Source organism: Dehalococcoidia bacterium (assembly GCA_003597995.1).
GTDB lineage: Bacteria > Chloroflexota > Dehalococcoidia > Dehalococcoidales > UBA1222 > SURF-27.
The window spans coordinates 1-51,561 of record QZJY01000071.1 but is presented as its reverse complement, the minus strand read 5'-3'; the positions used below and the strand labels follow the sequence as shown (position 1 = coordinate 51,561).

The window sequence follows — 51,561 nt, the reverse complement described above, 5'->3', positions numbered from 1 at the left end:
TCAAGCTCTATCTCAACAAGGAAGTCGGAGCAATCTATAGCGCCGGCAGCACGTACCAGTCGAACACCATTGCTCAGCGCATTGAGCTACTCGTAGCCGGCTCGGTAGCCGACGTCGTGCTCTACCGGAACGGGGAGGTGTACGTGTCGCATCCCAGGGCCGACGTCGCGGAGCGCATCAAGAAACAGATCGAGGCAATCTTACCGCGCCTCTCAAACGCCTTGCTATCCCAAGAGGTCAAGAGCCGGCTTGCCGCGCGCTATGGACAAGTGCAAGAGCAAACAGCGGGCGCTGCACTTGTGCTAACGGTTGAGGTGTAGCCATGGACCCGAGTGAACACTGTAGAGTGAACACGTTCGTCGAGCGCTGGGAGCCGGCGTGCATGGGCACATACAATAGCATAGCGCTCCGCCGCCAGCACGAGTGCTGCTACGGTTGCCCATGGCACGACCGCTGTGTAGTGATTAGTCCACCGGCAGCGGCAAAAGGGAGGGAGTGAACATGCGATTGCGCGTGATCGTTAGCGAGAACCGGCTGGCATTCTTCATCGAGGACGGCACGTACGAGGAGGCGGCGCCGAAGATTGCCGCGGTAGTCCGCGACCTGAAGGCCGACGGCATCACGTTCGATAGCATATCGGCCGTGGAGCAGCACAAGCATGACGACCAGGAGGTAAGAGTCGATGTCAAGCGTTAACGGGCAACCGGCATGGGTACAGCAACTCACCAGCCGTTATCTCGACGGCATCGGGCATGCGTTCATCCTGCATTTTAGCGTGCGAGACTACGTGCAGCCGGGAGTGCTATTGCACTCCTATCTCGACCAGCTCTTCAAGGATAGCGAGGTCATCGTGCACTATGACCGCGCTGCCGGCCTATCGTTCCCGTTGCCCGGCATGCGCGAGCGCTTCACCCAGCTCATTGGCCTAAGTGATAACATTGACCCCGCCATCGCGGCGCTCCGTGCCGCCAACGGGCAAGCCGGGCAACAAGAGGAGCTGCCGCGCGAGCCCGCACAAGCATTGCCCCTTCTTGAGACGGCACTAAGAACGCCTCAAGGAGATAACCCGCGCCGGCAATGTGTGGTGATAATTGACTACGCTGAAACAATCGTGCCGGCGACCGATAAGGCGGCCATGTCGCCGGCCGATAGAACCGCGCTGGTGACACTTGCCCGGCTCGGCGCCGACCCGCAGGTCGCAGCATCCAATAACGTGCTGATCCTCGTGGCGAACAACATAACTGAGATCCATGCCGACCTGCGCTCGGCTAGCACGAAATACGAGTCGATCCTTGTGCCGCCTCCGAACTACGATGAGCGGCGCGCCTACGTGCAGAGCCTCATCGAGCGCTATAACAATTCCGAGGGTGATGGCGTTATGATCGAGGCCGGCCTCGATGTAGCTGGCCTTACCGCGGGCCTATCGCGCATCCATATTGAGGATACGTTCCTGCGCGCAAACGCCACCGACGACCAGACCGTGACGATTGATCTGATTCGCGAGCGGAAGGGTGATATCCTGCGCAGCGAGTATGCCGACGTGCTGGCGCCCATCGATCCGCGGTTCGGCTGGGAAGCGATAGGAGGCCTAGCCCATGTCAAGAACTTCTTCAATCGCAACGTGATTGAGCCGATCCGGGCTGGGAACCGGCAGCGAGTACCCATGGGCGTGCTAATGACGGGACCGGCCGGCACGGGCAAGAGCGCGGTCGCTGAGGCGGTTGCCAAGGAGGCCGGCATCAATTGCGTACTCCTGAAGCCTGAGAAGATACTTGGCAAGTATCTAGGCGAGGCCGAGCAGAAGCTCGAAAAGGCGCTGCGCGGTATTGACACGCTAGCACCAGTGCTGGTATTCATTGATGAGATAGACCAGAAGGTGCGGCGCGGCGAGGGCGCCAGCGACGGTGGTAGCCAAGCGCAGAACAACGTGTTCGGTAGGCTGCTGGAGTATATGAGCGATACGGGACACCGAGGACAAGTGATCTTCTTAGCCGCAAGCAACCGGCCGGATCTCCTTGATGCCGCGCTCAAGCGACCGGGACGTTTCGACAAGAAGATTCCGTTCCTTATGCCGAACGTAACCGAGCGCATGGATATCATGGCGGCACTTATGCGGAAGGCCGGCATAGGGTATCGCGGCGCGAAGGAAAACGAGATAGCCGCGGTTCTTACAGCCACCGAGGGCTGGAGCGGCGCGGAGCTGGAGGCGCTCGTTGTCAAGGCGCTCGAGATCGCGCAAGATGACGGCTGGGTTGCACTTGACGGCTCTTACTTGCTCAAGGCCGTTGAGCGGTTGTCGCCTAGCACATCGGACGTTGAGTATATGACCATGATCGCGATCCGCGAGTGCAACGACCTTGATCTGCTGCCGGAAGGCTACCGCGATATGTTGCGCGACCGGAACCGACTCGATCAGCGCGTGGAGCAGCTTGCTCCGCGCGGTAGGCGCCAGCTATAGGCGCATAGCCTAATAACCTAATAATCTAACAGGAGGATAGTAACATGACCCCCGATGAAGTGCAGGCAGCTCGCGGCGTAGTTGCGGAGAAGATCGGAGAGTCGGCGGACAAGATCTCCATCCAGCGGCCGCGCTGGATGGAGCTTATGACGCAGGGCGTGATCGTGCAATTGCACCTAGGACGGTGGCGCGCGCAGGAGCAGCTCTCGGCAAAGAGTCTCGCTGAGGAGCTTGGCCTCGACATCACCGACGAGGCGGAGCTTGAGCACATCCGGCAGTTCTTAGCGGTGGGCGCCAAGCGCTTGCTACCCCTCAAGTACATCCATAGGGCCGACGCAATCGACGCGGCCGCGCGCACGAGTCTTGAGGCTTACAGCTACAAGACCGGCTGGGGGCGCTTCGTGCCGGCGACCATGTACGGGTTCTGGAAAGAGCGCAACGCGACGCACGAGGCCGACTACTACAATCTACGCGACGAGATCGTGAAAGAGTACGAGGCCATCCGGCAAGAAGTGATCTCCAGCTATCGCACGCAAGCCGGCGTCGTGTATGACCGCATGACCCGGCTTGGCATGCGGCCGGATGCGCCGCGGGACGAGTTCATCGAGCAGTTTACCGAGCGCGTAAGCGCAAAGATCAGGACGCCGGATGAGATCTACCGCTCGTTCTACTACCGCGTCGAGTTGTCTTACATACCGCTGCCGGCAATGGTTAGCGGCGAGCGCGCCGACCAGCTCTCTACCGAGATGACCGAGTGGGCGACGGCACGGCTAGACCGGGCGGCTCTTGAGGATCGCAAGCGCAAGCTCGATGAGATGAATGCCGATATCCTCGCCTCGTTCCGGGAGCAGAAGGAGGAGCAGGTAGACGCCTTTCTGAAGCAGCTCGTGCGGCAATTGCGCAGCCATGTGTACGAGACGGCCGTGAACGCGCTCGAGAGCATCAAGCGCAATAACGGCAAGCTCATGGCTCGCAGCGCCAACAGCCTCCGCTCGTTCATTGCCACCACGGAGCAGATGAACTTCTACTCCGACCCGGAACTCAACGCGGCGCTCGATGCGCTTGGCAAGGCAATCACGCCGGCAGAGGGGGAGCAAACGCCGGAGCAGATCGAGAAGGCGCTGCAAGACCTCGGCATACTTTGCCGCGCCGTGCTGCTGCAGGTGGGGGAAACGCCGCGCTCAGGGCGTGAGGTTGGTATTGCGGACGTGCCGGATGCTAAGTCACTCCGGGCAACCCGCAAGAGCCTAGGCGTCGACCCGACGGAGAATCCGATTGAGGCACTCGGGCTGGCAGTCCGCAAGAGCCGCCGCTCGGTGGCATAGTAACACGGTGGGGCGCGCATACCCGGCACGCGCGGGAAGAAAGGACAAGGAGGGTTAACCATGGAACGCCGCAGACATATAGCCGACTGCGAACGGGATGCTTACTTGGCGCGGGTTGAGGCCATGGAGCCGGCAGACCTTGCGGAAATCGACGATGAGGGTATCGTCGGCGTGTATAACTTGTGCGTACAGCTTGTGCACGCCGCAATGCAGGGCCGGCCGGATGGCTATTGGACGGGCGACAAGGCGGAGGCCTTGCGTGACCACGTCTTGACCGAGATCGAGCGGCGCGGTATACCGATATCCGACTACCCGTTCATCCGAGCGTGGGGAGCGTTCCTGCACTCAATGCAGTATTACATCGATGATGAAGTGCGTCGCGCCCGCGCCGACGGCGCGCCGCAGCGCGCGATCTACCGCAGCGCGGTGTCCGGCATATGGCATACCATAGATGAGGTCTCCGATCCGAATACCGTCCGGGCGCTCGGCGCGTGGCTTATTGCTCGCGGCATAGATCCGGATGAGGTGCGGTAATGAGCCGCCTATACGTCGTGCGTACCAAACTCTATCCCGGCTTCGATTATGACCGCTACGAGCAAAGAGACCCGAAGACCGGCCGTCGCCTACCAAACCCATACTATCCTCTCGCAGATCAGACTATTTCCCCGGAGGGGAAGCGGCTCGATTCCTACAGTCATATCGTGCTGTTTCGCCAGCCAAAAGAAGCGCGGGAGGGATACTTTAGCGATACATTGTTCGAGCTAACCGACGAACAAGTGCAAGCGTTGCGCAACGATCCATGTGTACTGCAAATCAACCCGGCCAAAGACGGCCGCTTCCGCGACTCCGACGGCCGGCGCATAGTGCAAATCTACGCGGGCGGTACTCGCTGGGAGGACGTGGATCGTGGCTAGCGGAGGTATCTGGGCGCTTGTCTCACGTGAGAGCCATAATGCCGTTTGGCACTACATTCGTCGGTGCTGGCTTGAGAAGTACCCGGTGAAAGTCCGCCGCGGGGCGCTCTGTGGCAGTCCGCCGCCGCCCGGCGGATGGACGATAACGTCCACCGTGCCCAAGTTACTGCACTCCCACATGCGCATCTGTGCGCGTTGTGCTGAGCGCAGAGAGCGACATGAGGTGAGACAAGCGGAGCGAGCGGCGAAAATTTAGGCGTCCTTTACCAAGCGCCTATTGCAATGCCGGCACTATTGCGCTATAATGCCGGCATTGTTGCGCTAGAGACAGACGTACGTTCGGGAGGAGGGCTACTAATGAGTGAAGTGTGGCTAACGGTGATGGCGATCTTGTTGGCCGCAATATCAATCATGTTCATTGCATATCTCGTTGCTGATCTCATACGCAACACGCAGGACTACAGACGCAACCGCCGGGAGCACGAGGCCCTGGCGGCACGCTATGCGCAGCGACGCCTATACATCGTACGGTACTACGGGGGGATCGACCTCCTTGCTGGCGGCCGGGTTACGTTTCTTGATGTTATCGGAGAGCGGCTCGATTACAGACGAGTCGCTTGTTCGTTTACGGAGTACACCGTGGCGCTCGTGGAGTGCGAGGAGGGTAGGGTAGATGAGTTGCGCCACGTGCACGGCGTGGAGATGGTAACACCGGCAACGGATGGCTACTTCCTTGACCACACCCGACACATCACGATAACCGACAACGGCACGCGGTGGACGGAAAGTACTCCGGTCTAAGAAAGGATACCGCAATGCTTGACCTCAAACATAGCCGCGGACTGTCAAAGCGTCGCACAAGGGAGCTAGCTGTACTCCTTCAAGGAGTAGCGCTCGGCATCCAGAGCGTCGCTCTCTCTATGAACGGCCCGGTATCGGTATCGCAGACCCAGCGACTGCGGGAGCTTGCCGATATACTAGACAAGCGCGCATCTCATCTCTTAGATGAGATGGATGGCCGGGTATGATTAGGCGACGTTGCTCGCGCTGCGGCTGCTTCTTGCCTTGGGAGCCCGTATCATACGATACCACGGGATTCATGGTTATCACGCCGCAGGAGTCGCGCGACGGCAATTGCTACACCGTGCCGCTCAACAGCGTCGCCGTGTACATATGCCGGCGCTGTGGCACCCGAACCGAGGTACCTTACTAATGCCGCGCTGGATCTATGTGTCCGACGTCGGTGTGGCGTGGTGGCATGTGGCCCGAGATGGCACTCCGCCGCGAGGGGCGGCATTGTGCGGCCGTCAACCCAATAGCCGCGTCGCCGGCTTGACAAGTCGGATCTGGCGCTTCACCAGCTACGAGCGAGTCAATCCGGCTCTTGTGTGCCCGGATTGCGCGACCATGGTACGTCTCAGGAAGCAGCAACAAGGAGCACGCAATGGCTAACGATCAGTCGGTTCCCCGGCGCAGGCCGAGCCCGGCGCAATACGATCTAATGAAGACTGAGCTTGCCCTTGAGTATACCCCTCGCATATACCCGTGCGTGGAGTGCGGTTGGCCGGTGATAACCGGCTATTGCTGTACCATGTGCGGGAGCGGCAACCCTAGCGGGAGTTAACATGAATCTATGTCCCGGCTCCGGTCACAACTGGTGGGCGCATGATCCGACCGTGGTCGATGGTATGTGGCGCCTGTGCCCGGTATGCAATCAATTAGTACTCGTGATTCAGGGGCGACTTCGTAAGCACGAGCAAAAGGGGGACGAGAGTGCAAAGCGATAGCTGGGATGCAATGAGCAACGAGGCCATGGAGTTTGCGCGCTGGTACGACGCTGAGTTTCCAGACCGCGACATCTTGCACCGCATCGAGTGCGGCCGCGCGTATCACGCCGGGCTAAGCCATGCACAATCAATCAAGAGCGGCCCGCCGCCGATAGCCTACGAGTACAAGTCGCTGCGGACGACCCTAACGCGCCTATTGCCTATACTTCAGGAGCAAGGGAGAGAGGGATGGTTGCTTGTGAGTTACGAGCGCATCTATCAGGCCGGTCCCCCTCCAATCGTCGACTGCGTACTTGCGCGCGCGGTCGCAGAGCCGGCAAAGCCAGCGAAGGAGGTTTAAGTGCCCCTAATCGCCTACATCCCGAAACGCTTCAACGCGGCAACGCGCGCCGTGATAGAGCAAGCGAACGCAATCTGCGCAGACTACCAGGCGCAGGGCTACGACCTCACGCTTCGCCAGCTCTATTATCAGTTCGTTAGACGCGCCCTAATCCCTAACGTAGATACTGAGTACGACCGACTAGGCTCGATTGTCAACGACGCGCGTCTTGCCGGCGAACTCGACTGGAATTACATCGTAGACCGCACGCGCAACGTGCGCAGCCTCTCTCACTGGAGCAACCCGGAGGAGATTATCGGAGCGGTATCGTCAAGCTACCGGCGCTTCAAGTGGATTAACCAGCGCAACTGGCCGGAGGTATGGATCGAAAAGGACGCGCTCGTGGGCGTGATTGCCGGGGTATGCGAGGAGCTTGACGTGCCGTATTTCTCATGTCGCGGCTACGTGAGTCAGTCGGAGGCGTGGTCGGCGGGGCGGCGCTTTATCAATCGCATCCGCGCGGGGCAACGACCTATCGTGCTACACCTAGGCGACCACGATCCGAGCGGCATCGACATGACGCGCGATATCCGAGAGCGCCTGTCCATGTTCTGCGGTACCCAGATAGCCGTTCGGCGGCTAGCGCTCAACATGGATCAAGTGCAGCAATACAACCCGCCGCCCAACCCGGCCAAGTTATCCGACTCGCGGGCTATGGGGTACATTGCTGAGTATGGCAATGGGTCATGGGAGCTTGACGCTCTTGAGCCGGCGGTGATTAGCGACCTAATCCGGGCCGCAGTACTAGAACTCAGAGATGACGTGGTATGGAACGAGGACCTGCAACTAGAGCGCACGGAAAAGCAATTGCTTACGCTCGTATCTGATGAGTGGGGGAACGTGCGCGAGTATCTTGAATCCAACTTCGAGCTACCGTCCCTCGACGGAGATGAGCAACCGGAGGACTAGATGGCGACGTTGCTTGTTTGGCGGTTGGATTATGCCAAAGTGGCGCCACGCTACCCCAGTCAAGGGCGCTGCGATGCACGGTGTTATGATTCGCCGGCGCCGGCTAGGTCGTGTACGTGCGTATGTGGTGGCAAGAACCACGGAATAGGGCTACAGGCGGCCTTAGCGCGCACGCAAGAGCACTTTGAGGAGTGGAGGGAGGAGGCGGAGCGGCATGGCGTGATCCTCGGCCTAGGCCGCGGCGCCCGGCGCTGCCAATTGCCGTTATTCCCCGGTCCTATGCCACGCAAGCGCCGCCGCCGCAAGGAGGTTAACCAATGAACCGAATTCAGATAGCAATATGGCTTGAGTCGACCGCAAAGCTTCAGCGGCAGTATCTCGAGGACTGCCGGCGCACGGCAAACGCCGCGCAACGCTACCCGCTCAACCAGCTCGAGAACATTGCCCTAAGTCTCGAGCAACAGGCAGCGCGACTACGGCAAGAGGAGGGCACAACCGGTGGATAAAGAGAGGCAGGACGAGCCCGAATTAGGTGTACTAGGACACTGGCGCACCGCACGCAAAGCTCATTTGTGTCGGCAATGCTTGACTTGGATCACGCCGGGCGACCGCTATTACGAAGACCTTAGCGCTACCCCGGCGTATCAGACCGGCGAGGCGTATTGCAAGCCGTGTGCCCAAAGATTGGAAAGGAAGGCAACCGGTGGATAAAGAGGTCTTAGCCCATGTCGGCGTGGAGTCGATCTTGCGGGTAAACGATCCCGCATTCACCGTACAGATCTTGCACCGCAAAGCCAAGTCAAAAGGCAGGAAGTACGATAGGCTGCCGGCGGTAACGCTCATCGAGGTTGAAATCACGCGCAAGCCGGGCGGCGCCGTGCTCGATTACAACGAGGCGATTCGGCTTCAAGAGGCGCTTGATTGCGCGCTAGCAAAGTGGAAGGAATGGGGGCTCTAAGTGGCCGGCAATATCGCAATCCTTGTGAGCTGCGTTGTCATTGCCATTATGACCACGTGGCTGCTCTATCTCGAGCGCGGTTGGTGGAGTATTGCCACCGATTCCATGGGCATCACCATGGCCATCGTGGGCTTCGGATTGTCCACGTATGGCCTCGTGCGCACGATCCGATACGCAATTAGAAGGAGGTAAGACAATGAGTGATAGCCTACCAAAGTGCAGCTTCTGCGACGAACGCCCGCGCTGGTTCTTTGTCACCAAACCGTTCGCGGAGGTCTCTCTCTGTGAGGAGGGCCTTGAGGCCACGCGCTACCCCGGCGGGGTGGTTGCCTGCGAGGATTGCGCTCAGCTACTCGAGCAGAAGCAGTTACGCGACCTGGGCTGGCGTGTTATGCAGGCGCTAATGCAAGAGGCGGTTGCTCATGGCCAGCCGCTGCCGGACCCAGAGTCAAGTAAGACCGCCAATCTCGCTCGCTACATTGCCAACTTCGTGACCTCCATGGACACCGCCCGCACGCCGGGCCAACCGCTAGGACTATCCTAATGCCAAGGAGACTACTCCGGAAGGAGATCAACGTATATCTGCCGGCGGCGCGATACGAGGCGTTTCGGGCGCATTGCCAGCAGATAGGCGTGCCGATGTCTGAGCTTGTAAACCGGCTAATCGAGCGCGAGTTGATCGCGGCGCGGCTGGGCGCCGCAGACACGCGGCCTATTGACAGCTCGCCTTGCTAGGGGTATAGTACAGACCGGGCGGCCGAACGCGGCCAATTACGGGCTAAGGGCGGAAAAGTGACAGACCAGCTCGTTGAGGGCGAGCTGGTGGCAGATGATCCTGAGGGCCGAGCAGATGGAGTGAGGGAGGCTGGCCCGCGCTCCATCCCCGCTCGGTTAACAGAACAGGATGCCCGGCAACAAGGCATGTTGCCGGGCTTTGCCACAATCGTCCTCGATTCCTCCGCTAAACTCAAGAAGCAGGTGGCGGGGGCACGGCGCAGTCTAACTGAGGCGTTCACCGTGCCACCGTTTACGGTGCTCGACGCGCGGCAGGGCTATTGGCAATCGCGCAAGCGAGCGTGGATTGCACTAGGCCTGCGCGGTGAGGTTGGCCGCGGCGATGTGCTCCCGAGTGGTGCCTCGAGTGTGTACTCAGGCTCCAGTGAGTGGAGCGGCTTCCGGGGCACGAAACGTGAGGCGCAGCAGGATGAGCGCAAGATGCGCAAGTTCGGCCGCACGTTTGGACAAGACCTTATGCGCGGTGAGCACAAGGTCGGGCAAAATCTAACTTGGGTCAAGGGCGACCGTGAGAACCTTGATGACACCAGCCGCAAGATACTCGCCTCCGGGGCAAAGACCAAAATGGCCTTCTCCCCACCCTCCTCCGATAACGACTACGATTACCCCACCGACATGCTCCTCAAGTACTCCGGTACGAGCATATTTGACCCGGTGCTCTGCGAGCTAGCGTATCGCTGGTTCGCTCCCCTCAACGGGTCAATCCTTGATCCCTTTACCGGCGGCCCAACCCGCGGCTTCGTGGCAAGTTACCTAGGCCACCCCTACGTCGGTATCGACGTCCGCCCAGAACAGGTCGCCGCCAACAACGCAAACTGGACTGAGATTCTAAACACCCTTGAGGTCACCGGCAACAGCGTTGCCGACAAGCCGGCGCCGCGGTGGATGGTCGGCAATAGCCACGAGCTTGATCGGCTTATCACGCCCACCGAGCGCTTCGATCTCGTGTTCACGTGTCCACCCTACTACGACCTTGAGATCTACTCTGAGATGGGCGAGGATGGCTCGACCAAGCAATCATACGATGAGTTTATCTACTGGTACGGCACGATCTTCGAGAAGGCGGTTGGCTATCTTCGTGATAACCGGTTCGTGGTGGTCGTCGTAGGAGAGATACGTGACAAACGCAGTGGCGCCTATCGAAACTTTGTAGGGGACACGATCAACGTAATGCGGGGCATAGGTCTCGAGTACTACAACGAGGCGGTATTGCTCACCGCCGTCGGTAGCCTGCCGCTCAGAGTAGGTAAGCAATTCGGTAAGTGGCGTAAGCTCGGGAAGGGGCACCAAAACGTGCTAGTGTTTTGGAAGGGCGATCTTGGCAAGATTGCTAAAGAGTTCCCGTTGCTAGGCGGGGAGGAGGAGTCGGCATGACTGCGCGAGGCAAAATCCCGGTACAGACACCCGAGGAAAGGGCATTTCACGCGCCTACCGGGCCGACGTCGGCCGCGAGTGACGCTACAGGTGGTCAGACACCAGTAGGCGCCGCGGAGGCACCTTCTCGGCGCGCTCAAATGTTGTACTATCGGTTTACCACAGATGAGGGCACGGAGGGGAGGCTTATCTGGTTATCAGAGCGCGAGGTCGCGCTATTGCGCGGCTTACTAGCGATTGCCGTAAACCACTGGCCGGTCGGACACATCAAGCTGCCGGTTGAGGAGGTGCGAGCCTTACGAGCACGACTCGGAGGGTAAAGGGTCGCCGCTGTGGGCCGGGCTACCCACAGCGGCTGTTCGCCAAGGAGGATTAGTGACCGTATGGACGAAGCACAAGCATTGTAACACGACTCGGGATAGAGCGCAACAAGGAGAATGCAATGGCTATTACCGAGATGCCGAATTGGCGCCGTGCCATGGCCGGTAAGGTGTGCCGGCACTACAACGGCATGTTCAGCAACTATCGCTGCGCCGCCGGCGTCACCTACCGAGAGGTGCAATACGGAAGCTTTAGCCGCTATGGCGCGGCAACGTATCCTTGTTGCACCGGTTGGCCTAACGGAGAGGCGGCCGCGCGCTATGCACTTTGCGAATCAAGGAGCTGGGAATGATCAGCGACCCGATGGCTTTAACTCCGGTCGAGCGGCACGGCGCGCTGTGGGTGAAACGGGACGACCTATTCGAAATAGCCGGCGTGCGCGGCGGCAAGGCGCGCACGGCGTGGGTCATGTGCGAGAAAGTGAGGACCGGCATCACGACCGCCGGCAGCCGGCATAGTCCGCAAGTGAACATCATTGCCCACATAGCGCGCCATCTCGGCGTGCCGTGCCGCGTGCACGTGCCCGATGGCCCACTCACACCCGATCTGCGGCTAGCGCAAGAGGCGGGCGCCGTGCTCGTACGCCATAGGCCGGGGTACAATAGCGTGATCATCAGCCGCGCGGCAAGAGACGCGGCGGAGCGCGGTTGGGAGTACGTGGCGTTCGGTATGGAGTGTGATCCCGCGGTGTACTTCACCGGCCGGCAGGTTGCGAATCTTGACATGGCGTTCCGTCGCATTGTCGTACCGGTGGGCAGTGGCATGAGCCTGGCCGGCATCCTATGGGGCATTTGGGCGAGCGTGTCGGCGGACATGCCGGACTCTCCGCCGGTGCTCGGGGTGACCGTGGGCGCCGATCCGGAGCGCCGGCTGGACAAGTATGCGCCGGTCGGTTGGCGCTACATGTGCAACCTAACGCGCGCAAAGCAACCGTATCACGAGCCGGCGCGCATAACCCAATTTGGCGACCTTGCACTCGATCCGTACTACGAGGCAAAGTGCTTTGATTTCCTCGAGCCTGATGATGTGCTTTGGATTGTCGGCATCCGACAATCGGTTGCCGCACCGGCAAAGGCGGCCCGGAGTGTCTGACTACCAGCAACCGGGATTATTTCCAGACGAGTTAACCGTGGGCCAGCGCGTGCGCATAGGTAACACCGACGTTATCTGGAACAAGCCAGCAATCGGTTATACCGGCGTCATTGTCGATGTCAAGCTCGCGGGCACGGCAAAAGTACCATACTACCATGTCAAACTAGATGAAGCGATAGGCGGCATCCGGACGGGCTGGTTCCGGCGCGCCGAACTACGTCAGGAGAGCTAGCATGCGTTGCCCGAAATGCGAGAGCCAACATATCAGCACGCGCTACAAGCGTGAGTACGGTCAGGAATACCTGCTGCGCACGTGCGGCGGCTGTGGTTACATGTGGAAATCACCGTGCAAGGACGCCAAACGCTACGAGGCGCCCACGGTGTACCGCGGCGTGGGCACGCCGCCTAAGCCGATATACGAGTAACTCGCGCTACGGAGGAGAAAGTGACTGAGGAAACTAGGGCTATTACAGAGTACACCGACCCCAGCTACAATGCCGGCGCCATCGTGCCGTTCATGGCCGGCCGGCTCACACGCGACCAAGTCGAGCTAATCAAGGCCACCGTGGCAAAGGGGGCCACAGATGACGAGCTTGCCTTGTATCTCTACCACGCACAGCGCTACGACCTAGACCCATTCCGCCACGAGATCTGGTGTATACGCACGCGCGAAGGCGACCCCATGACCATTTTCACAGGCCGGGACGGGTATCTCAAGATCGCCATGCGCGACCCCGGTTACGCCGGCATCCAGTCGTTCGTAGTCAAAGAGGGCGATGACTTCGAGATTGATGCTGAGTCAGGGCAGGTGCGGCACAAGTTCCGTGCCGACCGCAACCGGGCCAGCGCGCTGATCCTCGGGGCGTGGGCGCGGGCAAGACACACAGACCGTCCGGATATCGTGTGCTTCGTGGAGTTCTCCGAGTACAACCGAGAGAAGTCGCCAAGCTGGAAGAACAACCCGAGCGCCATGATATGCAAGGTGGCTGAGGTGTTCGCCTTGCGCCGGCAATACAACGTGTCCGGTCTTGTGGCCTATGAGGAGGTTGAGTTGCCGGATCGTGGCGACAATGGCACGGTAGACCGCCGGGCAAACGCCCAGCGCCGGCAAGTAAATCAAGCGCGCGCCGGCAAGCCGATATGCAACAAGTGCAAGAAGCCCGTCGTATCGGTCAAGGTGGGCGATAAGGTCTGGACAGTCGAGCAGATCGTGATCGGGAGCCAAAAACGCTTCAACGAGGTCTTGTGCTACGGCTGCGCGGCGAGCAAAATGAAGGCACCGTCAAGCCAAGAGCCACCCAAGCAAGAGCCGAAACAATCCCCCAAACCCAAGCCCGAGCAAAAGCCGCCGCCGCCGGCCGATAATACGCCACACAATCCCGAACAAGATGCTGAGCGTAAGGAGTTCCAAGAGGCTTGGGAGAACTGGACGGCCATGTACCGGTACGCTCGAGAGATCGGCGTTGAGAACATTGAGCCGGTGTCGTTCCCGGTGCCAATTGCGGAGTTACGCCAGCGAATGGCTGCGCTGACGGATCGCATTAAAGCGCAAGAGGACAAACTCGGTGATGATATAGCCGATATGACCGTAACCGAGGGCGCCTTTAGCGAGGTCGAGGACGAGCCTGTCTTTCCGGATGAGCTACCACTAGAGTAACTCTCGTTATAACCGGGGGAGTGGCATATGACGCGTCACCTACACGCCTCATGGTTCGTAGATAACTTCACTTTGCCCGAGCTGCGGCGGTACCTAACCGATTTCGAGCTCGAGGCGTGGACCTCCAATGAGGAGGGTGCTAGCGATGTTGGCTTTTGGGAGGAGCTAGCTGATATCGCGCGGCTTGCGATCAAGACCCGCAAACACCGCGACGGCTATCTTGCACCCCGCCGCGCGGGCGGGCCGCGGCGACTCGATCCAGAGGAGGTCAAGGAGCGAGTTGATCTCGTTGATCTGATCGGTCGGGATGTGACTCTCAAGCGCGCCGGCAATGCCTACCGTGGTCTCTGTCCGTTTCACCGCGAGCGCACGCCGAGCTTCTTTGTGTTTCCCGACCACAACCGCTTCAAATGCTTCGGTTGCGATAAGGGAGGAGATGCGTTCGTGTGGGTTATGGAGTCCATGGGACTCACGTTCTCCGGGGCGCTTGAGTATCTAGCGCGGGAGGCCGGCTTGCCCGGCGCCGTCTTACACCCGGCGCACCCGCCGCGGCGCATCTTGCCCGTATGACCCAGCAACGCTCATACCGTGTCCAGCGGGACGGGGATGACTTCTTGTACCTGTGGGACGACTACGGCATTGGCGTAGGCGTGACCCAATTGTATGAGAGTCACCACGACCTGTATGGTCAGATAGTTGTTATGAGCACGTTGCCCGACCAACCGGGCCGCCTCCATAAGAGTCGTCTTAATCTTGATAGCGCTCGTAGTCGCAAGACGTTAGTCACTGAGCTGCGGACGCGTGTCAAGGAAGCTACGATTCCGTGGGATGATATCTTTGAGGTGGCGTGTGTTTACACTGAAGAGCAGTACCGGGCCGGCCCGCCCGTGATAAATCTTGCACAGGAGGGGGTAGTGTCCCAAGATTATCTTGTCGAGCCGCTGCTGCCTGAGGACACCATCACGATCTTGTTTGGTGATGGTGGCGTGGGCAAGAGCTACGTCTCAATGATGTTAGCGCTGGCGGTGCAAACAGGCAGTCGGCTACCGGCCGGACTAAAGGTGAAGCGCAAGACCAACGTGTTATATCTGGACTGGGAGAGCTACAAAGAGGATCAGGTCGAGCGTTTCGGATCGTTGCTTCTCGGAATGAACATCGATTGGCCGGAAGCGTTTTGGTATCGCAGCCAGTCGCAAACGATACGCAACGACGCATCGTATCTGCGGGCTGAGGTGTCCCGCCGCGACATCGGCCTTGTCGTGATAGATAGTCTGGGTCCAGCATCCGGCGGCAATCTGCGTGAGGAGGAGACTGCTATCGCGGCAATGAACGCCCTGCGCTCTCTCGGTACAACGTGCCTGGTGCTCGCGCACGTGGCAAAGCATGATCCTTTGCCCGGCGCCAACGGCAGCAGCCGACCGACGCCTTTAGGTAGCGTTATGTTCCAGAACTTAGCCCGTTCAACGTGGGAGCTGCGCAAGAGCGATAGCGCGGAGGCGAGCACGCTGCAGTTAGGCTTGTATCACCGGAAGTCAAATCGGGGGCGGATTGAACCCCGGCCAATTGGGTTAACTTTTGGCTTTGAGGGGGGTATCGGAACCGGTCAAACGCTCATGGTAACGCCACGTAACCTTGATGTAGGGGATGTGGCAGAGCTTGCCGCTCGAGGGTCAATATCATTCCGCCTCCAGTCAGCACTTCGAGAAGGAGCCAGAACCACCACAGAACTCGCGGATGAGCTTGGGTGTAAAGAGGATACGGTGTATCGTGTTTTACGACGGCGCACCGATCTCTTTACGCTGATCGAAGGCGGCCAAGGCCGCGGCAAATCTAGTATGTGGGGACTACTCGCAGTCGAGAGAAAGGAGGCTGGATAGGCCATAAAACCGGACATTTGCGGCTAGCAAGCGCACCAGTAAGGGGGTAGTAGTAACTATGACGACGGCCGGCCGGGCTTGCCATAATATTAATCGGATATTCGGATCGCCTGTATATAAATATAATATCCGATTTTATCAGGTAAGTAAGTGTGCGTGATCTGTTTCACGCACACACACTTACTTACCTGGAAAACCGGATATCCGATTAAGAAAGTCGGACATGTCCGACTTTAGGTGTCCGGCTAAAGACATGTCAAAACCGGGCTATCAGGGCTCAGACTGGAGGTGTAAAGCACATAACTGCACGGGTTTACGGGCTGTAATATCTCATTAGTGAGGAGGTAAAGGTGACTAGTAACAAACCAACACCGGAGAGCGAGGAGCGACGGGCAGAGTTGCTCGCCACGTGGATTCGGCTAGCCCACACTGCCGGCATGCGTCCTACTACGGATTTCGTGAAGGGATTAGTGTCCGGCTTGGGCTTCCCGGAGTACGAGGAGCGGTGCATAGCGGATACCCTCCCCACGCATACCCGGCTACGTGCGTCAGCAACAAGTGCGACCTACTGGTCCCAGCTCATCATACGGGTTTACCGTGCCATTGACGTGCCCATTGTAGACGCTGATGATGGCCCAAAAGAGGGTTCCGTGCCCAGTTATCCGGTTCCCGGCTACTTGGTCAGCCTAGGCTGGGACGGCGCGCGCATCACAAAAGGGTTCTTGTTCGAGGGCAAGGATGAGTACGACAATCGGGAGTACTATCGTTTCGTAACCGAGGCCGGCGTGGGGCAAGGCTCTTGGGTTAAGGGCGATGGCCTCCCGGAGAACTTCCATCGGAGTTTCGCGGACGCCGGCAACGCCGCAATCGAGATGCAGAAGTCGTTTATCCGCCAAGCGCAAGACCAGCTCGGTAAGCTGGTGTCCTACGTTACAGAAGGGTACTAAGTTATGTATGTAGGGCTTGTGCTGCCGGCGGACTTGTCTTGTCCGCTGTGTCGGCAAAGTAGTGGCGTGGTGCACCTGATCCCACCGGTCGACGGGGAGTGGAAATACTACTGCAAGGGCTGCGGTTACCTAATCGTACCGGTGGAGTTGCAATCCAAAGAGCCGCTGCCGGAAGGGGCAGTCGGCCGTGTTACCGCCGTGCGGTACCATCTGCTGATAACCGAGCCGCATACGTATCAACAAAATCAGGAGGGCGCGGATGCGCAAGCAGTTTGACGGCAAGCTGGTTAAGTTTACCCCGAATCCAAAAGACATTGAGGAGGTGACCCTCACGTTCAAGTGCAAGGTGTGCAAGGCTGACTATCTCGATATGGCGCGGCTGTACTTAGAGCCGGCTAACATCATCGTGGATAGCCTCCAAGGCACGTTTTCGGTGCAAGAGTCCAAGACCGGCGCACAGCAACTCAAGCTCGATGAGGCGGCGGGGCAAGAGTACTCCAAGTGCGAGGGCTGCGGGGGTGTGGCCGATACGCCGGGCGGGCTGTGTAATCTGTGCGCAGAGGAGCACGCGACTAAGGGGTGTCCATTGTGCCTTGATGCACCACCTGATCCGGTATTGTGCAAAGGGTGCCTCGACCTCTTGGATGCGATCAGGAATGGCACGTCGGACCTTGCGCCGGCGATGCACGAGCTGATTGGCAAGGCGCGCGAAGGTCAATCGCTGCTCGCTGAGGAAATCGTAGAGCTTACCGCGCTAGTCGCCAATGTGGCGGGGATATCGGGGGATGAGGAGGATGGGCAAAGTGACCCCTTCTCAGACCTTGCGCCGGGAGATCTCGTGCCTGGGGACTACGCACAATGTCAGGCTTGCGAGCAGGTATTTGCAAGCCTTAACCCGCTCTCTGAGACCTTGTGCCCGGCGTGCCGGGAACAACTCGAGGAGCGCTCTAACAAGCAACGTCGTGGCCGCAAGGAGCGTGCTGAGGCCGAGGTAGCCTAATGGGCAGGAGGGATAGCGATATCGTAGGCTACACGTTCCTAAGTCAGAGCGAGGAGAGTTTTCAAGACCGATACGTTATCCCTCTCGCCAAGATGTTCGGCTGGTGCTATTACCACACGCATAACTCCCGGCACAGCGCGGAAGGTTTTCCGGATCTCGTTCTTGTCCGCCCGCCACGCATAATCTTTGCCGAGTTGAAGGCTAAGGGCAAGAAACCCACACGGGCGCAAGAGGCGTGGCTTGAGCTTCTCGGTAGCGTGCCTGGCGTTGAGGTCTATGACTGGACGCCGGATGACGCTGACCGGATTGTAACGATACTGGAGAGGTGACCTAAACATGGCACCACGACGGGGGCCGGGTATCGTGTTACCACCGCGCAAGTCGCCGGTGGCCGCGCCGATACTCGCAAACAAGCAAGTACCCTTCTGGCTCTACTCGTTGCGCGCGGCCAAGAGTGATTCCGACTCGCTCAAGAGGATTCTTGCAGCGTGGCATAAGAAACATCATCCTGATTGCCGCGCGTTGCAGAGCGGCCGGCCAATGTGCAAGGCACTCGAGCTTATACTTCAAGGCGTCAAGTTGGCCAAGGTGCACAAGGAACTCGCGGCGCAACTGGTGTTATCGCTCGATGCTGAGCACCTTGTGCGGCAAGATGATGAGTGGGAGGGCTAACGTATGGCTTTGTGGGGGGAGGAGCCCGATTTTACGCGGGCAAGCGGTGAGTGCATATGCCCGCATTGCCAGAAGCCATATTACAAGCATCCGTTCGATTGGGACGTACTAGGCTACGACGGACTGCCGTTCCTAAGGATGCTTTGCGACGGAACGAGGGTTAAACTATGAGCAGCGACTATGGCACGAGGTTAACCGATAGACTGTTTCTGAAGATTGATCAGTTGCAGAAAGACCTCAATCAAGCGCAAGAGGCAATCACGGCGCTGCGTGAGCAATCGACAGAGCTGCAACTAGAGAACATGCGGTTGGGCGACGCGGCGGTCAAAGAGCAAGGCAAAGTGGGTAATCTACTCGAGTACAACGCGCTGCTTCAACGCAAGCTAATGATTGCTGAGAACGCCATTGCCGACAAGAAGGCCCTCGAGCAAGAACACGCGCTGGCCCTTAAACTCATCGCCGTGCAAGACAAGATCGAGGCTTTGCTGCGTAATCCGGCCTATCATCCGGATACTTTCGATGCAATGGTGCTCGAGCGTTCGGATATCATGCGCGCGTGGCGGGCCGCGGTGGTTGACAAGGCGACCAAAGGTGCTAGCATATCAGATAGCACCGTGCAACAACAAGGAGGGTAGCATGGCGCAGCAGGATATATCCGCCAGCCTTCAGATTCAGGACACCGTGTACCGGCTGCTGCAAGACCGACCGGAGTGGCGGCGGTATCTTGAGGAAATGGTGGCGGTTGAGGAGAAGCATGAGGGGGAGCCGAACTATTTCGGCTGGGAGTGGCAAGACGTCCACACGTCGATCTCGGTGATTAACTCCCTAATCACCATGGGCATTGTCGATCTCACGAGCAAGAGCCGCGCCTACACGCACTACAAGCTCCGCTCGCGTGCCGATACACAAGAGGCGTTGGCGGCAGATGCGGTCATGACACAACAATCTGATGAGCCTATCGACGTGCACAGCCTATTTAAGCTCGTGTACGGTCACGATAAGGCCAAAGCCCTCTTGTCCATGGCTGTGAATGCCACGAGCCCGGTGCATTGCTTGCTAGTTGGCCCGCCGGGCACGGCAAAGACGCTGCTGCTCTCCGATATCGGGCGTCTGCCCGGTGCGCACTTCTATGTGGGCAGCACGACCACTAAGGCTGGTCTCGTGAGCCTCTTGTTGCAAGTGCGGCCGCGCTTCCTCGTGATCGATGAGATCGACAAGATGGACGACAAGGACATGACGCCGCTACTCAACCTTATGGAAACCGGCCTTGTCACGCGTCTTGTGCAAGGCTCTCACGAGCGTATGTCCATGGACACGCGCGTCTTTGCCGGCGCCAACGATACCCGACGCATATCACGGGCAATTTTAAGCCGCTTTGCGGTGCGCGAGGTACCGGCCTACACGCCGGCAGAGTTTGTCCGGGTGGCGCAATCGGTGCTCGTCGCCAACGAGGGGCAAGGGCCGGAAATGGCAAAGCTAATCGCTCGCGAGGTTGTCAAGGTCTCGACCGATATCCGGGATGCGGTGAGAGTGGCGCGCATGGCGCGCAATCACCCACAACGGGTATTTGAGGTACTTGGGTGTCTATGGCCGGACCGCACCGGCGGCAATCCTGTTGTAACCCTTCCCAGCGCGGCACCCTCACTCAAGCGTCGCGCGCACGTGTACCAGCCACCCAAGCCGGAGCGTTAATTCGCAATAGGAGGTAATTATGGCCGGCCCGCTCGGATTCGGTGTTTACAGTTACGACCAGGCGTTTGTGGACATCGTAGTGCGCTCAGGCACTACGATGTGTCTCTTGTTCGAGTCAGCACTCGGGCTAGCCGGCAGCATTAAGCAGCGGGCACCGTGGATGACGATTGTCGGCCGGAAGTATTGGCATGAGACGGTGCAAGATGCGATTATGGCGGCCGACGACGGCCCGCAGCGCATGTATAACGAGGCAATCTCTCTTTGCGATAACCATCCGGCCATCGATGTGTGGCAAGGCCTCAACGAGGCCAGTCGCGCGGCCGATACATACTGGCTGAGCCGTCAGGTCGCGGTAGAACTTGGCTTTGCCGATGCGTTGGCTACCAAAGGCAAAGGCATGGTGATTATTAACCATGCCACCGGCAACTTTCCTACCAACGACCCCAACGACGGGCAATATGCCTTTTGGGATGAGTACATTCGGATCGTGCGGCCGTTGATGACCCACCGCGCGGCGCGCTATCTTGGCTTGCACTTGTACAGCGGCTGCGGGCCTTGCTTAATGCAGCAAGACTCGTTCTGGAATGCCCTCCGCCACGAGTCTTACTTGCAAGGCATCGAGGCCCGCGGCCTTACCCCGTTGCCCGTGTTTGTCTCTGAGTGGAGTCACGCGATAGGGTGGAAGGGGTACTTCACCACGGATCAGGTCAAGGCCGATTTCCGTTGGTGGGGAGAGCAGGTACGGGGCAAGATCGCCGGCAGTGCCGTGTTTTGCCTTGGCGATAGCGGCGGATGGGATCATTTCAACATTCAGGGCACTTCGATTGTTGACGACATGATCGCCTTCAATGGCGGGGGCACCGGCGATCCGCCGCCGCCTACCCATGATCGTGCATGGGCGTTTCAGCAGTTCCGGAACTTTGCATGCAGCCAAGGCAGCTCTCTTTGCAACGCCACAGAGCAGGAGATCGAGTCCTATCTTTGCGATACGCCGAACGGCTGCGGGTTGTTTACAGCCGGTAGCCCGGATGCTGAAGTGCGGCAGCTAATTTGCGGCACGCTCACTTGTCCGCGGGGAACGCCGCCGCCGGCTCATGACAGAGCGTGGGCATTCCAGCAGTTCCGGAACTTTGCGTGTAGTCAAGGCAGCTCTTTCTGTAATGCAACGGAGCAGGAGATAGAAGCCTATCTTTGCGATAGTGGCGACGGCTGTGGGTTATTCGTCGCCGGCTCGAGCGGCGAGGAAGTGCGGCAGCTAATTTGCGGCACGCTCACTTGTCCGCGTACGCCGCCAGAGCCTACGTTGCGCCTAAGTGCCAGCACCAGCACGGTGCGCCGCAATCAAACGATTACATTCCAGCTCGTACCTGAGAATGTAGGCACGATAACCGGCATAACGTGGTATCTAGGGGATGGGCGGGTACTTACGCGCGGACCAGAGCTTAGCATTGCGACCTCATATCCGGACGCCGGCACGTTTGGAGCGAGCGCGCGTGTCACCAATGCTGCCGGCACGCAATACACCTCCGGAACACTCAGTATAACCGTGCGGCCCATGCCCACGGTCTCGATTAGCGCCGACGTGCCGCAACCGGTGGTAGGTCAGCCGGTGCGCTTCGCGATCACCGCCCATGATTTCGAGCCGGAGTACGGAGTGGTGGCATATGGCGATTGGGATTTCGGGGACGGCAATTCGATTCGTGTAACCGGCGGCGTGGCATTGGCGAGTTATAAAACCCACGGCGCCTACTCGGTGAAAGCGCGTGTCACGACCAGTCAAGGCAATCTCCAGATCGACTCGAATGTCATTGCCATAAACGTGCCGGCGCCTATGGTTAGTCTCTCCGGGGCGCCAAGCCGTGTTGTGCTCGGCGGCAGCGTGCAACTAAGCGGCACGGTGTCTAACTTTGGCAGCGTGATCGTGGTGGAGTGGCTGGTGGATGATGAGTTTGTGGGCACAAGTACCAGTCTTGTACACAGCCTTGTTATGTCCGTGCCCGGCCCGCACACTATCAGCGCCCGGATCACCAACGAGTACGGGGCGCAGCTACTTACCAACCCGGTCGTGATTACCGTTGATGTGGGTGTGAGCCCCGCGATAACGCTCGCCGCAACGCCGCGCCCGGCCGGCTCTGCGACGTCGTTTGTGGCCGCATGGGGCAACATGGGACAGGTGACGATAGTCTCTATCGAGTTTGGAGATGGTAGGCGCTACAGCGGCCCACCGGCGCCGAGCGGTGATCGCGTGCTCGTGTCGCATATCTATGCTGAGGCGGGCACTTACACGGCGTTTGCCATGGCTGAGAACAGCGTGGGAGAGGCGATAAGGTCACAGGATGTCATGGTTGTCGTGCCGGCGCGCGCCGAAGTTAAGGGTTTGCTTACTGTGAGCCATAACCGGGTGAACGCCGGAGATGCGGTGAACGTTAGGGTAACACTTGATAACGTAACCGCGCTGCAAGGCATCCTCTACGATCTTGGCGGGGGGCAGCACGTGTTTACCAACAAGCAAGATATCACGTTCAGGTACAATGTGCCGGGGGAGTACACCGTGGGCAGCCGCATCTTCCCGACAACCCAACCGAGTTTTGACACCAACCAGCAGACCGTGCAAGTGTCGCAGCAAGGCGAAACTCAGGATAGACCCACGTGGCTCGTGCTGGGTGGACTAGGGGCACTTGTTACTGCGCTCTTTGTGGCAACCCGCTAGGGCAAACATGAAGCATTGCCGGCCGGGGACCCTCCTCCCCAGCCGGCATCTCTTGAGGCAGGGAGGCGACTATGCTAACCGGTCAATGCGTAGGACGGGGCATCGCACACACGCAATCCGGCGTAAGCGTCATGTACGATATGCTAGCTCCCGACAAGAACACGTCGAATCTTGCCTTGTTAGGCCGCGAAACAAAGCGTTGGAAAGACACCTCGGACATGTTCTTGCAGCTCTCAATCAAGCATAGACTCGCGCCGGATGTTGCCGTGCGTGCGTACTTCGCTGAGGAGACGATTAGCACAGTGGCGGAGAACATACGCCTTGGGGTGTGCTGCAATATCGTGGCGATTGCCCTGAATACCGAGGTGCTAGGCGTTTTGGTGCATAGCGATCTTGGCAACAATCAAGCCGCGATCACGCTTCTTGCCATAGACCCGCTGCACATGGCCGGCTCTCCCGGCAACGGGCAACTCCGCGGCGTGGGCACCGGTCTTGTGGCGGCGGCTAGCCGGCAATTGCTCGCGCGCGGTGTTACCGGGGTACTGATACACCCATTTGACAAAGCCGCAGCCTCGTTCTGGAAGGGTCGCGGGTTTATCCCGTGCAACGATGATACCCGGCTTTGTATCACCGGCCGGCCCGCGGTGGAGCGGCTAATTGACGGCTGCACGGTGCGCCCGGAGGGCGGTTGTGACACGGTGATCTGTGGTACGCCGGCCTTTACAATCGGCGCCCGGCGACCCACGCACGCCTTTAATGTAAGGGCTTCTGCAATAGAGCGCCGCGTCTGTTCGGTGTGTGGTAAAGAGGCCGATCATAGCGCATTTGAGTGTGATCTAGAGCGAGATATTAAGATAGGTCGCGCCTCGGGTTATCCGGAGTGTTGCATTCAATACTATATCGAGAGTAAGCGCAATCCCGATTTGCCGCGTTGGTACAGCACAAAATTGCGCTATTTGCCTTGCCCTAGTTGTGCCGCAAGAGTAGGCAATGCTCGGAAGTGGTACACGCATCGTGAAGCGTGCAAGGTTCTCAATCAACCGGTTATGATCACCAGCTAGTTTCCACGAGGGCAAATTAGGCGGTTCCCCGCCAGCAAGCCTGAGAACCGCCATTGCATTTGCTGTGCCCCACGTGCTATGCCCCACGCGGGCACGGGGAGGGTTAACCGAGCGGCTTAAGTGCCCATAGTTTATAATGCGATGACTGGCGTTGTCAACTTGATGGGGCATGTAGTTTTGCAGGGGGTGTACTTGATGTGTGATAACGCAGGACGAAGCTTAGATGTATATTTAGCCGCCATCTATGGCCGATGCCCGGAGTGCGGAAAGGGACGATATCCGGTTGTGCGCGGGGATGGACTGGTTACTGAACGCCTTGGCTGCGAATGCTGCCCTCCAGAGAAAGACGAGAGGCGGGTATCGTAATGATTATGGTCGACCGGCCGCGCTTCTACACGAATAGCGTGCTCGGTAGGCAATGGTGGTGTCACATGTGGACGGATGGGCCGGCGGAGGAGCTACATGCCTTTGCCCGGCGTATCGGTTTGCGCCGGGAATGGTATCAGGAGCATCACGTTTTATCGCACTACGACCTAACTGTTTGCATGAGAGAGCGGGCGCTCAAAGAGGGTGCTGTACTAACTGACCTCAGAAAGTACCTTGCCGCGTGCCGACTGCCCCTAGAACCATCGTAGCCCTGATATCAGCTCAGGGCTACGGTTTATCTTCTCTCATCTCACTCGCCGCGCCGTGCGGTTTAACCCGCGCCGGTCATCTTCGCGAGATAGTTGCGCGCCCATTTGTCTGGATCACCAGGGCGATACTGGGCGGCCTGGATACCCGCCTGGTAGCTGGACACGATGTGGGCGGCGGGCGGGGCACCGATGAAGCGCTGGATACCGGACGAGTAGTTACTCGCCATCCGGCCCTTGGCTGCGTTGTAGGCAGCCGCGCCGTTTGCGGTGCGCCGGGCGTACTTGGCCTTTGCGCTCTCGAGAGTTGGCATGATTATCACCTCCTTTCCCTCTTAGGATAATATCATAACTTTTTTTGTGTGACTCCGCTTATTGGGCCGTGCCGAGAAACTCCTGTTGCCTGACAATCCACGCCTCGGCATCTTGTAACTCGTGAGCCAGTATATCATGATATGCTTGATCTCGTATAGCCTCACTTATCGGTGCCACCCGGTGCATTGCCGTGCCGCGCGCCCGGTCAATTGCCATCTTGACCAAAGCCGGCGGGTAGCCCTTGACCTCGAGTTCAAGCTCGTAGCGCATGATCAGGCCAACCGCGTTCTCAAGGCTCATTAGCAACCACATCCTTGAGCCTTGTCCATCGCCTGCTTTCTCTCGAGCGCCTCGAGCACGTGATCGCGCTGCAAGGCGTGGTCGAACTCATGTAGTAGCACGGTGAATGCGTTGTTCACGAGATCGCCGCCGAGACTACGGATGCCGCGCTCGAATAGCCACACAAGGCCGTGTTGGCTGTACGGATAGCCGGGCCACTCGCGCGCCCAAAGACCAAAGAACAATCCGTTGGGATTGCCGCCGGCCTTCTTTTGCTCCGGCGTGGCATCAAGCTGCGCAAACACCGGAATCGCATCGGCCATGTAGACCACGGCGCGGTCGTTGTGCGCCTTGGCACGATCAAGGGCGGCCCTGACCGCGGCAATGAACGCGGCGCTTGGCATGTTGCTCATAGCTCAACCCCCTTGTCTTTCAGCTCTTTTCCGAGGCAGGAGAAGAAGGATTGCAGATACTCGCGGGTATTGGTGCCTTGGGCGGCAATCCGGCACGTGGTGGCCGCAGAGCGCATAGCCTGTAGCCTAGACTGCTGCCCCGGCGTGGGTACCCGTACTTCAATGCCGTTTTGGCAATAGAGCGCCTGTTGTTCCTCATCGAGCGGGCCGACAATGCCGCGGCTAAAGACCAAGCTCTTACCGGCGCCCAGCTCGTACCTGATGCAAGGTGTCGTCCGGGCAAGGCCGGCATCGACAACGATACCGGGGTCGTCCGCTCCCGTCACCCATTCCGCCACGCTCGGCAAGATATCATCCTCGGTGTGGACCGCATGTGGCCGCACGTCAAGAGATGGCGTGGTGTCAAGGTGCGTGGTAGGGAGGTTGCCGCCCATGATGGCGATCTTGTCGTCAATAGCCGAAATGCGTTCTTCAAGCGTGGCAAGGCGCTGGCCGGCGGGCGCGCCCGGTGTCGCCGGCCGCACGTCGGGTGTCCTTTGCCAATCGCACGTCTCGCAGTAGGTCGTGTCGGGCGGCGCCGGTTGCACGTTGACCACGGTGATCTCAGGATCGTTCTTGATCGCCTCCGCATGCGGAGAGCAGAACGTAAACGTCTCGGTATCCCCGGTGCTGTCCATTAGGGTAATGGAGAAGTACTGGTCGGTCATAGTGCGTGCACCCTCGTTATTGACTTTTGCAGAGAAGCCCATGGCGGTACCCGCGATGGCGTTGGTGAGTTTTGGTAGAGACTCAGCAAAGATAACTAAGACCTCGTGCTCGATGGTATTACCGGTGGCGTCTTTCAATGGCATGCGCTTGCCGCCGGGGTAGCGGATGCCGTCATAACCTGCCTTACGGAGCCATTCGTTAACAATCTTCCTCGAGCCGGTTAACTTTGCCAGTGCGTTGTAAACATCATCGTTGGTGGCTGACTTGCCAGCAAATTGTTGTAAATCTTCCCACAGCGCCGAGTACTTTGGCGCCATTCTGTCTGCGATATTAGGGTCTACAGCATCATCGACGTCAAACAGCCGCAGGTTCTCCGGCACGTTGATAATGCGGACGTTAGGACCAGTTTTAGCAAGGGCAATCTCCTCGTCAATGCTTTTCAGAGCGGCCTGCCAGTGTGACAGGAACTCATCTGCGTTAGGTGTAAACCTTCTGTTTACAGGATCGGAATACCATTCAATATGCTCTATGGCACGCGCTCTGTTTCTTTGTAACTCATCCAATGGCGGCATGAGTGTTTGTCTTTGTTGTGCATAACTATCTGCCACCCTCGAATCACTTGTCACGTAGTATCCAGGGCCATACAGCCCGTTAGGGTCAAACCGCGCCGCATCAGGCTTGTCGAACGCGGTGCCCGTGCCGTGATAGAAGCGGCGCAGCGCCCGCACATATTGTTCGCTCATTGCTCTAGTCTCCTTGGGAGAGTCCGGTACGACAACGACCTCGCCTTTATTGAAATCATAAACCTTACCGCCGACGCGTACAGAAGGATTGCCGGCTGCATCGAGACGAGTTACAATACCCTCTTTGCCAACCTGCGCTAAGGCGCCTGCCCTAAAATCGCGCACGTAGTCCGGTGGGCCGGTTACACGCTCGATCCTAACCCTTGCGCCCTTCTGTAAAACACCAACCTCGAGGGCTACGTGGCCTGTGCCAAATCGAGCGGCGTACTGAGGAAATAATACCGCTTGCCGGAGGTCTTCTTGTCCGGCACCAAAACCCCACTGACCACGCTTGATGATTATACCGTCGTGGCCGGCGGCGCGAATAGCTTCGATATCTAGAGCACGCAGCGTGGCACCATTTGCTTCTTGCAGCACATAGGGATAACTGAAGTTAACATGCGCCGGCTCAGGCGTTCCAAAGTGCCCCGCCGTCCGGGGTGTGGGTGCAATGTAAATACCGTCGCCCAAAAGATACTCGCGACCGAACCTAACTTGTTGCTCCGCGGTCAAGCCACCATACACGCCGCTACCGCGATAGCCATTGAGGGTGATCGGTTTACCCGTTTCGGCAAAACTCCAGTCTAGTGCGCCGGCCATGGCCTTACTCCGCGGGCTCGCCGGTGTTCACGCGCTCCGCAAGATCAAGGGCCAACGAGCTAGCGTTCCACGCAAGATCAGCCGCCGCCTCGAAGTCAATACGCTCATGGCCCGCGATTAGGTGCTCTTTAAGAGCGCCGAGTATCTGCCGGAGTACTCTGTGGTCAGGATTAGGCAGCAGGTGGTCAATGGTTTGCGTGGCCTCAGCAACGAGTAGGCGCGACAAAGGGGCGTACAATGGCCGGTAGTCAGGTTTCTCGGTGGCGCGTTTCAAGTACCGGAAGGCCGCGGCTAGCTGCTTTGCCACGGTGCAATACGGGCAGCCCTTGTTGTCGCGGTCGGTGATAGTAGGCTCGACGCGGATGGCACTTATGCCGGGGCGGGTAACTTTGGAGCGGACCAGCTCGGTTGCTGTATCCCGCACTACCTCCCGGAGCGCCTCACCAACATACGGCAGCACCTCACGCAGGATACCTTGCATATTCATCACCTTTTGCGGCTTTTCACCACGTTAGCACGCACAAGCCCTTGTGTCAAGCCGTCTACGTGGTATAATCGCTCACATGGGAACTATATAATAGCGCCTGATTCTACAATCAGGCGACAAGAGGTTGAACGAGGTGGCGATTCTCGAGAAGCCTCTACCAGGTAGCATCTGGAAATGCCCTTGTGGCTACGAGGGCAACTGGGGTGCGGTGTGCGGCCACCGCAAAGGTTGGAAGTCCCGACCGCAATGCAAAGGGAAAATTTGGAAGGTAAGGGACAGCGCCGACGACGAGCCGCAACTTACACCGCCGACAAAGCCACGTTGGACCACTGACCAGCCTCCGCCGGATCTGGACACCGCCGGCACGCCGCTTGACCTTGAGCCGGAGCCGGAGCAGCCGGATACCCGGCGGCCTAGTCTGCTAGATGAGTGGTATCCTAATCTTAACGATTTTAACGATGAGCCTGAAGATCCGGAGGCGTTGGCGCAGCGGCTTAATCGCCAGCAAAGCGAGTTACCGGCCGACGTGCCGGTGGGCGGGGATGAGGAGTGGAGTGTCGAGCCGCCGGCCGGCCCACCTAAAGTATCCAGCGCCAAGGAGTTCGTCGCCCTCCCCGTGACATTGCGCGTGTGGTATGACTGGTACCGCCAGCACGGCTGGCATCAAGGAGATGGCTCGATAGGGGCGTGGATAACCGACATGCTCCTTGACCATATTACGAACTGCAGTGGACTTGCAATCGTGATCGTAAATCGAGAGGAGGTGGGACTGCTTGAGCCAGCAACAGCCGGGGCTTAGTAGTGCAGACTTCCGTGAGCAGTTTCAACGCCGGGCAGCCGCGGGTACGCTCAAGCGCAACGGCACGTCGGCCGTTGCCGATCCGCTTGAGGAGGCGCTCAAGATCAAGAAGCAACTCCTAGGCGACAAGATCATCGCGCATTCGGTGGCTGATGCTGAGGCGGAGGCCTTGAAAACCCAAAACGAGTTACTCAAGGCTCAGATCGAGCAAGAGCAGCTCAAGGAAGTGCGCGAGCAACAGCGCACGGGGCGTGCGGGGACGAACGACGAGTGGGTGCAATACATCCTAAAGCAACTTGAGGGCACCCAAGCGCAGCTATCCGAAACGCAGCGCGCGCTCAGCGCTCAGCAACTGGATATGCTAAACGAGCGCATTGCCTTGCTCCAGCAGGAGCTGGGGCGACAGACGGCTGAGCGCAACCAGCCGCCGCAATCTACCATGAGCCTTGTCAAGACAAGCGTTGAGGAGGCTAAGGCGCTAATTGAAATGTTCTCCCCGCCGTCTAGGGAGCCGGTTGCTCCGGCGCCGCAAGGGGATGACGGGGCTGTCATGGCGTGGGTGCGCCGGGCGGAACTCGAGCACCAGCGCTACATGGCGGAGCGCGAGGATCGGCACGCGGAGCGTATCCGGGAACTTGAGCTTGCGCATGAGACGCAAGTGCGCGATATCGCGGCCAAAGAGCAGCATTACCAGCGCGTTGATCGCTTCTTGTCGGAGACGGCGCCTAAAGTGGTCGATATCCTAGGCCGGTTCGTGGAGCACATGACGCGCGGTGGCGCCGGTGCGCCCGCCGCCGCCTATGCGGCTACAGAGCCGGCGCCCGCTGTGCGGGCGGCAAGTGCGCCAAACGGCGCTCTTACCATGTCGTGTGTGCAATGCGGCACGATGATCATGTACCGGGAGGGCTGGCCCGGCGTAATCTGCAACGGTTGCGGGGCGGAGTACGGTAGCAACGCGCCGGCTGATGAGCAAGGGGGTGCGATATGATGTTGCTAAGGCGTCCCGGCGCCGCGAACGCCGAGCTGCTATTGCAACTCATAACCGAGGTCACGGCAGATGCTACTGATCAGGAGCTGGCCGCGCACGTGCAAGCCGGCACGTGGCCGGAGGGTTTTATCGAGCGCGCCTTGCGCTATATCGACGACAATCCCTCGCTCATCGGTGTTTCTGATCGTGAGTTCTATGCCGCCTTGCAAGTGGTGCGCCCTGACCTTGGAGAAGTGCTGGCTACGCCGGCCGGCCAGAAGTGGGTCGAGCGGGTAGGTACGCGCTTAGCGCTCGGTCTACCCATGCGGTGGCTCGGCCTAGGGAGGTGACACGGTGACAGACATCATCTCGCAAGCCACGTTGCCGGATGGCCCGCCCGGCGCGACGCTAGCGTCTGCCTACGCCTATCCGGCCTATTTCTCCACGCGCCCGGATGATGATCTATCGACCTTGCGGCTGGATTTTAGGCGCGCCGAGCGCATCGACACGCGCGCCTTGCGGCAGCTAATCGACGGATTGGCTATCGAGTTTGGGAACAACGGGGAGTTGCCCATCGCATACTACCTCTGGGAGCGCCCTATCGTCAACGTGTCGGTGCCTAGCCAGATTTGCGTGGGCGGCTATTGCGCGGACGTGCCGGGACAGATTTGCGTGCCGTTCACCGATTGGTGCATCCCGTTGGCCGGCAGTACGCTGGTTAGCGCCTACGAGTACCGGCTCTGGATGGCGGGGCGCATTACCGGTCCCGGCCCGGTCGTGCCTATGGTCGCCGGCTTGTCCGCGAGCGTGCGGGCGCTCGCGCCGGCCGCCGTGCTAATCATCGTTATGGGCATCATTGCCGGTCTGATCTCTGTGTTCAGCATCTTGTCGGCGGCAACGGGCAACCTGAAGGCGCGGGAGGTGCTGGACTTCGGGAGAGATGTGATACGCGCGCCGGGGGAGAATATCGCGGCTCCGGTGCGCGAGGCCATGTGGCCGCTGGCCGCGTTGGGTTTAATCCTCGTGGGCGGCTCTTTGCTATTTCCAATTGCGCAGGCGCGTGCCAACGTGGATGTGCCGGTGGGTGGCGGCCGTGTATCGGTGGGCGGTGAGCTTGGCGGCTCGCGGCCCGTGCGCGTTGTCGGAAGGGGGTGAGCGGGCAGCACTTGGGTAGGTGACCATGGGCGGGCGATATTAACTAGGGAGGTTTACCATGCATCTCGTTCGAACCGGCTCCGCGGCCGCTGTGGGCGTGGCAAGCGGTATGCTCGAGACCTCGAGCATGGCGCCCATTGTCCTCGGTGGCTTTGCGATCACGCCCGCGGCGCTTGTTGAGGGTTTGGCCCTCATCGGTGGTGGTGCGCTCCAGTACTTCTCTCCGTTCACGATGCCCAACATCGTAGACGGGGTGGTAGACGGCGGCGCCGCCCTTCTTGGTCGTCGGGTGGGCACCATGGTCGGTACCCGGTTCCTCTCCGGCTCTGCGTACGCGCGGGGCGGCGGGTCCTTTGCACCGTACCAGGTGAATGGCGCCGGTGCCGCGCGTGGCTACGTAGGTAGCGTGGCCGGTGCACCAAAGCGCACTCTGGTCTAAGAGGGGTGCTTGGCACCCCTCCCTTCACATCCGTTCCCGCTCGGATGGGAATTGAAACATTAGGGAGGTTCTAACGTGGCGCCAACCAAGAGCTATCTTATCCCGATTGGCGACCTCAGCCTCGATGCGCGGGTCTCCATTCGCCAGAACGCTGAGGAGGTGCTGGTTAACGCCGCACGCGACCTCGCGATCCGCAGCAACGACCGCGACCTCATCATCCGCGACACGCTGCCCAACACCGACTTGGGTCTCGCCGCACAGGAAGACTGGCTCATCGCCGGCGCGGGCGTCGTGGCAACCGAGCTGCAATACATCTCGGCCGTCTTGGCAGTCGACCGCTGCATCGTGTTCTACGGCCTTGGCGTCGAGACTGCGGCCGCGAGCATCTCGCGGCTGCGCATGACGTTGGGCGCCGGGAGTGCCCTTATCCGTGGCGTGTACCAGCTCGAGCAGCTCTACAGCCGCCTCGAGCCCGCCGGCTACTTCTCAGAGGCCGTGTTGTTCACGCGCCAAGAGACCTGCCGGATCATGGTCATGCCGCGCTTGGCATTCGCTGCCAACACCGAGCGCTTGCATCTGCTAGCGCGCACAATCGAACCCATTGGAGCCATCGTCTCCGCGCCCTCCGCATAAGGGGGCGCCGCTATGATGCTGCTCCTTCGACGCGTGTTTAACCTGCTTGTCCGTAGCGAGAATATACGCTACGGCACATTGCCCACGAGCGCAGACGCGGCGGCGGCGGCGGCCGTCACGCTAACCTCAGCCGCGGTGGCGTGGACGTGGGGAAACTGGGCGCAGATTGCCGCAACGGTGGGCACCGCGGAGGTACAGATCACCGGCGGGAGTCTGGAGAACTTCGTGGGCGCCGCAAGCCAAGCCGAGATCGAGATTGGTATTGGCGCGGGAGCCGCGGAGGTTGCTATTGCGCGCGTGCAGACCACCAATGCCCAGTTCGTGTTCGATAGCCCGATAAGAGTGCCGGCCGGTACCCGTGTGGCCGCCCGGTATCGCACGTCCACGGGCGCCGCCGATACCGTGGATGTCAAGCTCAACACGAAGACCGGTTTCTAGTATTAACCGCCCACGAAATGGCGGAACGGAGGTTAAATCGTGGGTCTTGCACAAGAAGTGCGTAGTCTCTACAACCAGCAGGTGCGCGGCACAGGCCTGCGCATGACGGAATATCCGGCCAATGCCGCCGGCACCGCGCTCAAGGCCAGCGGCCTCACGACCGGTGCGTACAAGTACGCGGCGGCCAACGCCAACGTGAAGGCCATCGTTGCCAAGGCCACGATCACTGAGAACTTCAAGATCGTGGGCTTGGTGTGCGATACCCCAAGCGCCGCCTCGATCTTCATCGTGAAGATCGGTAACGGCGCGGCCGCGGCGGGCGCTCTGTCTGCCCAACTCATCGAGGTGCGTTTCGAGATCGCGACGGACGCCGGCGGCTATCCCGGCCTGCAATTCCCGTTTGTGGGCACGGTGGTTCCGGACGCGGCAACCGATGGCATCCTCGGGGATGCCGCAAGTAGCAATGCCGCCGCCGACGATACGATCAACGCCTCGGTGTCGGTGCTCACGGGGCTGGGCACGTAATGAGACAGCCGGCGATTGAGCTTCGGCCTAGCCCGGAGCAAATGCGCCTGCTGACTTACTGGTCACGCCTCGAGCGAGTGCACCGGGGTTATGCGCAGGCGGCAACCGAGATCGAGACGGCAATAGGCGGGCCGATATGCGTAGCCAAATGCGGCCTATGTTGCCATCATAACTCGGTTGTCGCCTACGGCATCGAGGCCGAGCTGGCGGCCTCGTGGCTCTTGGGGCAGCCGCGGCTGATAAACCCGGTACTGGACCGCTGCCACGACTGGCTCACGCGCCGCGACAACCGGTACACGTACGGCAGCAAGATCACTCCCGAGCTTTGGAGTGACCTGCGTGGCGAGTTCGAGCAGGCATTGCAAGAGCCGTGTGTTCTACTCGATCAAGAGACAAAGCAATGCCTAGTCCATTGGGGTAGGCCGCTGGTGTGTCGCGCGTATGGGGTAACGCGCGTGCCGGCACCGCATTGTCCGCGTCCGCTCGGCCCGGCAGAAGATATCGGCTCGCGCACCTATTGGGACGGGCGGGATCGCAGTCTTAATCTCTATCGCGACGTGGACAAGCTGCTTAAAAGCATAATCGAGCGGCGCTACGACCGGCAGGGATTCTTCGTGACCATGCTCTACGAGCGCTTCCGCGCCAAGGAGCTGGCTGGGCTCCTTGACGACGGCAAAGTGCCCTTGGTCAAGGCGGCGGTAGGCTGGGGCACCGGCTATCTGCTGCTCTGGCAGGAGCAACTCGAGCGACAATGGCGGGCAGAGGCAGCCGATAACTCTATTGCTGAGCAAGTGCCGCTCGAGGACCGCGACGGACTACCGGTTATGGTAATGCGGGTTGGAAGGAGGAGAAAGTGATCCTAAGGCGAGTAAACTGGCGAAACCGACCTTGTGTGCGGGTAGAGCCGGCGCCCGGCGACGAGGCGCTGCTCATCGACAAAGAACCCACGCCCATGGACTGGCTTGGTCGGCAACTGGCAGTCGTGACTACCCTTAAAATGCGCGTGAATGCCGCCAACGTCTTCGGTGACTACCTTATGATCGTTCCTGAGCAAACCGGTTTCTTGCCACTCAAGGACGCCAAACTTGAGGCCGCGTTGGAGGAGTTCCTTGGGGCACTTGTCAAAACGCTTGCCGTTATCGGCTTTGATGCCGTGATAGCGGGGTAGTGACAATGAACTGCGGAGCGTGTCCGAGCGTGCCGGTGGTCAGCGAGGCGCTTGCGGTGTATATCGCAAAGCACATTGAGATGGACATCGCCCTTCGTCGGGAGGTACTCGATGCGTCGCTGGAGTGGCTCACAACGCGCCATGCAGGACTATCATCGTACCAGGCGATCACCGGTCGTGGCTATACCGATGAGGAACGGGATCAGATCGGCCCTGAAACAGCCGTGGTCGCGGGTCTTGAGTGCCCGCTTAAATCGGTCGCGGGTTGCCGCCTTGCCATCGTCGGAATGACCTATGACGCACGGCGGGATGCGGGGTACAAGCAATACGGCTGGTTGCCTACGTTGCTCGCCCGGCAACTTGCGAGCACGGAGTACAAAGACCTTGCCCGCAACGGCCTTATTGCTGATGCGAAGATTGCACTACTAACCCGGCGTGACAATTTCCCCACGCGGGAGGATGCGGTGGGCTAATCCCCCAAGCGCCCATAGTTACGCCGACCAAAGAAAAGAGAGAGGAGGCGTAGATGTACGCACGACCCTACCGCGCCGGGCCAATCGAGCCCGTGGTAGAAGTAGGACACAACGTCCTGCTGATCTTCCAGATGAAATTCTACCTGTACCAGGTCGCCTTCATCGAGCCCGTTCCCCCAAGCCATCCCTTGATCGCCAATATCGGCGCGATCAACGCCGGCATCACGAGCGCTATCTTCAATACTCAGAACGTGCTCGATATGCCGGACGGCAGCTTCGGCCAGTTCAGGGCGCGTGTGCTGGACGACATCGTGGTCACGTACCTGCAGCCGCAGGCAAGCACGCGCAATAGCACCCGCAACAACAACGCCCGCCTCACCGCGTTCAATCGGCTCTATGACCCCAACGACGCCTTGAGCGAGTTCTACGTGTTCGAGGACGAGCGGATGTTCTTGCAGGCCGTGAACCCCACCGACTACAACCTAGCGCAAGCCCGCGTGGTCTTCTACGGCTTCAAGTATATCCTGAGCGGGCAGGACGGGGTCAACATGTCCGGCGGCAGCATTAAGCCGCTCCAGCAATTCGACTCGATTGAGGCCGCGAAGCGCAGCAATATTAACTTTACCGCAGTGCCGGTCGGAGGTTGGGGGCGATGATCACCGCGCAAAGCTACCGCAAGGGCATCCGCAAAGTATCCCCAATTGCAAGCTGCGTCGCCGCCAACACTCCGGTCACGCTCTACCAGCTCACCAACGGGCGCACGTGCGTTATCCGCAAAATCATAGCCAAGAACGAGAACCCGGCGGATACGCAAATCCAGATCGGCACCGGCTTGGGGGCGGGCTACGTACAGGCAATGCCCGGCATTAACCTCGTGGCCGACCAAGACCTGCAGATCACTGAGGAGTTCATCCCGGAGGTTGAGTTTACGGCCGATATCACCGTGCAGGCCACCGTCGCCGCGGCGGCGCCGAGCGAGGTGGATATCATGGTCGAGGTCGAGGAATATCAGGGCACGGCGGGCTAAGGAGTAGCCAATGAGGCCATTGCGTGAAGGGTGGCGGCAAGGGCCGCCAATAGGCAACACGGGGGACGGGGGCGTGTTCGTGCCGCCTAATCAACCGAGTTATCCGCCCGCGCCACAATTGCCGGCGGCGGGTGGCGATGATGTGCTCGGGTTGCTATCGCAGATCGTACGAGAGTTGAAGCTCGTTACCAGCGATCTGGCGCGACGACAACTGCGCGGCATCTTGCTGCCCATCACGCTAACGATTGCCGCCGGCATTAGCGAGCAAGCCCGGTTCGGTGGTGAAAAGGTATTCGGTTTTATCGTCACCAACGACGGACCGGGGGCAATAGACTATCAGGTGCCTTTTGGCGGCGCGGCATGGCAAACCCTCAACGCAACCGAGACGCAAAGCGTGCTCGTGCCGTATCCGACCTACGAGCATATTGGCTTCCGGAACACCAACGCCGCCAACGCGGCCACCGTGCGCATCTTAGGAATCCTGTGAGGTGAGATATGGCTGATGACAACAAGATGGGAACGGCGCTCGTCCTTGGCGGCGTTGGGCTAGGCCTCGTAGTACTCGGTCTTGCCCGCAGCGGTGGGGGCGGGCAAGCTGCTGATGAGATCGGGCCGCTGGCGCCGCTTGGGGCGGGGGAGCAAATGGGGCCGATCCATTGTCAGACGTTTGACGGGGTGGGCGCTATCACCGTGCCGATAGGGGATCTCGTGGCGGCGGTAATGCCCACCATGGCGTACGCCGGGCCGGGGCGCGATAGCTACGCCTATTTCCGGCTTCTCCAGCGGCGCGGCGAGCAATGGGTCACGGTGTACGGCAGTGGGCTTGCCGGCACGCACTTGCAGCCGGCCAACGCGCCGACTGAGAACGTCTTGGTGCCACCGGAGCAACCGCAGCCGACGGGGTGCCAAGCACAGAGTCTCTGTGCTCAGATATGGCCGGGCGACTACCTGAACCCGATTGCGGGGGCGCCGCCTACCCGCGGCGCGGCAACAGCGGTGCTTGAGGTATACGAGCGGCGGACGCCGCAGGATGCTGATGGCTACGCTAGCCCGACCATCAACGGGCGGGTACCGGTGCAACGGACAATCTGGTTCAATAAGATCAATTTCGTGTAGCAAAAGGGGTGATGGGTCGTGGCAGTCGGGCCTAACTCGCTAATCATAAACCAAACGGTCAGCACAGCCGCGGCCTATTATCTACTTCGCAACAAGCCGCTCTGGCCATGGGTGTCCACTATCGTCCAGCTTGCCTACACGTACGAAATCGATCTCAACTGGATACTATCGTATCTCCAGATGGAAAACGATTTCGGTAGCGCCGGGCCGGGTGGACGACATTTCAGCATGGATCACAACAATCCATGGGATAACTTGTGCTATCCCTACGACGTGCCGCAATGCGGGCGCTATCCGGCGGAGAACTGGGGTGCCACCCATTGCAAAGACCCCGGCAACGAATATTGCTATGCTGTGTATCCGAGTATGGAAATCGGGTTGGCCGCCGGCTACCGCCAGTGGCAAAATTACAAGAGTCGCGGTTGGGACACGTGGTACAAGTCCCTTAGCGTAGCTCTCTGTGGCAATCCGGGCGGCTGTAATAGCCAGTGGGTTGACAACGTGATCAGCACTGGACGTCTAAACGAGCAACGCTGGCCGTACACCGGCCCGGAGCCTACGCCGCAGCCGGTGCCGATAACCCGCGTGGGCTTGTCGGGGGATACCGTGTTAACACTTGCCGGCTTGGCAATTATGGGCGGGGCAATCTATCTAAGCCGGCGCTAGAACGGAGGTGAGTATGTACGATTACGGTATGTTTGGCGAGACGGAGACAAGTAGCAGCATGCCGCCCGCCTTTGCAATGTCTACCGGCGACGCGGTGGGCCGGGCACGAGCGCGGCTTTGCGCCTACGAGCCGTACTGGTGTGAACTCGGTGTCGAAGACGTGCGCCGGGAGGTGTGCTCAAACCGTAATCTGTTCCCGGAGGGTGATCCGATCCGCATTGCCCTTTGCGGCTACCCGAGCGGTGACAAGGCCATGCTGCTGGTTGCCGGCGCCGTGCTTGTCGGCGCGGGATTGCTTGTCGCAAGGAGTTAAGACCGTGCATTTAGGATTCTCCCGCCCGTATGCAGAGGTAGTGCGTAACAACGCCTATGGCCGGGTGTTAACCGACGGTAGCTTTGAGATTCACAACGGCAATCCGTTGGCGCCCAAGATAAAGTTCCAGCCGGATCGCCTTACCAACTCGGTTATCCTTTGGGTAGGCGATGTAGCAGTGGCCTCGTTATTCAGCGTTGGTAATTACTGGAACTTTGATCTCAGCGTATCCGGTGATTCGAGCTTGCTGGGTGATGCGCACGTGGCAGGACCGGGCAATCAACTAGGCTTCTTTGGTGACGGCCCGGCGGCACAGCAAGCGGTAGCCGGCGCAAAGGGCGGTAACGCGGCACTAGGTAGCCTGCTTACGGCATTAGCGGCCTACGGGCTAATCGTAGACAATAGCGGCCCCTAAGAAGGAGGTTCTTGTGGATCTCCTAACCCTCTTGGTTTTGTCCGCGGCTGTGTGGCGCCTAACTCATCTCCTGACCATAGAAGACGGTCCGGCGGCCGTCTTTGCGCGCATGCGGATTGCCTTGGGTGCTCATCAAGATATCGCGGGCAACTGGTACAGCGATACGTTCTTCGGTAAGCTCGCCTCGTGCTTTTGGTGTATGAGTGTTTGGGCGAGTGGTATTATCCTTGTGGCTTATTACTACGTGCCGGGCGCGTGGTATGTGCTCTTGACCTTGGCGCTTTCCGGGCTAGCCGGCCTTGCCTACAAGGCCACAAAATAGGAGGGAGTGACCTAATGGCGGAATTCATCGACAAGAGCGACCTCGAGTATCATCGCAAGATCGTACAAGAGTTCGTGGTCGCACAAGGGGCGTTCAACTCGTGGAAGAATCATTTGGCCGCTAAGTATCGGCTCAAGCCGGGCGACACGATTGATCCGGACGGCACAATCAACCGGATACCGATCAAGGGCGGCCCGCCGCCGGTGCCAGTCAAACAGCCGGAGCAAGTAGACGTCGCTCCTGAGAACCGACAAAAGCGGCGCTAGTTGCCATAAGGAGGCGATATGGGACGGCAGGTCTTAGTCGGCTACACCAGCGCCGGGATACCTACCCTTGTACAAGTCGATGCCAACGGTCGGGTAGTGATCACGGCTGATGATGCCAATCCCGTCCCTATCGTCGCCACTGACGCCGGTACGCGCGTTGAGGTGGGCGATCAAGCCAACAATGCGCTGCGCGTCAACGTGGTGGCCGGCGGCGCCGGTGGTGGTATTGCGCAGACTCAAGTAAGAGATGCCGCCGGTGCTTGGACTCCGGTGGGCTACTTTGCCGGCGATCTCAATATGCCGGTGCAGGGCGCTGTCGACCAAGGTAGCCCGGCGGCGGCGGCCAATGCGTGGCCGATTGCGGCCTCAACCGGCGCTGCTATCGTGCAGGTGGGTGATGCGGTTAACAACGCCGTCCGTGTCAACGTGGTGGCCGGCGGAGCGGGCGGCGGTGTAGCTCAGACTCAAGTGCAGAATGGCGCCGGTGCTTGGACGGCCGTGGGTTATGCCGGCGGTAATCTCAACATGCCGATCCAAGGCACCGTCGACCAAGGCGCGCCGGCAGCGGCGGCAAATGCATGGCCGGTGCGCGTAACCGATGGCCTCGGCAACATCATCGCGGTGGGTGATCTTGCCAATACAGCAGTGCGTGTCAATGTGGTGGCGGGTGGCGCTGGCGGCGGTGCTGCTCAGACTCAAGTGCAGAATGGCGCCGGTGCTTGGACGGCCGTGGGTTATGCGGCCGGCAATCTCAATATGCCTGTTGAAGTCGCCGCCTCGTTGCCGGCCGGGGCAAATACCATCGGCAATGTGGGTATCACCGATTTCCTAGGAGATGAGGCTGATCTCGATAGCCTAGGGGGCGGTGACACACACGGGATAGTTGCCCTTGGCGTAGCAGGCGTCGGCGGTCACGTGATAATCACCGGTGATGCCGCCAATGGCCTCGATGTAGACGTAACCCGCGTGTCGGGCAACGTGACGGTAGTTCAGGCCACCCACGACAATCTGAATCTCAACGCCAACCTCCAGGTAGGCAATGCCGACGTAGGGGTCGGCAATCCCGTACCGGTGTCCGATAACGGCGGCTCTCTTACGGTTGATAACGCCGCGCTCTCCGTTGTTGGAGGAGGAGCTGAGGCAACCGCCCTCCGTGTCACGATTGCCAACGACTCAACCGGTCTACTGAGCGTTGACGACAATGGCGGTAGTCTTACCGTTGATGCGCCGGTAGGCACGCCGGTTGCCGTGCGATTATCGGACGGGGTGGCCTTTATCACATTTGCGGAGCTAGACCTCGACAGCGGCGCGGGTACCGTGAACCGTGTCTCGGTTGGTCTTGCCGTGCCGGGCGCCGGTGGGCCGGTGGCAATCACCGGTGATGCAGCAAATGGCCTTGATGTTGACGTGACTAGGGTGTCCGGCGACGTAACCATAGTACAGGCCACAGCAGCTAATCTCAATGCTCAGGTGGTGGGCGCGGTGGCCCACGACGCGGTGGATGCGGGCAATCCGATCAAGATCGGTGCCAAGGCGGTATCTAGCCTTGAGGCGGTGACGCTTGTTGCAAGCGGTGATCGTACGGATGGCTACGCCGATCTTGATGGGGCGATACTCGTTCGGCAATCCGCGGCGCTAGGCGATCTCGTTAGCGAGCGCGTAACCAATGCCGATGGCGTTGCCACAGCGTTTACCAACTTTGCCGCGGTGGCCGGTGTCAAGAACTACGTGCGCGGTTACTCGGTTTACAACTCGAGCGCGACGCCGGGCTACCTCGACTTCCGGGACGGTGCGGCGGGCGCCGTGCTCTGGACGGTGCCATTGCCGGCGAACAGCGGTGCCAACATCGTGTCTGATGAACCATTGTTCAAGACTAGCGCCAACACGGCGCTGGCCTACGACGTGTCAGCGGCGCTGGATACCGTGTATATCTCAGTGACCGGATTTCAGAGCAAAGTAGCGTAGGGGTGAGTATGAGCGTTTTGCGAGAGGAGCTGCTAAACGACCCCTTGGGGTGGGGGTACGCGGGCATGTCGGATAATGCGGCCGCTGCAAGGCTCAACGATCCGACGCTGCGAAACGTGCCGCGAGACATAATCCAAACGTGGGAGATTCTTGATGCCACGGCGCCCGCTGACTTTGCCGGGCTAACTGCTGACCAAAAGCAAACATACTTGACCATTATCTCTGCCGGCACGATAAGCATCGCCAGTCAAAACATCCGCACGGCGCTGGCCGCCATGTTCGGCGCCGGCAGCGCGACACGGGCCAATCTTATCGTGCTCCAGACTCGCAAAGGAAGCCGCGCTGAGGAAATCGGTCTCGAACGGGTACGCACGGGGCACGTCACCGCGGCAAGGGGGTAAACAATGCCAAACAAGATTCTCGTCCAAGAAATGGATGGCACTCCCCTGCAAATAGTCTTCGCAGACCACGCGGGGGATTTTAACCCGGCGGCGGCTACCGACCTGCGCAAGACAAGTGACGGGAGCCAAGAGTTAGATTGCCAGATTTCCTTGGCGAGCTTGGCAGACGCGGCGGCCCGGCAATCAACTAAGGTCGATCTTGGCACCAACCGGGCGGAGCTTTACGCGGTACGCGCGGCATTCGAGATTGCGGCGACGCCCACCGCAGGGGACCTTATCGAGCTATATTGGGCGCCTAGCCCGTCGGGCACGGCGGCCAACGCTAACCCCGGCGGCGTGGTGGGTGCCGACTCAGCATACAGCGGCGGCGGCACTTTGGCGAACGGTGTGAGGCAGCTTATCCATATCGGTAATTTCGTGTGTACGGCAGAGGCGACAGCCACCGTGCAGGTGTGCGAAGTCGGTGTCTTTGCCCCCACCGAACGCTATGGCACGCTAATCGTGAAGAACGAGAGCAACGCGGCGTTTCACTCTGACGACGTAGAGTGTCATGTCGTGCTTGATCCCATCGTGCCTGAAATCCAGTAGGGGGCGGTAAGTGTCTCTCTTACTAGCCAAACATGGCTGGCCTTATCGCAAGCCACCGACCGGCGTACCGTTCACGGTCAACAGGGATTCAGAGCAGGCCGAGGGCCTTGTTGGCTGGTGGCCGACGCTCGGTAGTCGCGGGCAAAACGTGCTGCGCGATTACAGCGGCAGGGCTAGAAACGGCATATTCGGCGGTACCCCTATCCACATCACAAATGCCGAGCTAGGAGTTGGTATCCAGTTTGAGGATGTAGGCGGCGACTACATCAACGTGGGCGCGATCAGCGAACCATCGAACGCTATCACACTTGTATCATGGGTGCGTACCGGCTCTGGCTCGCAAGATGACTTTGGAGTTTACGTTGGCAAGCAGGTTGCTGGTGGTCCTCCCTATTTGAGTTACGGACTCCGAGAGAGCACTTCTGTAGGTGGTGCTCAAAGCGGGTTCTTCGTTACGATCAGTAACGTTTTTCGGGATGCTGGGCAGTATGTCCTTAGCGCAAACACAGTTTACTGTCTAGTCGGTACGTGGCGCAGCGGCGACAATTTGCGGTACTACGTCAATGGCGTGCAACAATTGGTGACTGCTGCAGCCTATTCAGGTACCATTACGTACAACAACATCTACCCTACGTTGATCGGTCGCTCTAACCTAGATAACGCTTCTGTCAACGCCACAATCTTCGACACTCGGATCTATAATCGCGCTCTTACTGTCGAGCAGGCGCGTCAGCTCTACGACCCCCAGACTCGCTGGGAGCTATATCGGCCGTTGATTCCGCGCCGCCGATACTACGTTGCCGCCGCGGCGCCCGCGGCCACCGTTGGTCATCTTGCCCTATTAGGAGTGGGCTAGTGAAGACAAGGCACGGCATCCATACCGGCAAAGATATCATCGTGTGCGGGCCGGCGCTGCATACCACGACGGTATGGGACGGGATACTCCAGCTTGATCGTGTGCGCGCAGGACATTTGCCTTTCGTACGGAAGTGGCGGGGACGGTATCTGGTAGGTGGCCTGTTCTGGCGTGAGATACCACAAAATATGACCAAGAACGTAACGCTTTTATATCTCTATCCAGACACCGCGCTCAATGCCTTGACGCGGGCGATTCGGCCGCTACTGGTATCAGGACTATCTGCGCGCCAACGCATTTCAATGTACGCGGGACGGTTGCGCCTTGAGTGATAGCACTCTCGAGTACCAGTACCTATTACGCTTGCGGGCGAGCCTAGGGGCACGCTACAGCGAGAACACGATCTCAGCGTTCCTAGGCCAGTCAAGGCGATTTCTAGCCGTCCTTGGCGCCCGGCCGGCTTACACTCGAGAGGACGTGTTATCATATGTAGACAAGCTGGTGCTCGCCGGCTACAAAGAGCAGAGCATCCATACGATCCTAGGCGGCGTGCGGGCCATGTTCCACGCAAATAACTTGCCGTGGCCGTTGCAGCGCCGGGATCTGCACCTTGGATTGCCACAGGAAGATGAGGGCGGCATCGTAATGGGTGTGCAGGATATCGCCGGGCTAATCAAGACAATGAAGCCGGTGGCTGGCTCAGCTGTCGTCGCGGTGGCCTTGTCAACGGTCTACGGATTGCGCGCTGCTGAGATCGCCGCGGTAATCTCCGCGGGCTGCGATGGAAAGAAGCTCGTCGTTCAGACAGTAAAGACCGGGCGGAAGCGTGAGCACCGGATACCGCCGGTGCTTAGTAAGCGCCTGCGTTTTGGCGGGCGCAAGATCGGGGTGGACGGCGTGCACAAGATGTTCACCCGCCTTATGACAGGTTACGTGCGCTTGCCGCGGGAGCGTGAGGGGTGGCATAGCATCCGGCGCGCGCTAATCACCGGCTTGCTCGAGTCCGGCGTGCCGGATGTTGTCGTGCACCGCTGGATGGGATGGCGCACGGCGCCTAATCAGCATGCGAAGATTGCCTTTCGGTACTTCAAGCCCGATGGCGGCGTGCTGGACGATCAGGTTTACGCACAGCATCCGTTCTTGCCGATGTGGGGGTGAGTCATGAGTAATCTAGTGCGTGTCCTTGAGCCGTTGCCGGCGTTTGCAGAGCAATACTTGCCGCGCGCCTCCCGACGCGGTCGTGTCGCTGTACGCACCGACGGTGCTCGCGGTATTATGCTCGACAACGGCAGTCAATGGCTTAGTCTCACGGGAGAGATTGCTAACATCGAGGAATTCGGGGCAAGCTCGAGCGCCGCGGCATCTGTGAACAATGCGGCGATTCAGGATGCCCTCGACAACGCGCCCGCGATCTTTATCCCGCCGCGCACGTTTGATATCAGTGCCGTACTCACCGTGCCCTCGAATCGCATCATCATCGGCTTGGGTGATCAGTCGATCTTGAACTGGATAGGCGTTCCGGTGCTCACCGTTATGAGGAACGTTGATTGGGTGGGCGGCAACAGCAACATTCGCATCCTAGCAATCCGTTTCACCGGCCCGGCATTCACCGGCAGCGATAAGGGCGGCTGGGTCGATATGCGCATCGTGACCAATTTGATCGTGCGTGATGTGAGAGCTAGTGGCAACAATGGAAGCGGTGTCTTTTGCCGGCAGTGTACGAAAGTGCTCGTTGAGGGCTGCAATATTGGCGCTGTGGGCGGGCAGGGCGTTGACGTTAATTCCACGGTTGACGGCCGGATTATCGGCAACGTGGTAGATGGCAACAATAGCGATGCCATCGCGGTGTATGCACCCAACGGCACACAAGACTCTGAGGGCTGTGTGGTGCTCGGCAATCAAGTAAGAAACTGCGCCGGCCACGGCATCATAATCGGTCTTACTACCCCGTCAATGAACGTGCTGGATTGCACGGTGAAGGGCAATAGCATCAAGAACGCGACGCTCGTGGGTATCGTGGTAGGTGGTGGCGTGATAAACTCGACGGTGAATGACAACAAGGTGAGGGAGGCGCAAGGCAACGCCGGCATCAAAGTTACCGCCGGCACGCACGGCACCCCGCCGAATGGCATCACGATTGCCAAGAATGGCGTTTGGGATAGCGTGGGCTACGGCATCCACCTAGACGGCGCATCCAGCAACCTGCGCGATATCGCCGTGCAAGGCAACCGAGTACGCGGCTCCGGAGAGCATGGTATCTATGTCGAGGCCACCGATAAGACGGTATCGGAGATCTCTGTTGATCGCAACCACGTAAGCAATAGCGCGCAGGTTGATCCGAACAGCGATGGCATCGCGTTTGCGGCAACCGGCGCGGCCGGCGTGATCGAGGAGTGCAAGGCGCAAGGCAACCGGTGCTGGGATGACCAAGGGGTCAAGACTCAGCGTTATGGCATGCTCGTGTACGCAGGCGGCGGCGGAGTCTTGCAGCAAAGCCAATTCACCGAGAATCACCTGCGCGGCAATCTAAACACCGGCCTCAATCGTTCCGGCGACACAAATTGCTTCATCCGGAACAACAAGGGATACAACACCGAGGCCAAGGGCACGGGCACTATCCCGAATGCGGCGACCAGCGTCGTGATCAATCACGGGCTAAGCCTCACGCCGGCAGTGCAGGATATCAAGATCACCCCGTCCGGAACGACGACCAACCCGCCGGGACATATGTGGGTGGACACGATCACCGCCACACAATTCACCGTGCATTGCACAGCCGACCCCGGCGCCGGAGGGTTAACATTCGGCTGGCAGGCAATCGTCACGTAACGAGGTGAGTCATGAGCAACTTGATGCGTGTCCTTGAGCCGTTGCCTAGCTTTCAGCTGGCCTTCTTGCCGCCGGCAGGTAAAGCCGGCCGGATAGTGCGTGTTACCGATGTGGCACCGGGCATCTATTGGGATGATGGCACGACGTGGAAGTTGATATTCTCAGTCGACGGCGCAGTTCAGGGGGATATCATAGGATTCAACGGCACAAGTCTTGTTAGACTGCAATGGCTCTTCCACTCTGACCTATTCGACTCGATTCAAGATGCCCTTGATGCTGCCGGTGCATTAGGTGTCACTACCGGCGTTTTACTTGGTCCCATTGCTAGCGATGTAAACAGCAAGCTCGTAATCCCGACCGGCGTGTTCTTGATTGGGGTAGGTAATAGCTACGGAGAGAACGGAACGCAGCTCATCTCTAATGTCGCAGGAGATGCTTGTGTAGAGATCGGGGACGGTACTTTAGGAGTGGGATCAGGAGCCGGCCTGATAAACGTGGCAATTAGAGCGGGAGCGGGTGCTGTTAACGGTATAGGTCTTAATGTCTCGTCTCCGAGCGCGTGTATGATTGAAAACGTGTCTATATCGGGATTCACCGCCGGTACCGGGTTACGGATAAGTGGCGGCGGTGTGAATGTTGCGGCAATACAGAATCATCTGCGCAAGATTTACCTATCTAATAACCTCACGAATCTAATGTTAACCGGCAACGACGGGGACAATAATGCTAGTGCCGATGAGTCGTTAATCGAGGACTTACGCATTAACCTAGCCGGGCTGGTTGGCAGCAAAGGCATACATCTAGAAAAGGGTTTCGCAAATACCTTAGTGCGCACGACTATTAACGACCCCGCAAAGACTGCCGGGACTATTGGTGTTCACTTCGATGATGGAACAAGGTCATGGCATTACTCCGCCCGAGAGAATCAAGTCATTGGCCTCACCGTCGAGAACATTACGACCGCGATTCAGTTTGAGCCCAACACGTTCGGCAATCTGATTCTTGGCTTACATCAGCACAATAGCACCACGCTTGTCAACGATCTATCCGGCGGCGGCAACCGGATAGAAATGGCGACCGGCGGCCTTGTCCTTGGCGCCGCTCCTGTTTGGCCTACGGGGGTCTCCTTATCTAATTTGTTGCTTAACTGGAATATGGAGACGTGGTCAGGTGGGGGCGCCGTGCCGCCCGATAATTGGCTGCAAGTAGGCGCGGGGGCAAGTGTCGCACAAAATGCAGCAGAGCGCAGGAGAGGCAGTTTCTGTGCAGCCGTAACACGTGCCGGCGCGGACACCGACTTCTATCAGACGGTTGCCGACCTTCTTTTGATAGCGGGCCGATGGGCGTGTTTCGGAATATGGGTGAAGGCGAGCGCTGCAAATCAAGTGCAAGTGCGGATAAGTGATGATATCGGCGGGAGTTCTAGTCCTTACCACAGCGGATCGGGCGCCTATGAGTTTCTAATCGTGCGACATAAGATAAATGCGGCAGCGGCGTGGGTAAACTGCGTTGTGCGGGTAAGAAACAGCGATGGCGTTGCGTACGTGGATTCCGGAGTTGTCGTTGAGGGGATAGAGTGCCCGCTACCATGATAGCCAAACAATGAACCCCGGCCGGTTGGCCGGGGTTTTGTATTTCCGCGTGCTGCGTGCTGCGTGCCGAGACTTTAGCCCGTGTCCAGATCGCTTGTGAAGTACTGCTTTAGTTGGCGATGAAGAACAAGGGCAAGGGCCGATACCGGGCCACCGGCAAGCACAAGCTCATCAATAGAGTTTATCCCGCCCTGCCACCACACGGCAAAGCCGGCGATAGCATAGCACAAGATCACCGTCACGATCTGCGCCGGGCGGTCGCTCACGTTCCAGACGAACGCCTTGAACACCGCCATGAGCAAGGGCGATAGCAACCCGAGCAATACGAGGGCGATAGTCTCCGGTTCCACTTCGTTTCCTCCTTTTGTGGATTATCTAGGCTAGCGCCTAGCGGGCACCCCAGTCATCCACGTTCTGCTTAGCGAGGTTGGCGCCGCTCCGCCCGGCGTCAACGATCTCAGAGTACAGCCGCTCCATGTGATCTTTGAGCGCCGGCCAGTTGTCGAGGGCCATACGGCTACGGTCGCGCAATCGCCGGCCGGCCTCAAGGGCATCCGTGGCAATGCCTTTCAGGTTCTCCGCGGCCTCCCGCCAAGTGTGGGTGTGCGGCGCATATTGCGCATAATCACTATCGACCCGGCTGTTCAGGCCGTAGTAGCGCATCGCGGCCTGCTCCACGAGCATAACGTAACCCCAGCCGTCCACGCCGGAGCCATCGCTTGAGTCATTAGGCCGGCCGTTGCCATCAATGGCGCCAAAGTAGGCCGCGAGCATCCCGGCCTGCGTATCCCAACGGGCGCGCAACGCCGCAAGGAGATCGCAGCCGTACTTGATGTTGAAGTCGGGGTCCTTCAAGACCTCTTTGGTCGGTCGGCCCTCCATTACATCAGCGGAGAGAATCTGCATTAGGCCAACCGCTCCTAGGTGCGACACCGCCAACGGATCACCACCACTCTCGACCTCGATGAGGCCTGCTACCAACGCCGGGGATAGTAAGTGTGGCCGCGCGTGCCGCACGATCAAGCTCCCCCAGCGTAATACCTTGTCACTCACGATACCCGCTCCTCCCGCGTGATGCGCTCCCAAGCGCTCACGCCATACTCCGCGATCACATTGCATACCGATAGCACGTCCCCCAACGGCACCCCAAGGTCTTGACTCGCCTTTCTGAGTTGAGTGATACCAACGCGATCCGGTATCTCAAAGAGCACAAGATCAGACACCGGGCGGTCAGGGCTAAAAGGCACGTCCTTGACGAGGTCCTTGAGATAGCGGGCAATGGCGACACCTTGGGGATTGAGTCGAAGGGGAGCCGACACCGATTCATCACGCCGGCCGATCTCATCAAGATATGAGGCCCACACGACCTCGAGCTTAGTCTCAACCCGCGACAACCGCTGATCAAGCTCCGCCTGCTTGAGCGCCGTCGCGACCCGCTCTGTCTGGAGCACCGCTACCGATTGGCCGAGGTGGGAGACGCCGGAGGATAAACCGGCAAGGAACCGGCCGTGGCTATACACGGCACCGAGGACGGCGAGGGACACCGCGACAAATGCCCCCCATTCCTTGACTACATCAAACTGCATTACCTCCCCTCCGAGTGAAATCTCCCACCCATTGTACTAACCGGGTGCACCGTTGTCTAGCCGGTAGTTCCGGATTGGGGGGACGTTTTCGCGGCCACAATCCCGGCCCCCGCCCCGCCTCGCCAGATTATAGGCATAATCTGGATTATACCCGTGCATGCCTAGCCATCGACGAATTCGAAAATTTCGAAAATTTCGAACGCGCGCGCGGCGCCGCCACACCCATGGCAATCATGCGCGGCGCATGTTGTCGTTTGCGCGATAGTTGACCATTGCACTTAATTATGTTGTTGACTAAAGAAATCAACGGCCGTGGGATTCACCAAACGACGTTTGAATCCGGTTGCGGCGCCGCGATTGCGGCATTGTCCTTATCATGCGCGCCAACCGCGATTCAAACGCGGTTTGATTCGTTTAGGCGTTGTTTAGGGCAATCTTATACTAATCTAATAAAGCGCCGCTAAGATACACGTAGCACCTTAAGTTGACAAGCGTAGTGCAACCGGTTGGCGCGCCGCAAGGCGCCAACGCTAGCGCGGTACCGTGGCGGTTGCCACAAAGGCCGCAAAGCATGCAACCGCATGCGGTGGCACATTTACAACTTAGCCGGTAGGTGCAAGATACCGGTAGGTGGCACCTAGTAGGGGATAACGATAAAATCGGGCAAAGGGCTTGTAAAGCCCACCGCGGTATGGCAAGCTAGCGGCTTGTTATGTCTATCACTACGTAAGTTAACGCGGCTTTGATACGTACGATACGTGTCCTAACGGCTAGGCGGGCAACCGCCTAGCGCGGCCAAAAGGGGGGGTAACACCCGTGCAAGGCGTTGTAACCTTGCGGCGCCTTGCAAGATAGACATAGTAGGGATACACGGTGTGCCCGGTTGCACCCCATTAAATCACACGGTAGGCGTAGTGTCGCCGGGCATGCACGTGTGGGCTAGGTGTAAAGCGATAAGCGTAGTGTAGTAAGTGTAGCGTGACAAGTGTAGTGTAAACCGGCCAAACAAGTAAAGGGGATTGCTTTGCAATTGGTAGGCCAAAAGGCAACCGGTTGGCAAGCCGGGCACAAGTTAATAGGGTAGCTAGGCGGGGTGGATCACCTATTGCCGCCAACGGCTATGGTTGGCGGCAAGGATAACCGGGCAAGTTGATTGCCCGGTTATCCTTGCTTTAAGGCAAGCAATCAATAAGGAGGGTGTAACATGCAGGCCTACGTACGGGAGCAAGACGGTGCTATGCTTTGCGCCTATCATGCCGCGCTAGCAATCGAGCGGGGTGAAGATGTTCGGGAGATCGAAAGCATTATCCCTACACGGTGCCGCGTTTGCGGTATTGTTACTTACCCGCCTAGCAAGGATTAGATGGCTAGTTGGCCGCCAACCGCCATGGTTGGCGGCAAGCAATAAGCCGGCTAATCCTTGACAATAGCCGGCTTATTGCTTGCCGGGGATGATAGAAAAGGTCCTCAGGTAAGACATCTTAAAACAGGGGGGATACAACTATGGATATCCTAAGCAAAGAGGGTGCACTAGCTACCATGGCCGCATTTGTAGATGATGCCATGGATACCGATGGCAACCCGATTAGCGAGCAACCAAAGGGCGCGCAGGAGGCATACCTAGCCGGCTTGATTGATGGCCTAGCCATGCGGGAGTACGTGGCACGTAACATGGCTAACCCGCAAGATGACACGCTTTCCGAGATCACCGCGCGCTATGAGGCCCTAGTGGCACAATTGCAACCGTTAGTCCGATGGATGGCTAGCTAGAATCGGCGCCGCCAACCATACCGGTTGGCGGCAAGCAATCAAAACAAGAAGAGGAGCGTAACATGCCGTACGATTGCCCTATTTGCGGCTATGCGCATAGGCGAGCCGCCGAGCTAGAAGGCAACAATGGATTGCCGCAACATACCAAGGACACGACCGCCATCAGGTTCGAGCCGTACACCATGGGTGTCGTTGATGGCCGCAATGGATACCGGCCGGAAACGGTTGGCAATGTTGGCAATTGCCCGGATTACCAAGCCGGCTACAATCGCGGCAAGGCAAGCTCCAATGGGGTAGACAAGGGTAAACCCTTTAGCACGGTCTTTGACGCCTATTGGCGGGGCAAGGATTGCCTAGCTAACTACTTCCCGAAGCGCTAGTCACAATCCGCCGCCAACCATACCGGTTGGCGGCAAGCAACAAGCCGGCTGTTAAGGGTAGCCGGCTTGTTGCTTGCCAGGGGATGACAGAAAAGGTCCTCAGGTAAGACATCTTAAAACAAGGGGGGATAGGCTAGTGTCGGATGCATCAAGGGCTAAGGAATTCGGGTTTATGGATGGCTATCGCGGCGAGCGCCATGCAATCGGGCAACATGTGGCCTACGACCTAGGCTATGCTCAGGGACAGGCGGCGGCGGAAACCGAGACCATGGTCCGGCCAACCGTGTTCGGGAAGTTTATGGAAGTGACGGAAGTTTTGGTAGCAACCGAGAAGCGCAAGGCAACCGTACACCTTGACCATATTGTAGCTATTAGGCGCCTTCACTCTGAGGAGCGGGTTGCCGATCCGGGGCATGGCGGCGATTGTATGCTAGTGACAAGCCGGTCCGTGTATGTTGCCGCCAGTGATGAGGAGCTAGCCGGTTGCGACCACATGGTGATCATGGAGCCGTACTATGGTGTGATCGCGGCGCTCAAGGAAGCCGCACGCTAGACAATCCAACCGCCATGGTTGGCGGCAAGCAATCAACAAGGAGGGCGACATATGATGAGGAAGGAGTTGTATCTTGTGCGGTATGCCATAGGTGGAGGGCATGCGCTAATCACTA

General features: G+C 59.0%; 75 protein-coding genes. 68 read left to right on the top strand and 7 right to left on the bottom strand.

Annotated elements, in window-relative coordinates; genetic code table 11:
• The 36 genes from C4542_09830 to C4542_09655 form a co-directional block, all read left to right on the top strand.
• The coding region (locus C4542_09830; GenBank protein ID RJO60382.1) for a hypothetical protein at nucleotides 1-320 on the top strand (320 nt) is incomplete at its 5' end.
• Between the two features lie 181 nt (nucleotides 321-501).
• A complete protein-coding gene (locus C4542_09825) occupies nucleotides 502-696 on the top strand; it encodes a hypothetical protein (GenBank protein ID RJO60381.1) in 195 nt (64 codons plus the stop codon).
• On the top strand, nucleotides 683-2,458 hold the full coding sequence (locus C4542_09820) for an ATP-binding protein (GenBank protein ID RJO60380.1): 1,776 nt from the start codon (nucleotides 683-685) through the stop codon (nucleotides 2,456-2,458). The genes C4542_09825 and C4542_09820 overlap by 14 nt, the downstream gene beginning before the upstream one ends.
• 44 nt (nucleotides 2,459-2,502) lie before the next feature.
• Nucleotides 2,503-3,783 carry a hypothetical protein gene (locus tag C4542_09815; protein RJO60379.1) on the top strand — a complete coding sequence of 427 codons (1,281 nt, stop codon included), beginning with the start codon at nucleotides 2,503-2,505 and terminating at the stop codon, nucleotides 3,781-3,783.
• A gap of 60 nt (nucleotides 3,784-3,843) precedes the next feature.
• Nucleotides 3,844-4,317, top strand: coding sequence for a hypothetical protein (locus C4542_09810; GenBank protein ID RJO60378.1), 474 nt, complete (start codon nucleotides 3,844-3,846; stop codon nucleotides 4,315-4,317).
• Nucleotides 4,317-4,697, top strand: a complete 381-nt coding sequence (locus C4542_09805; protein RJO60377.1) for a hypothetical protein — start codon at nucleotides 4,317-4,319, stop codon at nucleotides 4,695-4,697. Before C4542_09810 ends, C4542_09805 begins: the two co-directional genes overlap by 1 nt.
• A 357-nt stretch (nucleotides 4,698-5,054) precedes the next feature.
• A complete protein-coding gene (locus C4542_09800; GenBank protein ID RJO60376.1) occupies nucleotides 5,055-5,498 on the top strand; it encodes a hypothetical protein in 444 nt (147 codons plus the stop codon).
• A 14-nt stretch (nucleotides 5,499-5,512) separates the two neighbouring features.
• Nucleotides 5,513-5,725, top strand: coding sequence for a hypothetical protein (locus C4542_09795; protein ID RJO60375.1), 213 nt, complete (start codon nucleotides 5,513-5,515; stop codon nucleotides 5,723-5,725).
• Between the two features lie 745 nt (nucleotides 5,726-6,470).
• Nucleotides 6,471-6,824 carry a hypothetical protein gene (locus tag C4542_09790; GenBank protein RJO60374.1) on the top strand — a complete coding sequence of 118 codons (354 nt, stop codon included), beginning with the start codon at nucleotides 6,471-6,473 and terminating at the stop codon, nucleotides 6,822-6,824.
• The gene (locus C4542_09785) at nucleotides 6,825-7,772 is read left to right on the top strand and encodes a hypothetical protein (protein ID RJO60373.1); all 948 of its coding nucleotides are present in this window, start codon (nucleotides 6,825-6,827) and stop codon (nucleotides 7,770-7,772) included. It begins immediately after the preceding gene.
• Nucleotides 7,773-8,093 carry a hypothetical protein gene (locus C4542_09780; GenBank protein RJO60372.1) on the top strand — a complete coding sequence of 107 codons (321 nt, stop codon included), beginning with the start codon at nucleotides 7,773-7,775 and terminating at the stop codon, nucleotides 8,091-8,093.
• Nucleotides 8,090-8,278, top strand: coding sequence for a hypothetical protein (locus C4542_09775; GenBank protein RJO60371.1), 189 nt, complete (start codon nucleotides 8,090-8,092; stop codon nucleotides 8,276-8,278). The genes C4542_09780 and C4542_09775 overlap by 4 nt, the downstream gene beginning before the upstream one ends.
• Entirely contained in the window at nucleotides 8,271-8,483 is a 213-nt protein-coding gene (locus tag C4542_09770; protein RJO60370.1) for a hypothetical protein, read from the top strand. The genes C4542_09775 and C4542_09770 overlap by 8 nt, the downstream gene beginning before the upstream one ends.
• Nucleotides 8,476-8,730, top strand: a complete 255-nt coding sequence (locus C4542_09765) for a hypothetical protein (GenBank protein RJO60369.1) — start codon at nucleotides 8,476-8,478, stop codon at nucleotides 8,728-8,730. The genes C4542_09770 and C4542_09765 overlap by 8 nt, the downstream gene beginning before the upstream one ends.
• Nucleotides 8,731-8,922 (top strand): hypothetical protein, encoded by a 192-nt coding sequence (locus C4542_09760; GenBank protein RJO60368.1) that lies wholly within the window; start codon nucleotides 8,731-8,733, stop codon nucleotides 8,920-8,922.
• Between the two features lie 4 nt (nucleotides 8,923-8,926).
• Complete coding sequence (locus tag C4542_09755; GenBank protein ID RJO60367.1) at nucleotides 8,927-9,274, top strand: hypothetical protein; 348 nt, start codon at nucleotides 8,927-8,929, stop codon at nucleotides 9,272-9,274.
• On the top strand, nucleotides 9,274-9,465 hold the full coding sequence (locus tag C4542_09750) for a hypothetical protein (GenBank protein RJO60366.1): 192 nt from the start codon (nucleotides 9,274-9,276) through the stop codon (nucleotides 9,463-9,465). Before C4542_09755 ends, C4542_09750 begins: the two co-directional genes overlap by 1 nt.
• A gap of 57 nt (nucleotides 9,466-9,522) precedes the next feature.
• Nucleotides 9,523-10,899 carry a hypothetical protein gene (locus tag C4542_09745; GenBank protein ID RJO60365.1) on the top strand — a complete coding sequence of 459 codons (1,377 nt, stop codon included), beginning with the start codon at nucleotides 9,523-9,525 and terminating at the stop codon, nucleotides 10,897-10,899.
• A complete protein-coding gene (locus tag C4542_09740; protein RJO60364.1) occupies nucleotides 10,896-11,219 on the top strand; it encodes a hypothetical protein in 324 nt (107 codons plus the stop codon). The genes C4542_09745 and C4542_09740 overlap by 4 nt, the downstream gene beginning before the upstream one ends.
• Nucleotides 11,220-11,341: 122 nt before the next feature.
• Entirely contained in the window at nucleotides 11,342-11,572 is a 231-nt protein-coding gene (locus tag C4542_09735) for a hypothetical protein (GenBank protein ID RJO60363.1), read from the top strand.
• Nucleotides 11,569-12,372: a pyridoxal-phosphate dependent enzyme gene (locus C4542_09730; GenBank protein RJO60362.1), complete on the top strand. Its 804-nt coding sequence runs from the start codon at nucleotides 11,569-11,571 to the stop codon at nucleotides 12,370-12,372. The genes C4542_09735 and C4542_09730 overlap by 4 nt, the downstream gene beginning before the upstream one ends.
• Nucleotides 12,365-12,604, top strand: coding sequence for a hypothetical protein (locus C4542_09725; protein ID RJO60361.1), 240 nt, complete (start codon nucleotides 12,365-12,367; stop codon nucleotides 12,602-12,604). The genes C4542_09730 and C4542_09725 overlap by 8 nt, the downstream gene beginning before the upstream one ends.
• A 1-nt stretch (nucleotide 12,605) precedes the next feature.
• Nucleotides 12,606-12,797, top strand: coding sequence for a hypothetical protein (locus C4542_09720; protein ID RJO60360.1), 192 nt, complete (start codon nucleotides 12,606-12,608; stop codon nucleotides 12,795-12,797).
• 20 nt (nucleotides 12,798-12,817) lie between these two features.
• The gene (locus C4542_09715; GenBank protein RJO60359.1) at nucleotides 12,818-14,029 is read left to right on the top strand and encodes a hypothetical protein; all 1,212 of its coding nucleotides are present in this window, start codon (nucleotides 12,818-12,820) and stop codon (nucleotides 14,027-14,029) included.
• 27 nt (nucleotides 14,030-14,056) lie between these two features.
• Nucleotides 14,057-14,599, top strand: coding sequence for a hypothetical protein (locus C4542_09710; GenBank protein ID RJO60358.1), 543 nt, complete (start codon nucleotides 14,057-14,059; stop codon nucleotides 14,597-14,599).
• Nucleotides 14,596-15,906, top strand: a complete 1,311-nt coding sequence (locus C4542_09705) for a hypothetical protein (protein ID RJO60357.1) — start codon at nucleotides 14,596-14,598, stop codon at nucleotides 15,904-15,906. The genes C4542_09710 and C4542_09705 overlap by 4 nt, the downstream gene beginning before the upstream one ends.
• Before the next feature lie 350 nt (nucleotides 15,907-16,256).
• Nucleotides 16,257-16,853, top strand: coding sequence for a hypothetical protein (locus C4542_09700; GenBank protein ID RJO60356.1), 597 nt, complete (start codon nucleotides 16,257-16,259; stop codon nucleotides 16,851-16,853).
• A 3-nt stretch (nucleotides 16,854-16,856) separates the two neighbouring features.
• Complete coding sequence (locus C4542_09695; GenBank protein ID RJO60355.1) at nucleotides 16,857-17,129, top strand: hypothetical protein; 273 nt, start codon at nucleotides 16,857-16,859, stop codon at nucleotides 17,127-17,129.
• Complete coding sequence (locus C4542_09690) at nucleotides 17,113-17,853, top strand: hypothetical protein (protein RJO60354.1); 741 nt, start codon at nucleotides 17,113-17,115, stop codon at nucleotides 17,851-17,853. The genes C4542_09695 and C4542_09690 overlap by 17 nt, the downstream gene beginning before the upstream one ends.
• Entirely contained in the window at nucleotides 17,853-18,182 is a 330-nt protein-coding gene (locus C4542_09685) for a VRR-NUC domain-containing protein (GenBank protein RJO60353.1), read from the top strand. The genes C4542_09690 and C4542_09685 overlap by 1 nt, the downstream gene beginning before the upstream one ends.
• Nucleotides 18,183-18,189: 7 nt before the next feature.
• On the top strand, nucleotides 18,190-18,525 hold the full coding sequence (locus tag C4542_09680; protein ID RJO60352.1) for a hypothetical protein: 336 nt from the start codon (nucleotides 18,190-18,192) through the stop codon (nucleotides 18,523-18,525).
• 167 nt (nucleotides 18,526-18,692) lie between these two features.
• Nucleotides 18,693-19,160, top strand: a complete 468-nt coding sequence (locus C4542_09675) for a hypothetical protein (GenBank protein RJO60351.1) — start codon at nucleotides 18,693-18,695, stop codon at nucleotides 19,158-19,160.
• Entirely contained in the window at nucleotides 19,045-20,217 is a 1,173-nt protein-coding gene (locus C4542_09670; protein RJO60350.1) for an ATP-binding protein, read from the top strand. The genes C4542_09675 and C4542_09670 overlap by 116 nt, the downstream gene beginning before the upstream one ends.
• 19 nt (nucleotides 20,218-20,236) lie before the next feature.
• Nucleotides 20,237-22,927: a PKD domain-containing protein gene (locus tag C4542_09665; protein ID RJO60349.1), complete on the top strand. Its 2,691-nt coding sequence runs from the start codon at nucleotides 20,237-20,239 to the stop codon at nucleotides 22,925-22,927.
• A gap of 71 nt (nucleotides 22,928-22,998) precedes the next feature.
• On the top strand, nucleotides 22,999-23,988 hold the full coding sequence (locus C4542_09660; protein ID RJO60348.1) for a hypothetical protein: 990 nt from the start codon (nucleotides 22,999-23,001) through the stop codon (nucleotides 23,986-23,988).
• A 326-nt stretch (nucleotides 23,989-24,314) separates the two neighbouring features.
• Nucleotides 24,315-24,623: a DUF4031 domain-containing protein gene (locus C4542_09655; GenBank protein RJO60347.1), complete on the top strand. Its 309-nt coding sequence runs from the start codon at nucleotides 24,315-24,317 to the stop codon at nucleotides 24,621-24,623.
• A gap of 62 nt (nucleotides 24,624-24,685) precedes the next feature.
• On the opposite strand, the gene C4542_09650 is transcribed toward C4542_09655, so the two are convergent.
• Genes C4542_09650 through C4542_09630 form a run of 5 tightly spaced genes read right to left on the bottom strand, consistent with a single transcriptional unit; the run spans nucleotide 24,686 to nucleotide 28,198 of the window.
• Nucleotides 24,686-24,934 carry a hypothetical protein gene (locus C4542_09650; protein RJO60346.1) on the bottom strand — a complete coding sequence of 83 codons (249 nt, stop codon included), beginning with the start codon at nucleotides 24,932-24,934 and terminating at the stop codon, nucleotides 24,686-24,688.
• Nucleotides 24,935-24,992: 58 nt separating this feature from the next.
• On the bottom strand, nucleotides 24,993-25,235 hold the full coding sequence (locus C4542_09645) for a hypothetical protein (protein RJO60345.1): 243 nt from the start codon (nucleotides 25,233-25,235) through the stop codon (nucleotides 24,993-24,995).
• Complete coding sequence (locus C4542_09640; GenBank protein RJO60344.1) at nucleotides 25,235-25,627, bottom strand: hypothetical protein; 393 nt, start codon at nucleotides 25,625-25,627, stop codon at nucleotides 25,235-25,237. The genes C4542_09645 and C4542_09640 overlap by 1 nt, the downstream gene beginning before the upstream one ends.
• Nucleotides 25,624-27,717 (bottom strand): hypothetical protein, encoded by a 2,094-nt coding sequence (locus C4542_09635; GenBank protein ID RJO60343.1) that lies wholly within the window; start codon nucleotides 27,715-27,717, stop codon nucleotides 25,624-25,626. Before C4542_09635 ends, C4542_09640 begins: the two co-directional genes overlap by 4 nt.
• A gap of 4 nt (nucleotides 27,718-27,721) precedes the next feature.
• Nucleotides 27,722-28,198, bottom strand: coding sequence for a hypothetical protein (locus C4542_09630; protein RJO60342.1), 477 nt, complete (start codon nucleotides 28,196-28,198; stop codon nucleotides 27,722-27,724).
• Nucleotides 28,199-28,328: 130 nt separating this feature from the next.
• On the opposite strand from C4542_09630, the gene C4542_09625 reads away from it, so the two are divergent.
• The 28 genes from C4542_09625 (at nucleotide 28,329) to C4542_09490 (ending at nucleotide 47,157) form a co-directional block, all read left to right on the top strand.
• The gene (locus tag C4542_09625; GenBank protein RJO60341.1) at nucleotides 28,329-29,003 is read left to right on the top strand and encodes a hypothetical protein; all 675 of its coding nucleotides are present in this window, start codon (nucleotides 28,329-28,331) and stop codon (nucleotides 29,001-29,003) included.
• Nucleotides 28,978-29,991 carry a hypothetical protein gene (locus C4542_09620; GenBank protein ID RJO60340.1) on the top strand — a complete coding sequence of 338 codons (1,014 nt, stop codon included), beginning with the start codon at nucleotides 28,978-28,980 and terminating at the stop codon, nucleotides 29,989-29,991. Before C4542_09625 ends, C4542_09620 begins: the two co-directional genes overlap by 26 nt.
• Nucleotides 29,988-30,320, top strand: coding sequence for a hypothetical protein (locus tag C4542_09615; GenBank protein RJO60339.1), 333 nt, complete (start codon nucleotides 29,988-29,990; stop codon nucleotides 30,318-30,320). The genes C4542_09620 and C4542_09615 overlap by 4 nt, the downstream gene beginning before the upstream one ends.
• A gap of 4 nt (nucleotides 30,321-30,324) precedes the next feature.
• On the top strand, nucleotides 30,325-31,125 hold the full coding sequence (locus C4542_09610; protein ID RJO60338.1) for a hypothetical protein: 801 nt from the start codon (nucleotides 30,325-30,327) through the stop codon (nucleotides 31,123-31,125).
• 58 nt (nucleotides 31,126-31,183) lie between these two features.
• Entirely contained in the window at nucleotides 31,184-31,564 is a 381-nt protein-coding gene (locus tag C4542_09605; protein RJO60337.1) for a hypothetical protein, read from the top strand.
• 75 nt (nucleotides 31,565-31,639) lie between these two features.
• The gene (locus tag C4542_09600; protein RJO60336.1) at nucleotides 31,640-32,197 is read left to right on the top strand and encodes a hypothetical protein; all 558 of its coding nucleotides are present in this window, start codon (nucleotides 31,640-31,642) and stop codon (nucleotides 32,195-32,197) included.
• Nucleotides 32,198-32,209: 12 nt separating this feature from the next.
• Entirely contained in the window at nucleotides 32,210-32,635 is a 426-nt protein-coding gene (locus tag C4542_09595; GenBank protein ID RJO60335.1) for a hypothetical protein, read from the top strand.
• Nucleotides 32,636-32,674: 39 nt separating this feature from the next.
• On the top strand, nucleotides 32,675-33,160 hold the full coding sequence (locus tag C4542_09590) for a hypothetical protein (GenBank protein ID RJO60334.1): 486 nt from the start codon (nucleotides 32,675-32,677) through the stop codon (nucleotides 33,158-33,160).
• A complete protein-coding gene (locus C4542_09585; protein RJO60333.1) occupies nucleotides 33,160-34,017 on the top strand; it encodes a YkgJ family cysteine cluster protein in 858 nt (285 codons plus the stop codon). Before C4542_09590 ends, C4542_09585 begins: the two co-directional genes overlap by 1 nt.
• Nucleotides 34,014-34,328 (top strand): hypothetical protein, encoded by a 315-nt coding sequence (locus C4542_09580; protein ID RJO60332.1) that lies wholly within the window; start codon nucleotides 34,014-34,016, stop codon nucleotides 34,326-34,328. Before C4542_09585 ends, C4542_09580 begins: the two co-directional genes overlap by 4 nt.
• A 5-nt stretch (nucleotides 34,329-34,333) precedes the next feature.
• Nucleotides 34,334-34,801: a hypothetical protein gene (locus C4542_09575; protein RJO60331.1), complete on the top strand. Its 468-nt coding sequence runs from the start codon at nucleotides 34,334-34,336 to the stop codon at nucleotides 34,799-34,801.
• A 53-nt stretch (nucleotides 34,802-34,854) separates the two neighbouring features.
• Complete coding sequence (locus C4542_09570; protein RJO60330.1) at nucleotides 34,855-35,457, top strand: hypothetical protein; 603 nt, start codon at nucleotides 34,855-34,857, stop codon at nucleotides 35,455-35,457.
• Complete coding sequence (locus C4542_09565; protein ID RJO60329.1) at nucleotides 35,454-35,828, top strand: hypothetical protein; 375 nt, start codon at nucleotides 35,454-35,456, stop codon at nucleotides 35,826-35,828. The genes C4542_09570 and C4542_09565 overlap by 4 nt, the downstream gene beginning before the upstream one ends.
• A gap of 10 nt (nucleotides 35,829-35,838) precedes the next feature.
• Complete coding sequence (locus C4542_09560) at nucleotides 35,839-36,315, top strand: hypothetical protein (GenBank protein RJO60328.1); 477 nt, start codon at nucleotides 35,839-35,841, stop codon at nucleotides 36,313-36,315.
• An 8-nt stretch (nucleotides 36,316-36,323) separates the two neighbouring features.
• Complete coding sequence (locus C4542_09555; protein RJO60327.1) at nucleotides 36,324-36,944, top strand: hypothetical protein; 621 nt, start codon at nucleotides 36,324-36,326, stop codon at nucleotides 36,942-36,944.
• Nucleotides 36,945-36,962: 18 nt separating this feature from the next.
• Complete coding sequence (locus C4542_09550; GenBank protein ID RJO60326.1) at nucleotides 36,963-37,610, top strand: hypothetical protein; 648 nt, start codon at nucleotides 36,963-36,965, stop codon at nucleotides 37,608-37,610.
• 13 nt (nucleotides 37,611-37,623) lie between these two features.
• Complete coding sequence (locus C4542_09545; protein RJO60325.1) at nucleotides 37,624-37,923, top strand: hypothetical protein; 300 nt, start codon at nucleotides 37,624-37,626, stop codon at nucleotides 37,921-37,923.
• 4 nt (nucleotides 37,924-37,927) lie between these two features.
• Nucleotides 37,928-38,338, top strand: a complete 411-nt coding sequence (locus C4542_09540) for a hypothetical protein (GenBank protein ID RJO60324.1) — start codon at nucleotides 37,928-37,930, stop codon at nucleotides 38,336-38,338.
• Nucleotides 38,325-38,660, top strand: a complete 336-nt coding sequence (locus C4542_09535) for a DUF1360 domain-containing protein (GenBank protein RJO60323.1) — start codon at nucleotides 38,325-38,327, stop codon at nucleotides 38,658-38,660. The genes C4542_09540 and C4542_09535 overlap by 14 nt, the downstream gene beginning before the upstream one ends.
• Before the next feature lie 14 nt (nucleotides 38,661-38,674).
• Nucleotides 38,675-38,926, top strand: coding sequence for a hypothetical protein (locus C4542_09530; protein RJO60322.1), 252 nt, complete (start codon nucleotides 38,675-38,677; stop codon nucleotides 38,924-38,926).
• Nucleotides 38,927-38,944: 18 nt separating this feature from the next.
• Nucleotides 38,945-40,891, top strand: a complete 1,947-nt coding sequence (locus C4542_09525) for a hypothetical protein (protein ID RJO60321.1) — start codon at nucleotides 38,945-38,947, stop codon at nucleotides 40,889-40,891.
• 8 nt (nucleotides 40,892-40,899) lie between these two features.
• Nucleotides 40,900-41,292: a hypothetical protein gene (locus tag C4542_09520; GenBank protein RJO60320.1), complete on the top strand. Its 393-nt coding sequence runs from the start codon at nucleotides 40,900-40,902 to the stop codon at nucleotides 41,290-41,292.
• 3 nt (nucleotides 41,293-41,295) lie between these two features.
• The gene (locus C4542_09515; protein RJO60319.1) at nucleotides 41,296-41,880 is read left to right on the top strand and encodes a hypothetical protein; all 585 of its coding nucleotides are present in this window, start codon (nucleotides 41,296-41,298) and stop codon (nucleotides 41,878-41,880) included.
• A gap of 10 nt (nucleotides 41,881-41,890) precedes the next feature.
• Nucleotides 41,891-42,736 (top strand): LamG domain-containing protein, encoded by an 846-nt coding sequence (locus C4542_09510; GenBank protein ID RJO60318.1) that lies wholly within the window; start codon nucleotides 41,891-41,893, stop codon nucleotides 42,734-42,736.
• Entirely contained in the window at nucleotides 42,736-43,068 is a 333-nt protein-coding gene (locus tag C4542_09505) for a hypothetical protein (GenBank protein ID RJO60317.1), read from the top strand. Before C4542_09510 ends, C4542_09505 begins: the two co-directional genes overlap by 1 nt.
• Nucleotides 43,061-43,894, top strand: coding sequence for a hypothetical protein (locus C4542_09500; GenBank protein ID RJO60316.1), 834 nt, complete (start codon nucleotides 43,061-43,063; stop codon nucleotides 43,892-43,894). The genes C4542_09505 and C4542_09500 overlap by 8 nt, the downstream gene beginning before the upstream one ends.
• Nucleotides 43,895-43,897: 3 nt before the next feature.
• Nucleotides 43,898-45,565 (top strand): right-handed parallel beta-helix repeat-containing protein, encoded by a 1,668-nt coding sequence (locus tag C4542_09495; GenBank protein RJO60315.1) that lies wholly within the window; start codon nucleotides 43,898-43,900, stop codon nucleotides 45,563-45,565.
• A gap of 11 nt (nucleotides 45,566-45,576) precedes the next feature.
• The gene (locus C4542_09490) at nucleotides 45,577-47,157 is read left to right on the top strand and encodes a hypothetical protein (GenBank protein RJO60314.1); all 1,581 of its coding nucleotides are present in this window, start codon (nucleotides 45,577-45,579) and stop codon (nucleotides 47,155-47,157) included.
• Between the two features lie 74 nt (nucleotides 47,158-47,231).
• Here C4542_09490 and C4542_09485 read toward each other — a convergent pair whose 3' ends face one another.
• Both C4542_09485 and C4542_09480 read right to left on the bottom strand, forming a co-directional pair.
• Nucleotides 47,232-47,507 (bottom strand): hypothetical protein, encoded by a 276-nt coding sequence (locus tag C4542_09485; GenBank protein ID RJO60313.1) that lies wholly within the window; start codon nucleotides 47,505-47,507, stop codon nucleotides 47,232-47,234.
• A gap of 37 nt (nucleotides 47,508-47,544) precedes the next feature.
• The gene (locus tag C4542_09480; GenBank protein ID RJO60312.1) at nucleotides 47,545-48,276 is read right to left on the bottom strand and encodes a hypothetical protein; all 732 of its coding nucleotides are present in this window, start codon (nucleotides 48,274-48,276) and stop codon (nucleotides 47,545-47,547) included.
• Between the two features lie 35 nt (nucleotides 48,277-48,311).
• On the opposite strand from C4542_09480, the gene C4542_09475 reads away from it, so the two are divergent.
• From C4542_09475 to C4542_09460, 4 genes are all read left to right on the top strand, one after another.
• Entirely contained in the window at nucleotides 48,312-48,512 is a 201-nt protein-coding gene (locus tag C4542_09475) for a hypothetical protein (protein ID RJO60311.1), read from the top strand.
• A gap of 1,734 nt (nucleotides 48,513-50,246) precedes the next feature.
• The gene (locus C4542_09470) at nucleotides 50,247-50,513 is read left to right on the top strand and encodes a hypothetical protein (protein ID RJO60310.1); all 267 of its coding nucleotides are present in this window, start codon (nucleotides 50,247-50,249) and stop codon (nucleotides 50,511-50,513) included.
• A 62-nt stretch (nucleotides 50,514-50,575) separates the two neighbouring features.
• The gene (locus C4542_09465) at nucleotides 50,576-50,893 is read left to right on the top strand and encodes a hypothetical protein (protein ID RJO60309.1); all 318 of its coding nucleotides are present in this window, start codon (nucleotides 50,576-50,578) and stop codon (nucleotides 50,891-50,893) included.
• A 136-nt stretch (nucleotides 50,894-51,029) separates the two neighbouring features.
• Nucleotides 51,030-51,446: a hypothetical protein gene (locus C4542_09460; protein RJO60308.1), complete on the top strand. Its 417-nt coding sequence runs from the start codon at nucleotides 51,030-51,032 to the stop codon at nucleotides 51,444-51,446.
• The last annotated feature ends 115 nt before the right edge of the window (nucleotides 51,447-51,561 follow it).

Bases quoted from the DNA above. Each gene is read 5' to 3' on its own strand.
- C4542_09800 (RJO60376.1), top strand. From the start codon at position 5,055: ATGAGTGAAGTGTGGCTAACGGTGATGGCGATCTTGTTGGCCGCAATA.
- C4542_09490 (RJO60314.1), top strand. From the start codon at position 45,577: ATGAGCAACTTGATGCGTGTCCTTGAGCCGTTGCCTAGCTTTCAGCTG.
- C4542_09660 (RJO60348.1), top strand. From the start codon at position 22,999: ATGCTAACCGGTCAATGCGTAGGACGGGGCATCGCACACACGCAATCC.
- C4542_09680 (RJO60352.1), top strand. From the start codon at position 18,190: ATGGCACCACGACGGGGGCCGGGTATCGTGTTACCACCGCGCAAGTCG.
- C4542_09480 (RJO60312.1), bottom strand. From the start codon at position 48,276: ATGCAATGTGATCGCGGAGTATGGCGTGAGCGCTTGGGAGCGCATCAC.
- C4542_09560 (RJO60328.1), top strand. From the start codon at position 35,839: ATGAGGCCATTGCGTGAAGGGTGGCGGCAAGGGCCGCCAATAGGCAAC.
- C4542_09655 (RJO60347.1), top strand. From the start codon at position 24,315: ATGCTGCCCTCCAGAGAAAGACGAGAGGCGGGTATCGTAATGATTATG.
- C4542_09690 (RJO60354.1), top strand. From the start codon at position 17,113: ATGCGCAAGCAGTTTGACGGCAAGCTGGTTAAGTTTACCCCGAATCCA.
- C4542_09815 (RJO60379.1), top strand. From the start codon at position 2,503: ATGACCCCCGATGAAGTGCAGGCAGCTCGCGGCGTAGTTGCGGAGAAG.
- C4542_09530 (RJO60322.1), top strand. From the start codon at position 38,675: ATGGCGGAATTCATCGACAAGAGCGACCTCGAGTATCATCGCAAGATC.
- C4542_09740 (RJO60364.1), top strand. From the start codon at position 10,896: ATGACTGCGCGAGGCAAAATCCCGGTACAGACACCCGAGGAAAGGGCA.
- C4542_09730 (RJO60362.1), top strand. From the start codon at position 11,569: ATGATCAGCGACCCGATGGCTTTAACTCCGGTCGAGCGGCACGGCGCG.
- C4542_09520 (RJO60320.1), top strand. From the start codon at position 40,900: ATGAGCGTTTTGCGAGAGGAGCTGCTAAACGACCCCTTGGGGTGGGGG.
- C4542_09670 (RJO60350.1), top strand. From the start codon at position 19,045: ATGCAATGGTGCTCGAGCGTTCGGATATCATGCGCGCGTGGCGGGCCG.
- C4542_09780 (RJO60372.1), top strand. From the start codon at position 7,773: ATGGCGACGTTGCTTGTTTGGCGGTTGGATTATGCCAAAGTGGCGCCA.
- C4542_09555 (RJO60327.1), top strand. From the start codon at position 36,324: ATGGCTGATGACAACAAGATGGGAACGGCGCTCGTCCTTGGCGGCGTT.
- C4542_09650 (RJO60346.1), bottom strand. From the start codon at position 24,934: ATGCCAACTCTCGAGAGCGCAAAGGCCAAGTACGCCCGGCGCACCGCA.
- C4542_09470 (RJO60310.1), top strand. From the start codon at position 50,247: ATGGATATCCTAAGCAAAGAGGGTGCACTAGCTACCATGGCCGCATTT.
- C4542_09735 (RJO60363.1), top strand. From the start codon at position 11,342: ATGGCTATTACCGAGATGCCGAATTGGCGCCGTGCCATGGCCGGTAAG.
- C4542_09575 (RJO60331.1), top strand. From the start codon at position 34,334: ATGAACTGCGGAGCGTGTCCGAGCGTGCCGGTGGTCAGCGAGGCGCTT.
- C4542_09720 (RJO60360.1), top strand. From the start codon at position 12,606: ATGCGTTGCCCGAAATGCGAGAGCCAACATATCAGCACGCGCTACAAG.
- C4542_09705 (RJO60357.1), top strand. From the start codon at position 14,596: ATGACCCAGCAACGCTCATACCGTGTCCAGCGGGACGGGGATGACTTC.
- C4542_09645 (RJO60345.1), bottom strand. From the start codon at position 25,235: ATGAGCCTTGAGAACGCGGTTGGCCTGATCATGCGCTACGAGCTTGAA.
- C4542_09710 (RJO60358.1), top strand. From the start codon at position 14,057: ATGACGCGTCACCTACACGCCTCATGGTTCGTAGATAACTTCACTTTG.
- C4542_09675 (RJO60351.1), top strand. From the start codon at position 18,693: ATGAGCAGCGACTATGGCACGAGGTTAACCGATAGACTGTTTCTGAAG.
- C4542_09825 (RJO60381.1), top strand. From the start codon at position 502: ATGCGATTGCGCGTGATCGTTAGCGAGAACCGGCTGGCATTCTTCATC.
- C4542_09525 (RJO60321.1), top strand. From the start codon at position 38,945: ATGGGACGGCAGGTCTTAGTCGGCTACACCAGCGCCGGGATACCTACC.
- C4542_09775 (RJO60371.1), top strand. From the start codon at position 8,090: ATGAACCGAATTCAGATAGCAATATGGCTTGAGTCGACCGCAAAGCTT.
- C4542_09685 (RJO60353.1), top strand. From the start codon at position 17,853: ATGGGCAGGAGGGATAGCGATATCGTAGGCTACACGTTCCTAAGTCAG.
- C4542_09465 (RJO60309.1), top strand. From the start codon at position 50,576: ATGCCGTACGATTGCCCTATTTGCGGCTATGCGCATAGGCGAGCCGCC.
- C4542_09515 (RJO60319.1), top strand. From the start codon at position 41,296: ATGCCAAACAAGATTCTCGTCCAAGAAATGGATGGCACTCCCCTGCAA.
- C4542_09695 (RJO60355.1), top strand. From the start codon at position 16,857: ATGTATGTAGGGCTTGTGCTGCCGGCGGACTTGTCTTGTCCGCTGTGT.
- C4542_09805 (RJO60377.1), top strand. From the start codon at position 4,317: ATGAGCCGCCTATACGTCGTGCGTACCAAACTCTATCCCGGCTTCGAT.
- C4542_09755 (RJO60367.1), top strand. From the start codon at position 8,927: ATGAGTGATAGCCTACCAAAGTGCAGCTTCTGCGACGAACGCCCGCGC.
- C4542_09495 (RJO60315.1), top strand. From the start codon at position 43,898: ATGAGTAATCTAGTGCGTGTCCTTGAGCCGTTGCCGGCGTTTGCAGAG.
- C4542_09750 (RJO60366.1), top strand. From the start codon at position 9,274: ATGCCAAGGAGACTACTCCGGAAGGAGATCAACGTATATCTGCCGGCG.
- C4542_09635 (RJO60343.1), bottom strand. From the start codon at position 27,717: ATGGCCGGCGCACTAGACTGGAGTTTTGCCGAAACGGGTAAACCGATC.
- C4542_09595 (RJO60335.1), top strand. From the start codon at position 32,210: ATGATGCTGCTCCTTCGACGCGTGTTTAACCTGCTTGTCCGTAGCGAG.
- C4542_09820 (RJO60380.1), top strand. From the start codon at position 683: ATGTCAAGCGTTAACGGGCAACCGGCATGGGTACAGCAACTCACCAGC.
- C4542_09665 (RJO60349.1), top strand. From the start codon at position 20,237: ATGGCCGGCCCGCTCGGATTCGGTGTTTACAGTTACGACCAGGCGTTT.
- C4542_09605 (RJO60337.1), top strand. From the start codon at position 31,184: ATGCATCTCGTTCGAACCGGCTCCGCGGCCGCTGTGGGCGTGGCAAGC.
- C4542_09570 (RJO60330.1), top strand. From the start codon at position 34,855: ATGTACGCACGACCCTACCGCGCCGGGCCAATCGAGCCCGTGGTAGAA.
- C4542_09795 (RJO60375.1), top strand. From the start codon at position 5,513: ATGCTTGACCTCAAACATAGCCGCGGACTGTCAAAGCGTCGCACAAGG.
- C4542_09615 (RJO60339.1), top strand. From the start codon at position 29,988: ATGATGTTGCTAAGGCGTCCCGGCGCCGCGAACGCCGAGCTGCTATTG.
- C4542_09545 (RJO60325.1), top strand. From the start codon at position 37,624: ATGTACGATTACGGTATGTTTGGCGAGACGGAGACAAGTAGCAGCATG.
- C4542_09810 (RJO60378.1), top strand. From the start codon at position 3,844: ATGGAACGCCGCAGACATATAGCCGACTGCGAACGGGATGCTTACTTG.
- C4542_09640 (RJO60344.1), bottom strand. From the start codon at position 25,627: ATGAGCAACATGCCAAGCGCCGCGTTCATTGCCGCGGTCAGGGCCGCC.
- C4542_09630 (RJO60342.1), bottom strand. From the start codon at position 28,198: ATGCAAGGTATCCTGCGTGAGGTGCTGCCGTATGTTGGTGAGGCGCTC.
- C4542_09585 (RJO60333.1), top strand. From the start codon at position 33,160: ATGAGACAGCCGGCGATTGAGCTTCGGCCTAGCCCGGAGCAAATGCGC.
- C4542_09565 (RJO60329.1), top strand. From the start codon at position 35,454: ATGATCACCGCGCAAAGCTACCGCAAGGGCATCCGCAAAGTATCCCCA.